Source organism: Allokutzneria sp. NRRL B-24872 (assembly GCF_002155965.1).
Lineage (GTDB): Bacteria > Actinomycetota > Actinomycetes > Mycobacteriales > Pseudonocardiaceae > Allokutzneria.
In genome coordinates, this window is record NZ_MUMH01000042.1 from 1 (window position 1) to 56,489 (window position 56,489).

Genomic DNA, 56,489 nt, shown 5'->3' on the forward strand with positions numbered 1-56,489 from the left:
AGGGTGGGGCGCTTGGGGGTGACGCCGTCGCCGGAGGAGACGCCCTTGGCGTGGCGCACGATCCACGGCCCGAAGTGGTTGCGCAGCCACGCGATCTCGGCCGCGACCACGTTCTGCCACCTCGGCGCGGGCAGCGACGGCAGCGCGTCCCGCCACGTGCCGTCGGAGCCGGGCAGGCCGAGCCCTTCCGCCAGCGCGGCGGCGATGCGCTCGTGGCCGAGGGAGTTCGCGTGCAGGCGGTCGTCGCTCCACAGCCGGGCGTCGGCGCAGATGGGCTCGCGGTCGACCTGCACGAGCGTCGCGCCGGTGCGGCGGCACAGCACGCGCAGGCCGTCGTTGTAGGCGAGCAACCGCTTGCGGACGATCTTGGTGACCGGGGCGATCGGCGTCAGGTCGGGCATGGTGAAGGTGAGCACCCGCGCCCCCGCCGCGATCAGCGCGGTGTGCATGACCTGCAGGTTCGTCATGGTCTCGTGCAGCGAGTACTTCGGCCGGAGCAGGTCGTTGGTGCCGGCGACGAGGGTTACCAGGTCGGGCTCCATGGCGAGCGCGGGTTCGAGCTGGTCGGCGCGCACGTGCTCGCTGGTCCGGCCGCGGATGGCCAGGTTGGCGTAGAGCAGGTCGGGGTTGGCCTCGCCCAGCTTCTCGGCGAGGCGGTTCGCCCAGCCCCGGTAGCCACCCCGGCCGTCCGGGTCGTCGAGGCCCTCCACCGTGCTGTCCCCGATGGCCACGTAGCGCTGAAACACGAGCACACCCCTCCAACCAGCTCAGTTCATCAAGATGACCCTAGTATGACCCCGATGAAGCGGACTGCTCTGGGACGGATGCCCTGCTCGGTCGCCAGGACGATGGACCTGCTCGGCGACTGGTGGACACCGCTGGTGCTGCGCGAGGTGTTCTACGAGGTGCACCGCTTCGACGAGATCCAGCGCGTGCTGGGCATCGCGCGCAACACGCTGGCCGACCGGCTCGCCCGGCTGACGGCGGAGGGCCTGCTGGACCGCGTCCCCTACCAGGACAAACCCGCGCGCCACGAGTACGTGCTGACGGAGAAGGGCCGGGACTTCTTCCCGGTGCTCGCGGCGATGGTCACCTGGGGCGACAAGTGGCTGACCAGCGAGGACGGCAAGCCCGTCGACCTCGTGCACTCGTGCGGCAGTGCCGCGCACGCCAGGACGGTGTGCTCGGAGTGCGGCGAGCCGTTCACCGCCGACTCGGTGCGCGCGCGGATGGGGCCGGGCTTCCCGGCCGAGCTGGCCGGGAAGCCCGAGGTTCAGGCCCGCTTCACCTGACGAAGACCGCGACGGTGCGAGCCGGGATCTGCCCGACGCCGCGCTCCGTGCTTGCTTCCTTGACCGTCCGGTCGGTCCCCGCAGCCTGGATCTCGTGCAGCTTCCAGGGGATTCCCGGCGGCAGCAGCACGGACTGCGCGGTCGGCCTCGGGTTGATCACCACGAGCACGCCCTCGCGGTTGGGGTCCACGCCTGCGCCGACGAGGTCGTCGAGGTGCGCCACCACAACGCCCGCCTCGGCCTGCGGACCGGGATCGGGAAAGGACAGCTTCTGCTGCACGATCGCCTGGTCCTTCAACGTGAACAGCGGCGAGGACTTCCTGATCCGCAACAGGTCCACGGTGCGGTCCAACGAGGTCTGCATGTCCGAAGTGGACGGTCGGAGCGCAGGGTCGGCCAGTAGCGGCTTGGAGTACGGCCACTTGTCCTGGTTGTCGCGCGCAGGCGGAAGGCCTCCACCGAAGCCCGAAGTGCGCAGCGACGGGTCGTAGCGGTTGAACCAGTCGCCGGAGTCGTAGCTGTTGCGGTCCATGGACTTCGAGCGCAGGAACTCCGTGCCCGCGAGCACGAACGGCTGCCCTTGTCCGAGCAGGGTCGGGGCGAGCGCGACCACCTGCATGCGGACGCGATCGGCCATCGAAGTGCCTTGCGGCAGCTTGAAAGCGAGCGTGTCGTACAGCGCCTCGTTGTCGTGCGCGTCGGAGTACGTGACCGCCTCGACCGGCGAAGCCGCGTAGCCCGCAGCGCTGCCGTTGTACGAAACGTCGCGGCCGTTGACGTCTTGTCCAGCGGTGGAACGGAAGCGGAAGTTCGCGCCGTTGCCCGCCATGCCGAGCTTCACGAGGTCGGTGTAGTTCGTCAGCCTCGCCGCCTGCTGTTCCGCAGAACCATTGGCAGGCGAACCGTTCGGCGTTCCGGCCAGCCCCGAGCCGAGCCCCTGCACACGCGGGTCACCGTCGAACGGGCCACCGCCGCGCACCGCGTCGCGAAGCCGATCGGAGAACGTGCCGACGCCGGTCCCGGCCATGTTGACCTGGCTGGCCTGCTCGAAGCGCGCGTTGCCCGCGACCTCGCCGAAGTCCCAACCCTCGCCGTAGAGGTGGACGCGCTTGCCGTCCACGCCGTCCTTCACCACGGTGAGCGCGTTCAACGCGGACCGCACCGCGAGGATGTTCGCCTTGGGGTGGTGGGCCATCAGGTCGAACCGGAAACCGTCCACTTTGTACAGGCGAGCCCATCGCACGACGGAGTCCACGACGAGCTTGCCCATCATGGCGTTCTCCGACGCGGTGTTCGCACAGCACGTGGAGTTCGCGACCGACCCGTCGTCCAGCAACCGTTGGTAGTAGCCGGGAACGACTCGGTCCAGCACGGAGTGCGCCGCGTTGCCGGAAGCCGCCGTGTGGTTGTACACGACATCCACCACAACGCGGTTACCGTTGTCGTGCAAGGACTTCACCATCTCGCGGTACTGCTTCGACCGCGCCCAGCCGGACTGCGCGTCGGGCGTGGCGTAGGAGCCCTCGGGCACGTCGTAGTGCAGCGGGTCGTAGCCCCAGTTGAAGCCGTCCTTCGCCGCGACCGCGCCGACGCACGCCTGCTGCTGGTCGGAGTCGGCGGGCAAGGACGCGAGGTCGCACGCGGGCTTCGCCTGGTCGGCGCGGCGCTCCGGGATCGTGGCGATGTCGAACGTGGGTTGGAAGTGGACGGTGTCCATTCCCGCCTGCGCCAACCGCTTCAGGTGCTTCATGCCGATGGAGTCGCGGTGGGTGAAGGCTTTGTACGTACCGCGATCGTTATCCGGCACCGAGGAGTCGGCGATCGAGAAGTCCCGCACGTGCAGCTCGGTGATCGCGTGCTCGGTCGGATCGTCGCCGAGCCCCTTCGCCACATCGGCCTGCCAGCCGCCCGGCATCGTCCGCGCTTCGGCGAGGTCCGCAACCTGCGAACGCGTCGAGTCCACGCTCAGCGCAAGGGAGTACGGGTCGGTGACCGCGACCGTCTCCACACGCTGCGTCGCGGGCTGCCAGGCGGAAACCTCGAACTGGTAGTACTTGTCGCGCCAAGCACCCGTGCCCACCCACGATCCCGAAGCCGCGTCTCGCGCGAGGTCGAGCACCTGCGGCTGAGCGGAAACCGAGTCGAACAGGCGCAGCTTCACCGAGCGCGCGGTGGGCGCCCAGACCCGCAGAGTTGCTTGCGCACCAGAGAAGGTAGGCCCATACGTGCGCTGACTTGCTTGCGCCGCATACAGATCGTCGAGCACGCCCGCGATCTGCACGCTCGTCGCGTCCTTCAGCACCCCGCCTTCACGATGAGCGGCGACGACCTGGCCGCGCAGAGCCTCCGCCGCAGTCGCCGAGCTGGCGAGCTTGTAGACGGGTTTTCCGCGCAGGTGCGGGAACTTCGCCGCGATCCCGGCGGGCAACCCGTTCGGCTCCGGCCGCAACGCGATCGGCGTCCCGCCTTCGACGCGGCCGTTGACGACCTTGATCGAGCCCTGCGGGTCGTGCCGCAGCTCGTGTTCTCCGGCGGTCGTCGGTCCGTTCCACACGACGTGGTCGCGGCCGACCCAGATCGCCTTCGCCTTGGTCAGGTCCGTCTCGACCGGAGCCGCTGCCGCCGGAACCGCGAAGAGCGCGGCGGTCACGGACGCAGCTAGCAACACGGCCAGCGGTCGCCGAGTCATGCGACCTCCTTGTCGCAAACTTTTGCAGCCTAAGAGCAGGGAAACCGCAGGTTTCCACGCCCGCCAAGCCAGATCAAGGCTTGGCGGGCCGCAAAAGCTTGCTTACCCGATCGGCCTCATCGCAGCGACGCGCACTGCCCGAGCGCCGCGCCGATCCCGGGAACCGGAGCCCCGAGGTTCGACGGCGCCGAAGCGTTCCCGGAGCACTGGATGACCCCGTGGACCAGGGTTCCGGCCAACACCGGCGCCCCGTTGTCCGCCAAGCGCACCAACCCGTTGACCCGACCGCCGACCACGGTCACCTCGCCCGCGGTGCCCCTGACCTCGACCGAGCCCGTGACGTTGCTGTCCAGCAGGTGCACGTTCGCCGCGCCGGAGGACGACACCGGGCCAACGATCGAGGAGCCGGTGGCAACCAGCGAAGCCCCAGCAGCCACGGTCACCGGCCCGATCACGTCGGCACGGTCGAGACACGTGACGCCAGAGCTGATGTTCAGCGGCCCCACGCGACGGCCCGTGATCGTCGCGGTGCACGCGGGGGGCTCACGCAGCAGCGTCACGCCGAACTGCTCGGAACCGCCGATGTTGCCCGCAGGATCGATCGCACGGTACTCGATGGTGTGCTTGCCATACCCCGGCGGCACATCGTCCCAAGGGGACAGTCGCGGCTTGCCGAGCTTGCCGTAAACGAGGTCGTCGATGACGGTTCCGTTGGGAGTGAACAGGAACGGCTTCGACGCGTCAGTCGGCCAGCCGAAGTAGTTGAACCACCCGTCGCCGTTGGTGCGGAACTCGGGCACGACGAAGCCCTTGGCGTTGTCGGTCGCCGTGAGCCGCATGGTGAACGGGCCGTTGAACACGTACTCGGCGGGCTTGCCGGGCTTGTTGATGGTGAGCAACGGCTTGGACAGCTCCTGCCGCACAGTCGGCCCCGTGATGTCGACGGTCCAAGTCCGGGTGCGCTCCCCCACCGTCGCGGTGAGCGTGTGCTGCCCCTTCGCAACCCGGAGCGCGCCGAGATCGAGATCGCGGCCGTCGACGGAGGTGCTGACCGGCTTGCCGTCGAGCTTCCACGTCACTTCAGGCTGCTGCGCAACAGGACGCGAGGTCTGCACGTACACGACATCCGTTGCGCCAACAGGACGATCGGTCGGCGTCGACGCGAGGAAGTCGACCGTGACGGGCTCGCGCGACGTGGTGATGGAGGTGTCCACGGACCACGTCCGGCGCTTCGTCAACGCCGCGCGGATCGCGGGATCGCGGACGAACTCCGTCGGGTCGACCACGGTCGCGGTGAGCGCGTACTTGCCCGGAGCGAGCTTCAGCGCGGAGAGGTCGACCGCGCGACTTCCCTTGGTGTCCAAGGGTTTCCCGTCCAGCGTCCACGTGACGTCGAGCCGGTGGCTGACCGGGTGCTGCGGCTCCACCCACACCACGCGATCCGCCCCGATCGGCTTCGCGTCCGGCGTGCCGTCTTGGATGAGCGTGGTCTTCGCGGACAGCTTCTCGGTCATCCGCTCGCGGCTCGGCTGGTCGAAGTAGTAGCCGAGCGTCTTCATCATCGAGTGCGCGCTGGGCCGCCAAACCCCTTTGCTGGCATAGAGTCCGGCTTCGTAGCGACCGATAACACCGCCCGACTCGCTCGGTTCACCGAGCCAGCGCCACCACTTCTTCTGCTGGTCCTTCATCTGCTGTTCGGTCAGCAGCGTGTGGTGCACCGAGCCCGGCTCGCCTCCGGCAAACGTCCCGCCGCGAACTCCGCGCTGGTAGTAGTCGTACTCGTCGTCGAGCTTGCCCAGTGAGTGCCCGAGTTCGTGCGGCGTGATGAGCGCGGACAACGCGTTCCCACCGGAGGCCGTCGCGTACGTCCCGCCAGCGCCGCCGTAGGTGTCGCTGTTCGCTATGGCCAGTAGCTGGCGGTTCGAGCCCGAGGTGCCCGTGACCAGATCGGCGTACCGGTTCACCGCCGCACTGTCCACTGTGAGCAGTCGCTGCACGCTCGATGTGTTGCAACCGCCCCAGAAACCCATGCGCAGCGGCGTTTTCTTCTGCGGCGACGTGAGGTTCGGGTCGCAGCTGACACCGGACTCCGGCGAAGCGACCTCCACCGTGTACACGTTGACGTAGCTGCGGTAGGACTTGAACGGCTCCAGCGTCCACATCACGTTGAGGTGCTTGTTCACGTGCTCGCGGAACTTCGGCAGCTCGGCTGCGGTGTAGCCGTCCGGCACGATCACCAGGTTGAAGCGCTTCGCCGGGTCGCCGGTGACCTGCACGGGCACGACGGTCCCCGGCGGGTCGGCGGCCTGGGCCTGCGCGGGCACCCCGCTCAGCACGATCGTCAACGCTCCGACAAGGCCCGCGATTCGGCTCAGCACATCGCCGAGCCTAGGTACGCGAGGCCGCCCCGCCTATCCCCCTCATGGCCCCTTCATGACGGAGTCCTACCGATCGGATCTGGACTTGGGCAGAGCGGGAGGGGTCCCGCGAATTCCGTGGTACCAAGCGGAAATGAGGACCCGTGCCAGTGTCACCCTGCTCGCCCTGGCCTTGTTCGCCACGGGCTGCTCGATCGCCAACCCGACCTCCAGCGAGGTGTCGTTGCAGTACGGCAACGGCCCCTTCGACTCGCGCAACTTCGTGGAGTGCGAGAACGACCTCGACTTCAGCGACGTCAACGACGACCACTACTACTACCCCGCCGGCCAGCGGGACTTCACCTTCGGCGAGGGCGACGGCATCGACTCCGCTCCGCTGACCTCCACGACGCAGGACTCGCAGGAGATCAAGGTGACCGGCACGGTGAAGTTCACCCTGAACACCGACTGCGCCGCGTTCACCGACCCCGGTGGCAAGAAGTGGCCCGGCGGCAAGCTCCAGATGTTCCACGAGCTGATCGCCTACAAGTACGACGCGGCCCCGGACGACGGCGGCGAGCAGATGAAGCCGGGCTGGACGTCCCTGCTGCGCAACTACGTCGGCGCCGCGCTGGACCGCGCGACCGACAACGAGGCGCTGAAGTACCCGTGGCAGAAGCTCTACACCGACGCCGCTTCCAAGGCGCAGTGGGAGAAGGACGTGCTCACGCAGCTGCCCGCCACGCTCAAGACGCTCACCCTCGGCGTGGAGCTGATCACGATCAACTCGGTGCTGCTGCAGAAGCCGAGCATCCAGCCCGCCCTCGTCCAGGGCCTCACCGACAAGCAGGCCGCCGAGCTGCGCAGCCAGGCCGCGGAGGTGGACAAGCAGGCCGCGGCGAACTTCCCCGGCGGCATCGCGGGCTACCAGCAGTACCAGCAGCAGCAGGCGGTGAACGAGGCGATCAAATCGGGCAAGGTCCAGGTCCTCCCGGTGCCCCAGGGCTCGCCCATCATCGTCCAGCCGAAGTGAGCGGAGTAGGGCATACGCCCAGCCTGGACCCATGAGAGCGCTTTCATGAAAACCTTGACACGGCCGTGACGGGACGGTCAGGATCGGCGCCGCCGCCTCCTGACCGTGTCCCGCTCAAGATCGGATCGTCATGGCCAGATCACGTCTGCTCGCCGTGGGGCTCGCCGCCCTGCTGGGGCTGAGCACGGCACCGGGGCTGGCACAGGCCGCCCCCGCGCCCGACACCGCGCGGCAACCCGTCGTCGGCAAGCCCGACCTCGGCTGGAACGGCTGCGCCCGGATCGACCAGAAGCTGCCGACCTACTCCGACTGGCCCAAGGTGCGCAGCGGCATCACCGACAACGCCGCCGTGGAGCGCCGCGTCGCCGGGCTGCTCAAGGGCATGACCCTGGCCGAGAAGATCGGTCAGATGACCCAGCCGGAGATCGCCGCGATCACGCCGGAGGAGGTCAAGCAGTACTCCATCGGCACCGTGCTCAACGGCGGCGGTTCCTGGCCGGACAAGAACAAGCACGCGACGCCGAAGCAGTGGCTCGACCTGGCCGACGCGTACTGGCAGGCCTCGGTCAGCAGCCGCACCAAGATCCCGGCCATCTGGGGCATCGACGCGGTGCACGGCAACAACAACGTCTTCGGCACCACGGTCTTCCCGCACAACATCGGCCTCGGCGCCGCGCAGGACCCGTGCCTGATCCGCGACATCGGCCAGGCCACCGCCGAGCAGGTCCGCGCGACCGGCCAGGACTGGGCCTTCGCGCCGACGCTGGCCGTGGTGAAGGACGACCGCTGGGGCCGCACCTACGAGGGCTTCTCCGAGGACCCGAGGATCACCCGCGCCTACGGCTACGAGGCCGTGAGAGGCTTGCAGGGCAACAATCCCAGGGGCATCGGCGCCGACGGTGTGATCGCCACCGCCAAGCACTTCATCGGTGATGGCGGCACCCAGGGCGGCAAGGACCAGGGCGTGAACCCCTCGTCCAAGGCCGACATGATCAACACGCACGGGCAGGGCTACTACGGCGCGCTCGCCGCGGGCGCGCAGACCGTGATGGCCTCGTTCAACAGCTGGACCAACCCCGAGCTCGGCATCACCGAGGGCAAGATCCACGGCAGCAAGCTGCTGCTCAACGACATCCTCAAGAACAAGATCGGCTTCGACGGCGTCGTGGTCTCCGACTGGAACGGCCACGGCCAGGTCGAGGGCTGCACCAACGCCAGCTGCGCCCGCGCGGTCAACGCCGGCATCGACGTCTTCATGGTCCCGCACGACTGGAAGGCGTTCATCGCCAACACGACCGCGCAGGTCGAGAGCGGCCAGATCCCGTTGGCGCGCATCGACGACGCCGTCACCCGCATCCTCCGCGTCAAGGCTCGTGCCGGTGTGCTCGACGCGCCCAAGCCCTCCGCTCGCGCACACGCGGGCAAGCCCGACGCCAAGGACGCGCGCAAGATCGCCCGCGAGGCCGTGCGCAAGTCGCAGGTGCTGCTGAAGAACGACAACCGCGTCCTTCCGCTGTCGCCGCGCGCCAAGGTCCTCGTCGTCGGCAAGAGCGCCGACAGCATGCAGAACCAGACCGGCGGCTGGACGCTCACCTGGCAGGGCACCGGCAACACCAACGCCGACTTCCCCAACGGCACCACCATTCTTGGTGGACTGAAGGACGCGCTCGGCAAGGCCAACGTGACCTTCAGCGAGAACGGTGACGTCGACCCCAAGGGCTTCGACGCCGTGATCGCCGTGATCGGTGAAACCCCGTACGCGGAGGGCAACGGCGACATCGGCAAGCGCACGCTGGAGGCCGCCAAGCTCTACCCGAACGACCTCGCCGTGCTCGACAAGGTCAGCGGCAAGGGCACACCGGTCGTGACCGTCTACGTCTCCGGGCGCCCGATGCACGTCAACAAGGAGCTCAACCGCTCCGACGCCTTCGTCGCCGCGTGGCTGCCCGGCACCGAGGGCGGTGGCGTCGCGGACATGTTGGTGCGCGGGTGGAACACCGGCATCGGCTACACCGGCAAGCTGCCGTACTCGTGGCCGAAGGAGGCGTGCCAGACCCCGCTGAACCCGGAGAACGCAGGCTACGACCCGCTGTTCCGACTCGGCCACGGCCTGCACAACTGGGAGACCGGCAAGGTCGGCAAGCTCCCCGAGACCTCGCCCGCCAACTGCGGCGGCGGTGGCGGCGGCGAGGCCGACGAGGACCTGGAAGTCTTCGTGCGCCAGGACATCGCGCCGTACAAGAGCTTCATCGGCTCCCCGGAGAACTGGGGCGGCACCGAGATCGGCCCCGACGGCACCGCGTCGCACGCGTCGATCAACACCGTCCCGACCGACGTGAACGTGCAGGGCGACGGCCTCAAGGTCACCTGGAACGGCTCCGCGCCCGGCCAGGTCTTCCTGCAGAACCCCGCTGGCGGCACCGATCTGCGCGGCTACCTCAACGCCAACGCCGCGCTGACCTTCGACGTGATCGTCGGCCAGAAACCCGCGGGCCGCACCGTGATCAGCTCGCACTGCGTCTACCCGTGCCAGGGCGAGGTCGCCGCGACCAAGCTCTTCACCGACCTGCCCGTCGGCACCAAGTCCACGGTGAAGATCCCGATCGCCTGCTTCGCCGAGAAGGGCCTGGACCCGGAGACCGTCAACACCCCGTTCCTGGTCTACACCGACGCCGCGTTCCAGGCGTCCTTCGCCAACGTCCGCTGGGTCCCCAAGGCCGGAGCGGACCCGGACGCCAAGAAGTGCACGGACCTCACGTAGCCGGTACAGGAACTCGAAGCCAGCTTTCCGGCTGAGCGGCGGACCACCCCGCCGACAGCGCCCAAGTGGAAACTCCGGAACCGGAGCGGGGAGGTCCGAGGTGCGAGTCCCGGCCCGGCGAAAGCCGGTGTAGCTCAAGCAGAGCCCCCGTTTTTACTCAGAAGGGCCGGCCACACGGCTGGCCCTTCTGCCGTTACAGAGGGAGGCCGCACCGGGCCGCAGCGTCCCGAAGTTGCACCTCTGTCAACGGGACAGCCTGGTAGTGGAACCGGTGCCAGCCGACGAGCTTGCGCAGCCGATGCGGCTTCGCCGAGTCGACAGGGCCGTTCTCGCGAAAATCACGCACGGCCTCATCGGCCCACTGTTCCGGAGTCAACGCCGGAATGAGCATCGAGTTTGCCTGACGCGCAAGAACCTTCGTCGCAGCCAGGGTCAAGAAAAGCTCACCGACACCGAGCTCCACAATGTCACCGGCGACTAGGTCAACTGGAGAACGCCCCACCACTTTCTTCCACGCGGCAACCGCGCGCGTCCCCAGTTGCGCTGCCCTGTTCACCACTCAATGGTCGATCCTGCCCCCGCTGTGAATGGCGGCGTTGCGCATCTCGCGCAGCACGTGGAACTGCCGGACCGAGTCGACGTGGAACGTCCCACCGGTGATGTTCTGCAACTCGGAGTGCAGCCCAGCGGCACTGATGCCGCCTGCAGCGGCCCCGGTCGGCGCCACGCACGTCCTGAGGAAGTCCTCGTGGATGGCCAGCGCGTAGGGCACAGCCATCGTCCCCAGGTAGGTGTCCGCGTTCTGCAGCACCTCGCGAGCCTTGCCGGAGGTGAGGTTGAACCGCTGAATGTGATCAACCGTAGGGAAGATCGTCGGCAGCAGGTGCTCACAGCCCTCGGTGAGACTGAGGAAGTGCTCCGCAATGCGCGACCCCGCCAACAAACCCATCATGGCGCTGTTGGCGGATTTGCGCACCTCTTCCTGACAACAATAGGCGTAGAAGTGAACAACGGGATCGCGTGGCGCGCGAATAACTTAGCGAGCGCCTCTGACAATCCCGTTCTGGGTCAGAAGAGGATGCCGGTGAGCATCCACGCGGTGCCGAGGCCGAGTGAGCCGAGGGTGACGACGAAGAAGACCAGCACCCACGTGATGGCGGGCGTGCTGGTGAGCCGGGCGAGCTGGTCGGCGTCGGAATCGCGCGCGCGGCCGCGGCTGCGCTTGCGCTGGAGCTCACTGACCGGGCGCACGCCGCCGAGCAGCAGGAACCACGTGATCAGGTAGGCGAAGGCCGCTTGAACGCCGCTGGTGGTCAGCAGCGACACCGACACCAGCGCGCCGCCGGTGACGAGCAGCACCAGTGCGCCGTAGGCGTTGCGCACCATGATCAGCATGAGCAGCAGCACCGCCGTGCACACCCACAGCAGCAGGGTGATCCGCGACGAGCCGAGCAGCGCGGCGAAGCCCAGGCCGACCAGGGACGGCGCGATGTAGCCGGCCAGCGAGGTGAACACCATGCCGGGGCCGGTGGGACGGCCGCGCGAGACGGTCACACCCGAGGTGTCCGAGTGCAACCTGATCCCGCTCAGCCGCCTGCCGACCAGGACCGCGATCAGCGCGTGCCCGGCCTCGTGCACGATGGTGATGATGTTGCGGGCGAGCCGCCACGGCGTGCCCGAGAGCACCACGACCAGGGCGAGCGCACCCGTCACCAGGACGACCGGCGGCGGTGGCGCGGCCTGGTTCCCGATGAGTTCCGTCCAGAAGTCCACCCCCCACTGTTAGCAGAAGGGGTGGAGGGCAGGCGTCAGGAGGCCGCGGCCTGCGCGGCCTCTCGACGTCGGAGATCCTGGCGCAGCCACAGCAGCGCGCCCCAGACCAGGGCGAACACCACTCCGAGCACGCCAAGGGCGAAAACCACGAAACCGCAGGCGATCATCAGGACCTGCAGGGCGACCGCGAGGCCGACGCCCCACGGCTTGCCCTGAACCCCGCTGGCCACGACCATCGCCACCGCGAGCGCGCCGACCAGAATGGCGCCCAGGCTGGTGATGCCGTCGAACTTGGCGATGACCAGCAGCGACAGCGCCACCGTGATCGCCTCCATCACCAGAGTTCCCGCCTGGATGCCGCGGAGCCCCTTCCAGGGGTCCTTCCGCCGCACCTGGGGGCCGGGCGTCGTCGGCGCCTCTGTCATCGCGAGCGCCGCCGGTTGGCGGGACCACCCGCTACGACGGACCGCATGGCGCGCTCCTGGGCGGCCTTGACCACGGAGAACCCGCGGACGACGCGCCAGGGACGATCATCGAACTCGGCGTCCCGGTTGGCCGTGTGTGCCGGCGTCGTGGGACGGGAACAGGACTTCATGACGGCTCCTTGCCAAAAAGTGCGCGGGTATCCCCAGCTGTGATCACGGAACCGGTGATCAGCACACCGCCGCCGGACAGGACTTCGTCCGGGGAGTCGGTCTCCTCGGCCAGCTGCACGCCGACCTCGATAGCGTCTTCGAGCCTGGGCTCGACGACGATGCGGTCCTCGCCAAACACCGAGCGGGCGATGCCGGCGAGTTCGTCGGCGTCCATCGCGCGCGGGGACGAGTTCTGGGTGAGCACCACTTCGGAGACCACCGGTTCCAGCTCTGACAGGATGCCGGAAGCATCCTTGTCGCGCATCACCCCGACTACAGCGATCAGTCGACGGAACGCGAACTCACTAGTGATGGTGGCCGCGAGGGCGCGGGCACCATGTGGATTGTGCGCCGCGTCGACCAGAACCGCAGGTGCGGCCCTCATCCGCTCCATCCGCCCAGGCGTGGAGACCCCCGCGAAAGCCACCCGAACGGCTTCGATGTCGAGCTGCCGATCCGGTCCGGCGCCGAAGAAGACCTCGACGGCGGCCAGCGCGAGCGAGGCGTTCTTCGCCTGGTGTTCACCGTGCAGTGGCAGGAAGATCTCGTCGTAGACGCCGCTGAGACCTTGCAGTTTCAGCATCTGCCCGCCGACGGCGACCTCGCGCTCCAGCACGCCGAACTCCATGCCCTGCCGGGCCACCGTGGCGTCCACCTCGACGCACCGCTTGAGGAGGACGGCGGCCACCTCGCTGGTCTGTTCCGCGAGCACCGCGACCGAGCCGGGCTTGATGATCCCGGCCTTCTCCTCGGCGATCTTGAGCACGTCATCGCCCAGGAACTCGACGTGGTCGACGCCGATCGGTGTGATCAGAGACACCTGTCCGTCGGCCACGTTCGTGGCGTCCCACGAGCCGCCGAGGCCGACCTCGACCACGGCCGCGTCGACCGGGGCGTCGGCGAAGGCGGCGAAGGCCATCGCGGTCAGCACCTCGAACTTGCTCAGCTGCGGCTGCCCGGCGTCCTGGGAGGCCTTGTCGACCATGCCCAGGTACGGCTCGATGTCGCGGTAGACCTCGACGTAGCGCTCGACGCTGATCGGCGCCCCGTCGACGCTGATGCGCTCGGTGGCCAGCTGGAGGTGCGGGCTGGTGTAGCGGCCGGTGCGCAGTCCGAGACCGGTCAGCAGCGCGTCCAGCATCCGCGAGGTGGAGGTCTTGCCGTTGGTGCCGGTGAGGTGCAGCACCGGGTAGGAGCGCTGCGGCTCGCCCAGCAGGTCGACCAGGGCGCGGATGCGGTCCAGGGACGGTTCGAGCTTCGTCTCCGGCCAGCGCTGGTTCAGCTCGGCCTCGACCGCGGCGTAGGCGGCGAGGGCGGCGGGATCGGTTCGAGGCACTTCGTCACTCCCCCGACGGGGTTCGGTGCACGGGGGTCCGGTTCACGTCCGCCAAGTCTACGACCGGCGCATATGTCCCTCGCCCCCGGGCACCACCGACGGCGACTAGGCCTGCGGGAGGCTGGCGACGCGCGCGTTGATCCGGTCGATGTCGGCCTGGGCCGCCTCGCGCCGCGCGCGGATCTTCTCCACCACCTCGGCCGGGGCCTTGTCGGTGAACTTGGGGTTGTTGAGCTTGGCGTCGGTGCCCGCGAACTCCTTCTCCGCGACGGCGAGGTCCTTGGCCAGGCGCTTGCGCTCGGCCTCGACATCGATCGCCCCGGAGAGGTCGAGCTCCACGGTGACGGCGCCGGAGCGCAGGCCCAGCTCGAAGGAGGCCGACGCGGCGAAGGAGTCACCGGGCTCGGTCAGCCGCACCAGCGAGCGCAGCGCCTTCTCCAGGCCGCCCAGCCCGGCCGCGTCGATGCCGACCAGCCGGGCGGAGACCTTCTGGCTCGGCTTGAGGCCCTGGTCGGAGCGGAAGCGGCGGATCTCGGTGACGAGCTTCTGCACGGAGGCGACGCGCTCGGCGGACCCCGTGTCACCCAACCGCCCGGACGGCGCGGGCCACGGCGCGACCACGAGGGACTCGTTGCCGGTGAGGGTGGTCCACAGCTGCTCGGAGATGAACGGCGCGACCGGGTGCAGCAGCCGCAGCACGGTGTCGAGCACGTGGCCGAGGACCGCGCGGGTCTGCTCCACCTGGGTCTCGTCGGCCAGCTGGACCTTGGCCAGCTCCACGTACCAGTCGCAGAACTCGTCCCACACGAAGTGGTAGAGCGCCTCGGTGGACTTCGCGAACTGGAAGTCCTCCAGGTAGGCGTTCATCTCCGCGGTCAGCTCGTCGAGGCGGCCGAGGACCCACCGGTCCGCGTCGGTCAGCTCGGCGACCGTGGGCGGGTTGGCGACGACCTTGGCGCCGTTGATCATCGCGAAGCGCGTGGCGTTCCACAGCTTCGTGCAGAAGTTGCGGGCGCCGCCGACCCACTCCTCGCTCATCGGCACGTCGGTGCCCGGGTTGGCGCCGCGGACCATCGCGAAGCGGACGGCGTCGGTGCCGTAGCGGTCCATCCACTCGATCGGGTCGACGCCGTTGCCGAGGGTCTTGGACATCTTGCGCCCGAGGCCGTCGCGGACCATGCCGTGCAGGGCGATGGTGTGGAACGGGGGGACGCCGTCCATGGCGTACAGGCCGAACATCATCATCCGGACGACCCAGAAGAAGATGATGTCGTAGCCGGTGACCAGGACGCTGGTCGGGTAGTACTTGGCCAGGTCCTCGGTCTTGTCCGGCCAGCCCATGGTGGAGAACGGCCACAGCCCGGAGGAGAACCAGGTGTCGAGGACGTCCTCGTCCTGGCGCCAGCCCGGACCCGTCGGCGGCTGCTCGTCAGGACCGACGCAGACCATCTCGCCGTTCGGCCCGTGCCACACCGGGATGCGGTGGCCCCACCACAGCTGCCGCGAGATGCACCAGTCGTGCAGGTTGTCGGTCCAGTCCAGGTACCGCTTGGTCATGTCGGCCGGGTGCACGTTGACCCTGCCGTCGCGCACGGCGTCGCCGGCGGCCTTGGCCAGCGGCCCGACGTTGACGAACCACTGCAGGGACAGGCGCGGCTCGATCGGCTCCTTGCCGCGCTCGCTGTGCCCGACGCTGTGCAGGTACGGCCGCTTCTCCGCGACGATGCGGCCCTCTTCGCGCAGCGCCTCGCGGATGGCCACCCGCGCCTCGAAGCGGTCCATGCCGTCGAAGCGGGTGCCGGAGTTCGCGATCCGGCCCTGCTCGTCCATGATCGTCGGCATCGGCAGGCCGTGCCGCTTGCCCAGCTCGAAGTCGTTCGGGTCGTGCGCCGGGGTGATCTTGACGGCGCCGGAGCCGAACTCGGGGTCGACGTAGTCGTCGGCCACGACCGGGATCTGCCTGCCGGTCAGCGGCTGGGTGATCAGCGTGCCGACGAGGTGCTTGTAGCGCTCGTCGTCGGGGTGCACCGCGACGGCGGTGTCACCGAGCATCGTCTCCACGCGCGTGGTCGCGACGACGATCGAGGCGTCCCCGTCGCCGTAGCGCATGGACACCAGCTCGCCCTCGACCTCCTTGTGGTCGACCTCGGCGTCGGAGAGCACCGACTGCGCGGCGGGCGACCAGTTGACCAGCCGCTCGGCGCGGTAGATCAGGCCGTCGTCGTAGAGCCGCTTGAACATCGTCTGGACCGCGCGGCCGCGGGACTCGTCCATGGTGAACGCCTCGCGCGTCCAGTCGACGCTCTCGCCGAGGCGGCGCATCTGGTCGAGGATCTTGCCGCCGTACTCGTTCTTCCACTGCCAGGTGCGCTCGATGAACGCCTCGCGACCGAGCTCGCGCCGGGAGGTGCCCTCGGCGACGAGCTGCTTCTCCACCAGCGTGTGCACGGCGATGCTCGCGTGGTCCATGCCGGGCAGGTACAGCGCGTCGTAGCCCTGCATGCGGCGCCAGCGGACGAGCGTGTCGATCAGCGAGTGGTCCAGCGCGTGCCCGATGTGCAGGCTGCCGGTGACGTTGGGCGGCGGGATGACGATGGAGAACGGCGGGCGCTCGCTGTCCGGGCGCGCGGTGAAGTAGCCCCGGTCCACCCACCGCTGGTACAGCTCGCCCTCTACCCGCGCGTGGTCCCACTGCGCGGGGAGTTCGGTGCTGGCCTGGTGCGGAAGGGTCTCGGTCACACCTGGAGAGTTTACGGAGCGCCGAGAAACGGTTTCATCCGACATCGCCCGCGCTGACCGGCCACGCTGTTAGCGTTCCGCCGCTACTCACTCAGCAGGGGGACCGACGATGAGCGAACGCAAGCGGGGCAACCTGATCGTCTCCGCGCTGGCCGTCATCGGCATCGTCGGGGTCGGCGTGCTGATGTACCAGGACGGCCGGCTCGACGGACTGCTCGGCCGCGACGGCGGGACGTCGACCGAGGCGCCCGCGCCCGTCAACGCCTTCCTCGGCACCCGGATGGCGAACTGGCCGGAGGGCGCGGCCGGCTTCGTCGCTCCGCCGCCCGCCCAGGTCGGCAAGTACGGCCCGGACAAGGTCTCCGCGTTCACCGACAAGGTCCGCGCGATGCTCGTCGCGGCCCGGCTCAACCCCGAGGTGCTGACCGGGAGGACGATGGCCCCGGTGCTCGACCTCTTCGATCCCGAGTCGCACAAGGACATCAAGGGCACGCAGGCGGAGCTGGGCTGGGCGCGCACGCTGATCTCGCCGAAGTTCCGCCTGGCCAACGACCCGCCCAGGGTCACCGGGTCCATGACCGTGTCGGTCGGTGATCGCGGCGCCCTGGTGGCGAAGACGAACTTCATCGTGGCCTACGCCTTCCACCACGACGACCCGCGTCGCCTGGCCGACCCGACCGACCGCATCGCGACCGAGCGGTGGGAGGCGGAGTACCTGCTCTACGAGGACGCCACCGACGGGAAGCTGTGGCCGGGCGCCACCAACGGTTTCACCTTCATGATGGACTGCGCCGCCGCCAAGGACGGCCTGCTCGCGCCCACGCTCGGCAAGGGCCGACTCGCCCCCACCACCGGCCCCACCGCGAAGCACGACGAGTCCTTCTACCTCGACCCCAACAACCCCATCACCGACGAGTCCTGCACCGGACCGCCGCACTCCGCCAACCGCTTCAAGCGGTCGTCAGGGGCGCCACATGCCGTGCAGGGTGGGGCCGCCGTCGGGCAGGGGGATGTCGCTGATCACCTCGAAACCGAAGCGCTCGTAGTACTGCACGTTCGACTCGAGGCACTCCAGGTACGCCGGTGCGCCGTCGCGCTCGCACTCGGCCAGCCTGGAGCGCAGCAGCGCACCGCCGACGCCCGTTCCCTGCGCGCGGGGATCGGTGCCGAGCACGGCCAGGTACCAGTGCGGTTCGCGGGGGTGCGCGGCCTTGGTCGTCGCTTCGAGCTGAGCTCCACGTCGGCTGATCTGGAAGAACTGCCTGGGCCCCGCGCTGGCGAGCATGGCCGCTCCGGCGATGAGCTGGCGCCACAGCGCGACCTTCTCCCGGCCCGGCGGCACCCACAGCGCCACGCCCATCGTCACGCCGTCGGCTCCCGCGACCTGACAGCCGCCCCGGTGCAGGTAGGAGAGCTTGATCAGCGCGGCCATCATGCGCGGGTAGACCCGCCGCCGCTGCTCCGCGTCGCCGAACATCCACTGCATCACCGGATCGCTGTCGAACGCCCTGACCAGGACCTCCGCCATCGTCGCCGCCTCGACCCGCACCGCGTCCCGAACCCGCACCAACCACCTCCGTGTATGTCGTACACAGTTCAGTGTACAGCGCACACAGTTCTACGATGAGCCCCGATGACCGAGTACAGCAGCGGCGATCCGCACCGCACCCTGGAGCTGCTCTGGGGCGAGCCCGCGCGGCCGAGCCGGGGTCCCAGGCCCGCGCTCACGCTGGCCGCCGTCGCGCGCGCCGCGATCGAGATCGCCGACGCGGACGGGCTGGGCGCGCTGTCCATGCGCGCGGTCGCGGAGCGGCTGGGCTTCACCACGATGTCGATCTACCGCTACGTGCCGGGCAAGGCCGAGCTGCTGGACGTCATGGTCGACACGGTCAACGCCGAGTCCCCGGTGCTGGAGCACGTCGAGGGCGGCTGGCGGGCGAAGATGGAGGTCTGCGCGCGCGAGGAGTGGGAGCTGTTCCACCGCCACCCCTGGGTGCTGCACCTCGCGTGGCACCGCCCGGTCCTCGGCCCCAACAGCGTCACCAGCTACGAGTCCGCGCTCACGGCGCTGAGCGGGATCGGCTTGTCCGACATGGAGATCGTGGCCGTCTTCAACACGCTCTACGGCTACGTGCGCGGCGCTGCAAGGACATCCGTTGACGCCAAGTTGGCCGAACGGCACACCGGCCTTTCGGAGGACGAGTGGTGGGCCGGCCGCGAACGCTTCTGGCAGCACCTCGAACGCTTCCCCACGATGAGCCGCATGCGGGGCTCGGGCGCCTTCGACGTGGTGGAGATGGACTTCGAGTTCGGCCTGGAGCGCGTGCTGGACGGTCTGGAAGCACTGATCAGCAAGCGTTCCCTTGGTGCGGAGCCAGAAAACGGCGCAAGATGAGGGCATGAGCCGCAAGCCCCCGGAGCACGACGTCGACGAGTCCGAGCTGGTCGTCAGCAAGCCGAAGGAGTGGGCGGCGGGCCTTCCCGGCGTCGCCGTCTCGCTCAAGCGCAGCGTCGAGCAGATGGGCGTCGGGCGCACGGTGCGGTCGCTGAAGGTGCTCAACCAGCACAACGGCGTCGACTGCCCGGGGTGCGCGTGGCCGGAGGCGCAGGGCCACCGCAAGCTCGCGGAGTTCTGCGAGAACGGCGCGAAGGCGATCGCCGAGGAGGCCACGCGGCGGCGCGTCGACCGCGAGTTCTTCGCCAGGCACGGCATCGCCGAGCTGGCCGGGAAGTCCGACTACTGGCTGGGCCAGCAGGGCCGCATCACCGAGCCGATGGTGTTGCGGCGCGGGGAAACCCACTACTCGCCGATCTCGTGGGACGGCGCGTTCGAGATCATCGCGGAGCAGCTCAACGGCCTCGCGAGCCCCGATGAGGCGATCTTCTACACCTCCGGCCGCACGAGCAACGAGGCCGCGTTCCTCTACCAGCTGTTCTGCCGCGGCTACGGCACGAACAACCTGCCCGACTGCTCGAACATGTGCCACGAGTCCTCCGGCGCGGCGCTCAAGGAGACCATCGGCATCGGCAAGGGCTCGGTGTCGCTGGAGGACGTGGAGTCGGCCGATCTGCTCATCGTGGTGGGCCAGAACCCCGGCACCAACCACCCGCGCATGCTCTCCTCGCTGGAGGTCGCGAAGAAGCGCGGCGCGCGCGTCGTCGCGGTGAACCCCTTGCCAGAAGCCGGTTTGCTGCGCTTCAAGAACCCGCAGAACATCAGCGGCCTGGTGGGCAGGGGCACCGCGCTCTCCGACGAGTTCTGCCAGATCAAGCTCGGCGGCGACCTCGCGTTCTTCCAAGCGCTGGGGCACCTCGTGCTCGCGGCGGAGGACGCGGCGCCGGGAGCCGTGCTGGACCGCGCGTTCATCGACGCGCACACCCACGGCTTCGACGCCTACGTCGAGCAGGTCCGCGATCTCGACTGGGACGCCGTCGACGCCGCTACCGGTGTGCCGCGCGAGCAGATCGCCGAGGTCTCGCGGATGCTGGTCGACTCCAAGCGGACGATCATCTGCTGGGCCATGGGGCTCACCCAGCACAAGCACTCCGTTCCGACGATCCGCGAGATCGTGAACGTGTTGCTGCTGCGCGGAATGATCGGCAAGCCGGGTGCGGGCGTGTGCCCGGTGCGCGGTCACTCCAACGTGCAGGGCGACCGCACGATGGGCATCTGGGAGAAGATGCCGGAGGAGTTCATGTCCGCGCTGGAGCAGGAGTTCTCCATCTCCGTTCCGCGCAGGCACGGATACGACACCGTGGACTCGCTGCGCGCGATGCGCGACGGCCGTGCTTCGGTGTTCTTCGCGATGGGCGGCAACTTCGTCTCCGCGACGCCGGACACCAAGCTCACCGAGCGCGCGCTGTCGTCCTGCGCGCTGACCGTCAACGTCTCGACGAAGCTCAACCGCTCGCACGTCGTGCCCGGCGAGATTTCCCTTGTCCTGCCGACTCTTGGGCGCACCGAGCGCGATGTTCAGCAGAGCGGCGAGCAATTCGTCAGCGTCGAGGACTCGATGTCCGTCGTGCACAGCTCTCGTGGCCGCAACGCCCCGGCCAGCGAGCACCTGCTCTCCGAGATCGCGATCGTCGCGCGCATGGCCCGCAAGGTCCTCGGCGCGGAGCACCCGATCCCCTGGGAGGACTTCGAGTCCGACTACGACCGCGTCCGCGATCGCATCGAGCGCGTGGTCCCCGGCTTCGCCAACTACAACGAGCGCGTGCGCGACAAGGACGGTTTCGTACTGCCACATCCGCCGCGCGACAGCCGCGAGTTCCGCACCACCACGGGGAAAGCGAACTTCACGGCGAACACCTTCGAGGCGCCGCACATCCCCGAAGGCCGTCTGCTGCTGCAAACCCTGCGCAGCCACGACCAGTTCAACACCACGATCTACGGCCTGGACGACCGCTACCGGGGTGTGAAGGACGCGCGGCGCGTGGTGTTCGTCAACCCCGACGACCTCACGGAACTCGGCGTCGCGGACGGCGCGGCGGTCGACCTGGTCAGTGAGTGGGCGGGTGACGAGGACCGCACGGCGGAGCGCTTCCGGGTCGTGGCCTATCCCACGGCGCGGGGCTGCGCGGCAGCCTACTTCCCCGAGGCGAACGCGTTGGTGCCACTGGACTCCACGGCGGAGATCTCCAACACCCCGACGTCGAAGTCCATCGTGATCCGGCTGGTTCCCAGGAGCTAGCCCGCGGTGCCGGGTTCGTGGTGGCGCGGGTGCACCGGCCGCACGAGCTCGTTCGCCACGAACGCGATCACCAGCAAGCCGATCACGATGGAGAACGAGGCGGTGTACAGCTCCGGTCCCGACCTGCCCGCCGCCTTCTGCGCGTCGGCAACGGCGTTGATGATCAGCGGACCGAGCACTCCGGCGAGCGACCACGCGGTGAGCAGTCGCCCGTGGATCGCGCCGACCTGATAGGCGCCGAAGAGGTCCTTCAGGTAGGCCGGGATCGTGGCGAAACCGCCGCCGTAGAAGGACAGGATCACCATCGCGCAGAGGATGAACAGGGGCTTGGAGGTATCGCCCAGCAACGCGATCGCCAGGTAGAGCAGCGCCCCGACGCCGAGGTAGAGGCGGTAGATGTTCTTGCGGCCGATGACGTCCGAAGTGGACGACCACACGAAGCGCCCGAGCATGTTCACCAGCGACAGCAACGCGACGAAGCCGGCCGCGGCACCGACGCTGACCGGAAACGCGCTGTCCGCGAAGAAGTCGCGGATCATCGGCGCGGCCTTCTCCAGGATTCCGATGCCCGCGGTCACGTTGAAGCACAGGACCACCCACAGGCACCAGAACTGCGGAGTCCGGATCGCGTTGCGCGCCGACACGTTCACCACGCTGGCGGCGGGCTTCGCCGAAGCGACCGAGCTCGGCGGACGCCAGTCGTCGGCGGGCACGCGCACCAGCAGCACGCCCATCGTCATGAACACCGCGTAGACCAGGCCGTGCACCAGGAACGTGGCTGCGATGCCCGAGGCGTCCTTGCCGAAGCCCTCCAGCATCGCGGCCGACCACGGCGAGGCGATCAGCGCTCCGCCGCCGAAGCCCATGATCGCGATGCCGGTGGCCATGCCGGGCCGGTCGGGAAACCACTTGATCAGCGTGGACACCGGCGAGATGTAGCCGATGCCGAGCCCGATGCCGCCGATCACCCCGTAGCCGAGCACCACCAGCCAGTACTGCGCGGTGGCCGCTCCGAGCGCTGACACCAGGAAGCCGGAGCAGAAGCACACGGTGGAGACGAACATCGCCCACCGTGGTCCGTTGCGCTCAACCAGTGTTCCGCCGAACGCCGCCGACAGGCCGAGCATCACGATGCCGAGCTGGAACGGCAGCGCGCTCTGTGTTCCGCTGAGCCCGAGCGCGCCTTCCAGAGGCGGCTTGAACACGCTCCACGCGTAGGCTTGGCCGATCGAGAGGTGCACGGCCAATGCGGCCGGTGGGACCAACCACCGGCTCCATCCAGGGGAAGCGACGGTGCGGGCACGACTGAGAAAGTCCACCGAGCTCCTCCCACGGCCAGAAATGCAACATAAACTCACAATTGGGATCTGTCACCCCGAGCCGAGGAGGCGGTCCACATGGGCAGAGTCACCGTCCGCCGCCAGGTGCTGCGGATCTCCGATGGCCGGGAGACGAGCCGGCCGGACGCGTTGGCCGCCGAGGAACCGTTGGAGCTGCGGGTGAACGGGCGCGCGCTCACGGTCACGATGCGCACGCCCGGCCAGGACGTCGAGCTGGCGCACGGATTCCTGCTCACCGAAGGCGTGATCACCGCCACCGAGGACGTGCGGACCGCGCGCTACTGCGACGGGACCGACGAGGACGGCAGGAACACCTACAACGTCCTCGACCTCGCACTGGCCGCGCACGTCCCGCCGGTCCAGGTCGGCGTCGAGCGGAACTTCCACACCACGTCCTCGTGCGGGGTCTGCGGCAAGGCCGCGCTGGAGTCGGTGCGCGTGCGCGGCCACCACGACCTCACCAAGGACGACGTCAAGGTCGGCGTCGACACGCTGATCTCCTTGCCCGGCAAGCTCCGCGCGGCTCAACGCGTCTTCGACAGCACTGGCGGCCTGCACGGGGCAGGATTGTTCACCGCCGAGGGCGAACTGCTCGTCGCACGGGAGGACGTCGGCAGGCACAACGCCGTGGACAAGGTCATCGGCTGGGCGGTCCTGTCCGGCAGGGTGCCGCTCAGCGGCTGCGTGCTGATGGTGTCGGGACGAGCGTCCTTCGAGCTCGTGCAGAAGGCGACGATGGCCGGGATTCCCGTACTGGCCGCGGTGTCCGCGCCGTCCTCGCTCGCGGCCGATCTCGCCGCCGAGCAGGGCATGACCCTCATCGGCTTTCTCAGGGGGTCGTCCATGAACGTCTACTCAGGACAGTCCAGAGTGGACAGATGAGCGGTCCTCTCACCGGCGTCGTCGTGGTCAGCCTGGAGCAGGCCGTCGCGGTGCCCTACGCCTCCCGGCTGCTCGCCGACCTCGGCGCCCGCGTGATCAAGGTCGAACGCGTCGACGGCGGCGACTTCGCGCGGCACTACGACAACGCGTGCGGCGAGGTCTCCTCGTACTTCGCGTGGGTCAACGGCGGCAAGGAGTCGATCACCCTCGACTTCAAGCTCCCCGAGGGCCGCGAGGTCCTGACCAGGCTCGTCGAGCGCGCGGACGTGGTGCTGTGCAACCTCTCCCCCGCCGCGGCCCGTCGTCTCGGTGTGGACGCGGAAACGTTGCGCGCGGACCGCCCGGAGCTGATCGTCGGCGAGCTGTCCGGCTACGGCGACGGCGGCCCCTACTCGGAGCGCAAGGCCTACGACGCGCTCGTGCAGTCCGAAGCCGGACTGATCGAGCTGACCGGCGAGGGCGAGGTGACCGCTCGCACAGGCATCTCCGTCGCCGACATCTCCGGCGGAGTCCACCTGCACTCCGCCGTGCTGGCCGCGCTCTACCACCGCGAACGGACCGGCGAAGGCACCGCGCTGCGCCTGTCGCTGCTGGAGTCGCTGGCGGAGTGGGTGCAGCAGCCGCTGCTCTACGCGACCGGCACCGGCAAGATCCCGCCCCGCTCGGGCGCCCACCACGCCAGCATCGCGCCGTACGGGCCGTTCCGGTGCGGTGACGGCGGGTCCGTGCACCTCGCTGTCCAGAACGAGCCGCAGTGGACTCGCCTGTGCGCACGCGTCCTCAACCGCCCGGAGCTGGCGACCGATCCCCGCTTCACCACGGTGGCATCGCGCGTGGAGCACCGCGAGGCGCTGCACGCCGAGCTGCACGCGGTCTTCGCGGGGATGACCGCCGAGGGGTTGCTGGCCGCCCTCGACGCCGCCGACGTGCCCGCTTCGCGCACGCGGGACGTCCTTGGTCTGGCCGAGCACCCTCAGCTCGCGGCACGGGAGCGGTGGCACGAGGTGCCCGCTCCCGGCGCGAGTCCCCGGATGCTCCGGCCGCCCGTGGACGCCACGCACTGGAGCTGGTCCCCGGGCGCCATCCCCCGGTTGGGGCAGCACACCGAGGCGATCTTGAGCTGGCTGGGCTACGACGAACGGAGTGCCCGTGAACTCCGCGAAAAGGGAGCCGTCTGACAACCCCCTTTCGAGTGTGAGGCGGATCACTGAGGATAAATTCCGTGTGATCGGTAACGAGAATGGCCTGAGGCGCGTCACAAGGGGGTGCGGGGACGATTTCCGTCCCGCGCTCGCAGGGGGAGGTTCAGCGTGGCCCAGGGGGGCAGTCACCGCCGCGTCGTGAGGCGCACGGTGCTGATGGGAGCAGCCGCGGGGGCGGCGGCCACGGTCACTCTCGGGGTGACAGCGGGCAGCGGGGCGCTGCGCAACGCCGAGAAGGGGGTCAAGCCTCCCGCTCCGGCGCCGAGCAGCACGCCCGCGCTCGCCTCAGCGCCTTCGCGCGGGGTGATGCGGGTGGAGCAGGTCCGCTCCGCCTACCGCAGGCAGAGCGTGGAGATCGCCACCTTCCTGCCCAGCAACACCAGCAAGGACCTGCCCGTCTGCCTGCTACTGCACGGCCGCTTCGGCAACGCCCGCTCCGCGCCCGGCGGCGACCTCGCGGGCGCGCTCGCCTCCGCCGTCGCCAAGGGCCACGTCAAGCCGTTCGCCTTCGTGGCCGTGGACGGCGGCGCCAACACCTACTGGCACCAGCAGCAGAACGACAACCCGATGGCGATGCTGCTGGAGGAGATCCCGACCTGGCTCGCCGAGCGCGGCCTCGGCGGTCCCGACGGCAAGCCCTTCGCCGTCTCCGGCATCTCCATGGGCGGCTTCGGCGCGTTCCTCTACGCCCGGCGCCGCCAGGAGCGCCGCGACCCGGTGAGCGCCATCGCCGCGATCTCACCCGCGCTGATCACCTCGTGGGGCGAGATGAGCAAGCGCAAGGCGTTCCGCGACCAGGCCGAGTGGGCCTCCATGGACCCGCTGCGCAACCTCGACAAGCACGGCGGCGCCAAGGTCGGCATGTGGTGCGGCACCGAGGACAGCTTCATCACCGGTGTCCGCCAGTACATCCAGCGCGCCCGCCCCGTGGTCGCCGCCACCGGCCCTGGCGGCCACAACCAGGTCTTCTACAACCGGGTCCTGCCCGACGTGGTCCGCTTCGTCGGCCGCCACCTCCCCTGACGCAGGCGTGTCAGATAGGGTGAGCATGTGACACACGCAGAAGTTTCAGTCAACGAGCAGGGCAGGGTGACCATTCCTGCCCAGTTGCGCGCTGAACTCGGTCTGCGTCCAGGTTCTCGAGTGGTGGCCTACACCGAGAACGGTCGCCTCGTGCTCGAGGACCGCGATCACCTCCTGGCGCGCATTCAGGACGAGGTGGCCCGCACGGACGTCGGCAGGGGCAGCGCGGTGAAGGCCCTGCTGGTTGAACGCCGCACGGAAGCCAAGCGCGAGCAGGCCGAAGAGGACTGCACCTCGTGACAGTCGTGCTTGACGCGTCCGCTGTGCTCGCTCTGCTCTACCGGGAGCCCGGCCAAGAGGTGGTTCGTGAACTCCTCGACGGAAGCCGGATCTCCACCGTCAACTGGTCCGAGGTCGTTCAGAAACTCACCCAGCGAGGTAGTTCGCCCGACATCGCGACCTACCTCTTGGCGCTGGGCGTGGCGGTGGAGCCCTTCACCCAGGACGACGCCGAACTCGCCGCCGCCCTGTACTCGCGGACGAAGCAGTCCGGCCTGTCGCTGGGCGATCGTGCGTGCCTGGCACTCGCCGCACGCCTGAACGCACCCGCGCTCACTGCGGACAAGGCGTGGGCCGCGGCCGACACCGATGTCGAGGTCCGACTCATCCGCTGACCCACCAGCCGCTGTTCTTCGCGTTTTGGCTACTTCTTGTGAATTGAGAGCGCTCTCATTCGCAACGCGTTGCCACATCGCTGGGAGGGGGCCGCCCGCGGTCACATGGCGCGGCGGCCGGAGAGGGCTCGGCCCAGGGTGAGCTCGTCGGCGAACTCGAGGTCTCCGCCCATGGGCAGACCCGAGGCCAGACGGGTGACCGTGAGGCCGGGGAAGTCCTTGAGCATGCGCATCAGGTAGGTCGCCGTCGCCTCGCCCTCGGTGTTCGGGTCGGTGGCGATGATGATCTCCGAGATGTCCACGCCGTCGAGCGTGGTGCCGATCCTGGACAGCAGCTCGCGGATGCGCAGCTGGTCAGGACCCACGCCGGACAACGGGTCCAGCGCGCCGCCGAGCACGTGGTAGCGGCCCTTGAACTCCCGCGTGCGCTCGACCGCGAGCACGTCCTTGGGCTCCTCGACCACGCACACCACCGACAGGTCGCGGCGCGGGTCGCGGCAGATGCGGCAGGTGGTCTCCTCGGAGACGTTGCCGCAGACGTCGCAGAACTGGATGCCCTCCTTGACCTTCTGCAGGACCTCCTGCAGCCGGGTCACGTCGGCGGGCTCGGCGGCGAGCAGGTGGAAGGCGATGCGCTGCGCGCTCTTCGGCCCGACGCCGGGCAACCGGCCGAGCTCGTCGATCAGGTCCTGGACCGGTCCCTCGTACACGTCGCTGCGCGCCTACATTCCGGGGAGCTGGAACCCGCCACCGAGACCGCCCGCCAGCGGGCCCATGGTGCGCTGGGCCAGCTCCTGCGCGTTGGTGTTGGCGTCGCGGACCGCGGCGACCACCAGGTCGGCCAGCGTGTCCGGGTCCTCGGGGTCGATGACCTTGGGGTCGATCGTCAGCGCCTTCAGCTCGCCAGCGCCCGAGACCGTCGCGGTGACCAGGCCACCACCGGCGTTGCCGGAGACCTCGGCGTCGGCCAGCTCCTGCTGGGCGACCATGAGCTGCTGCTGCATCTGCTGGGCCTGCTGCAGGATCTGCTGCATGTCGGGCATGCCACCGGGCTGCAAGACGGCTCCTCTCGGCGAGCTGTGCTCCGGAAAGGCACAGCATGCGGTCAGGGTAGTCGCGCACCGTCTGGCACCGTGTACCGCGTGCGACGCCGTGATGTGAGCATCCTCCTTGCCGGATCGGTTGCCCTGGTCTTCACCGCCTGCGGTGGACCTGCGGAGACCCCGCCGTCGAGTGCTGCGCCCGAACCCACGTCGATGTCCGTTGGGAGTCCGCCGATCACCGCCGATCCGACCACAGCCCCCGCGAGCCCCAGCGCCAGCGCGCTCGCGGGCAGGACCGTGGTGCTCGACCCAGGCCACAACGGCCGCAACTCCTCGAACCCCGGCGCGATCAACAAGCCCGTCCCGGACGGCCGCGGCGGCACGAAGGCGTGCAACACCACGGGAACCGCGACCAACGCCGGTTACTCCGAGCACGCCTTCACCTGGGACGTCGCCGTTCGCGTGCGCGAGGCGCTGACCGCGCGCGGCGTCAAGGTGGTCATGACGCGCGAGGACGACAACGGCGTCGGCCCCTGCGTCGACGAGCGCGCGAAGATCGGCAACCGCTCGACCGCCGACGCGGTGGTCTCCATCCACGCCGACGGCTCGAACTCCGCCTCAGCGCGCGGTTTCCACATCATCCACTCGGCGCCGCCGCTGAACTCCGCGCAGCGCGAGCCGTCGACGAAGCTCGCGGGCGCCCTGCGCGACACCTTGCGCGCCAAGGGTTTCCCGGTGTCCAACTACATCGGCTCGAACGGTCTGCACGGCAGGCCGGACATCGCGGGCATGAACCACTCCACCCGCCCGGCCGTCATGGTCGAGTGCGGCAACATGCGGCACCCGGAGGACGCCGCCCAGCTCTCCAGCGCGGTGGGCCGGGCCAAGTACGCGAGCGCGATCTCCGACGGACTGCTCCGCTACCTGGGGTAACCGGCTAGCCCAAGCGGTCTCCGGCGGGCGCCGAGTTGGTATCGATCGCCCGAACGAGTGCGGCACCGGCTGGCCGGAGAGCTATCACTTCAGCCATGAGCAGCACCCTCGCCGACATCGTGGTTGCGAAGGACGCCACGCGCATCGCCCTGTCCGTGATCAGCGCGCTCGTGCTGCTCGCGGGGGTGTACTGGCAGCTGCGCAGGCGCACCACGCGGCGCTCGCTGCTGCGCGCCCGCGTCGAGGAGATCGGTGAAGCCTCCGGCGGCAAGCGCGGCGCGACGCTGCGCCTGGTGTCCGGGGCGCGCGACGGGGAGCTGGTCGAACTGGCACCGACCCGCCTCACCGTTGAGGTCGGTGACGACGTCCAGGTCCACCCCTGCCTCGAACACCCCGCCGCGCTCCGGCTGACCGGCACTCCGCGCACGGTGATGCCCGGCGCGCTGATCGGCTATGGCGTGCTGCTGCTCGCCGCCGCGTGGATCGCCCCGCCAAGGGCCGCCGAGCTGGTCGAGCTGGCCCCGCTGGTGTTCCCGCTGTTCTCCGGCCTGCTCGTGGTGACGGGGGTCGGCGTGCTCGTCGGCGCGCTGCGCTTCGCGCGGGCCTCGCGCAAGGTCGGCGGCATGATCGTGGCCCACCGCTCGCGCTCCGGTGAGACCACCTACGAGCCCCAGGTGGAGTACGAGATCGACGGCCGCGTGCGGCGCAGCTGGACCGGCGCGCGTCGGCAGAGCTCCGCCGACGTGGGCAAACGCGTGCGCGTCTACGTCGACCCGCGCGCTCCCGCCGTCGGCACGCTCTACACGGTGTGGACGTGGATCTTCCCGATCACCCTGCTCGTGCTGGGCCTGGTGGGCCTCACCACCGGCGCCGCGTTCCTGCGCTGGTGGTGACCCGTTTCGTACTCCTACCGGGAAAAAGAGCGCTCCCAAATCCCGCTTTCGGTACGAAACGGGAAAATGCGAGCGGGCGCTAGTCGATGCGGCGCGCGCCCAAGGGGCTGAAGAGCTTGATGATCTCTTCGTCCGGGTCGTGCTGCTTCACGTCCGGACTGCCCATCGGGGCCGCCGCGACCTCGTCGAGCATCGCTTCCTCGTCCTCGCGCTCGGAGGCGGGGTCTGGCGGCAGCGGCTCGTCGAAGTCGGCGGGCGGCTCCGGCGGCGGTGGCTCGTCGGCGGCCGGGGCGGACGCGGAGCGGCGGACGGGTTCCGGCCGACGGGTCGGCGCGGGGGCCGAGGGCGCGGCGGTGCCTGTGGCGGTGTCGGCCGAGGACTGCTGTTGCTGGGGTTGCTGCTGGCTGCGGCGCTGCACGACCGGGCGCTCCGCGACGGGCTTGGCGGCGCCTGCCGGGCGCGCGGGCGCAGCGGCCGCGTTGCCCGCCACGCAGCGGACCTGCCACTTCCCGCCGAGCACGCTCTCGACGGCCGCGGCGATGACGTCGCTGTTCCTCGGGTCGGACAACCGCTTGGCCAGCGCCTCCGCGGTGTGGCTCAGCGTGATCGCGTTGCCCTCCACCGACTGCACGGCGGCGTTGGTCAGCATCGCCTCGGTGCTGCGGCTCTGCGCGCGCACGGCGGCGAGCAGCGCGGGCCACGACTGCCTCAGCACCGCCGCGTCCACCGCACGCGGAGCGCCGGGGGCTGCGGGAGCGGCCGGTTCGGGCTCCGGCGCGGGAGCTGGAGCGGCCTGGACCGGAGCCGGGGTCGGCGCTGGTTCGGGGGCGGCTGGGCGCTGCGGAGGCTGGGCGACGGGCTGCGGCTCGGCGGGAGCCTGCGAACGCCGCTGGAACGTCGGGCGGTCCCCTGCGGGCGGCGCGGCTGACGGAACCGGCGCGGGCGCGGGAGCGGGAGCGGCGGCGACCGGAGCAGCAGGAGCTGCGGCGACGACCGGGGAGGCGGCGACGGCGGGGGCGACGGCCGGAGCTCGCCGCTCAAGGCGGTCGAGGCGGTCCAGCAGCGCGGCCTCGCTGTCGGCGGCGCCGGGCAGCAGCATCCGCGAGCAGAGCAGCTCCAGCACCAGCCGCGGAGCGGTCGCGCCGCGCATGTCGATCAGTCCTGTGTGGACGATCTCGGCGTAGCGGGTCAGCGTGCCCGCGCCGATCTTGTCGACCTGGCCGAGCATCGTGGTCAGCTGCTCCGACGGCGCGTCGACGAGACCGCGCTCGCCCGCGTCCGGCACGGCGTGCAGCAGCACCAGGTCACGCAGCCGGTCGAGCAGGTCGGTGGCGAAGCGGCGCGGGTCGTGGCCCGCCTCCACCAGCCGGTTCACCGTGCCGAAGACCCCGGCGCCGTCGTGCGCGCCGAGCGCGTCGACCATCTCGTCGATCAGCGCGACGTCGGTGACGCCCAGCAGTGAGACGGCGCGCGCGTAGGTCACGCCCTCCGGCCCGGCACCGGCCAGGAGCTGGTCCATCACCGAGAGCGTGTCGCGCGCCGATCCCCCGCCGGCGCGGATGACCAGCGGGAACACCGCGGGCTCGACCGCGACGCCCTCGTCGGCGCAGATCCGCTCGACCAGCTCCCGCATCACACCGGGCGGCATCAGCCGGAACGGGTAGTGGTGGGTCCGGGAGCGGATGGTGCCGAGCACCTTCTCCGGCTCGGTGGTGGCGAAGATGAAGATCAGGTGGTCCGGCGGCTCTTCGACGATCTTCAGCAGGGCGTTGAAGCCCTGCGTGGTGACCATGTGCGCCTCGTCGATGATGAAGACGCGGTAGCGCGATTCGGCCGGGGCGTAGAACGCGCGGTCGCGCAGCTCCCTGGTGTCGTCGACACCACCGTGGCTGGCCGCGTCCAGTTCGACGACGTCGACGTTGCCGCTGCCCTCGGGGGCCAGCGCGACGCAGGAGTTGCACTCGCCGCACGGATCCGGCGTCGGGCCCTGCACGCAGTTGAGCGAGCGGGCCAGGATGCGCGCGCTGGAGGTCTTCCCGCAGCCGCGTGGACCGGAGAAGAGGTAGGCGTGGTTGATCCGCCCGGCCTGCAGCGCCATGCGCAACGGGTCGGTGACGTGCTCCTGCCCGACGACCTCGGAGAAGCTCGCCGGGCGGTACTTGCGATACAGGGCCAGCGCCACGGCTCCGCACCTTACTGGCGAGCACCGACAACGGGAGAATCCGGGCCCGTCGGGGACATGGGCACCGCGAGATAAAAGGGGACCCCACGCACCTGCCAGAGCCCGCTTATCCTTGCTGCCTTCCGGCCCTGGGGAGGTTCACGAGATGCGCACCGCATGGGGTCCGAGATCAGTGTAGCGCGCCCGCCGCGCCGCTGCGGACAGGGTCGAAACCCTCCGGAGTCCTCGGTCACATCTGTCCTGCCAACGGCCGACAGGAACGCGAAACCGCCTTCTCCGCGCCGCTAACCTGCGCCGATGCGCAACGTGGTGCTCGTCGACCCGTACTCGACGGGCAGTGCCCTCGCCCCCGCCTTCGCCGAGCGCGGAGTCCCCGCCGTCGCGGTGCTCACCACACCGGAGCCGACGGCGTCCTTCGCCAACACCTGGCACCCCGAGCACTTCACCGAGGTCTTCGTCCTCGACGACGCGGACAAGCTCGCCAGGCGGCTGCGCGAACTCGACCCGCTGTGCGTGCTGCCGGGGACCGAGACCGGGGTCGAGGCGGCCGAACACCTCTCCGAACTCGTCGTGCCGGGGCAGAGCAACATCGCGGAGCTGTCCTCGGCCCGGCGCGACAAGGGGCGCATGGGTGCGGCGCTGGCCGAGGCGGGCATCCCGCACCTGCGGCAACTGAGCGCGTCGAACGCCGAGGAGGTCGCGGAGTGGTTGCGCGTCAACGACCTCGACCGCTCGGCGATCGTGCTGAAGCCGCAGAACAGCGCCGGGGCCGACGACGTGTTCGTCGCGCGTCCGGATGAGGACTGGCGGGTGCCGTTCCACCGCATCCTCGGCGCGGTCAACCGCTTGGAGCTGACCAACACCCGCGTGCTCGTGCAGGAGCTGGCCGAGGGCGTCGAGTACGCCGTCGACACCTACTCCGTCGACGGTGCGCACGGCTTGGTCGCGGTGTGGCGCTACGACAAGCGCGCCGAGGGAAACCGGCTCGGCGTCTACCTTTCCGCGTGCGCGGTGTCCCCCGACGACCCCGCTGTCACCACCGTCGCCGACTACACGCGGCGCGTGCTCGACGCCGTCGGCGTGCGCAACGGCCCCGGACACGTCGAGGTGATGCTGACCGCGTCCGGCCCACGGCTGATCGAGGTCGGCGCGCGGCTCGCTGGTGGCGACCAGCAGTACCTGTCCCGCCTGGCCGTCGGGGACTCGCAGGTCGAGCGCACCGTGCGGCACTGGATCGACGGCGAGGGCGCGATCGCGGACTACCGGCTGGTGCGCCACGCGCGCTCGGTCTACCTGTCCGCGCGCGAGTCCGGTGTCCTGCGCGGCGCTTCGCGGCTCGGGCGGCTCCCGGAACTGCTGCCGACGCTGCACAAGGTCGACGTCCCGCACCGCGACGGCTCGCGGGTCACCCGCACGGTGGACCTGTGGACCAACCTCGGCCACGTGATCCTCGCTGGCGAGGACCCCCGCGCCGTCGCCGCCGACGAGGCGCTCCTGCGGGAAATCGAAGCGGAACTCCACGTCGAACCGTCATGATCGGGGCATGAGCGGACAGGTCATCGTCCTCAGCGGACCGCCCGGGGCGGGCAAGAGCACCGTGGCCCGCCTCCTCGCCGACGAGTTCTCCTCCAGCGTCCACCTGCACACCGACGACTTCTACGCGTGCATCCGGCGCGGCGCCGTGCTCCCGTACCTGCCCGAGGCCCAGCACCAGAACCAGGTCGTCACCGGCGTCATCGCCACCGCGGCCTTCGGCTACGCCGCGGGCGGCTACGACGTCATCTGCGACGGCGTGCTCGGGCCGTGGTTCCTCGACGGGTTTCGCAGGCCCGGCAACGACATCGCCGTGCACTACGTGGTGCTGCGCCCCGACGAGGCCACCACTGTCACCCGCGCGCTCGCCCGGGGCGCCGACGCCCTCACCGAGGAGGAGCCGGTGCGCGCGATGCACCGCCAGTTCGCCGATCTCGGGGAGTGGGCGAACCACGCGATCGACTCCGCCGACCTCGACGCCGACTCCACCGCCACCGTCGTGCTCGAGGGCATCGCACGCGGCGTCTACCGGCTGCCGGACCCCGTCTGACCCCCCGTTTTGGGCGGCGACACCCCCCTCCGGTAAAGTCTGCGACGGAGGATTCGCATAGTGGCCTAGTGCGCACGATTGGAAATCGTGTTGGGGTAAAACCCTCGCGGGTTCAAATCCCGCATCCTCCGCGGACAAGGCCCCGGACGTTCAGCGTCCGGGGCCTTCGTCGTTGTCAGGCCCCGTTCACTCCTCGCGCCGGGTGTCGTGCAGCACCAGGAGCAGGGCCCGGCTCATGTTGAGCAGCGTCTCCAGCGCGGCCTCGTTGCCGCCGTCCTGCGGTGGAGCCCCGTCCAGGAACGCGACCGGCTGCGGAGCGGCGAACAACGGGTACCGAACCTCTTCGTCGGACACGGCGGTGCTCCTTCTCGAGTCGGAAACCGTCACAGGTGCGTCAGTTCGAGGTGGACCCGGAGCGCCCCGTGGACGTCTTCGAGTTGGACGGAGTGCTCCCACGCGATGTCGATGGGGCGGGCTCCGGTCAGAAAAGCCAGGACGACATCGCGAACAGGAACGTCGCTCTGCTCGTAGACCGGCTGACCGTCGGCCACGCGCGGGTCGACGACGACCGCGACCCCTTGTTCCCAGTAGGACCTCAGGCGTATCGCTCGGGGCAGGCCATCGGCGTCGACCGAGACGAACGCGACGTGCTCGTCCAGCACCTGGGTGAAGTCGACGTTCTTCGCCTTTCGTGAAACCGCTTTGACCAGTTCGTGCCGAGCGGGCCACAGCTGCCCGAAATCCTTGGCGACATCTGCGAGAGCGGTCCCGCTCAGCCCCGCTTTGAGCAGCGATCTCAGAAAGTTGGCCTGCACGAGCGCGTGGAGCGGAAGGCGCTCCGCGTGCACCCCTTCCACCAGTTCTCGCCTCATCCAGCTCCGGACGGCCCTTAACGGGATGTCCAGGTGGAAGGCCGCGTCATCGATCGTCAACATGGCCGCACCATGTCAGGACGGATGTTGTTGCCACCAAGGCAATCCATCACTCGACCTGCTGAACAATCGAGCCATAGGTCTCCGCAGCTGCCACAACACCTGGCAAGTCGTGTGCCCACGCGCCGAATCCACCAGCGTCGTCGCGTTCGATGATGACGAGGAAGGACGAGCGAGGTGTTGTCGTCATTCCCGCACGATGACAGAGGGAGGGGATTTGCCGCGCTGGCAAGGTGTCGCTCGATGTGCTGACAGAACTCCGGCCCGCCCCAAGAGCACGGGAGCGGGCCGGAGAACGCGTCACCTCAGGGAAGCAGGCCGTACAGGAACTGCTCCAGGTCGTCGATCCAGTCGATTCCGGTGCGCGGGAGGAACCGCACCACCTGCGGGTCGTGATCGCTGGCCTGGTCGTGGAACTCGGAGTTGATGTGCACCACGTCCAGGTTGGCCCGCTTCTGCAGGCGGTTGCCGACGAGGATGTGGTCCAGCGTCTGCGAGTTGCCCTCGTAGACGTAGCTGTAGCGCTCACCGACGGGCAGCCGGTTCATCGGCGCGGCAAGGGCTTTGGGGTCGAGCAGGGTCTGGACGGCCGGGGAGAACACGTAGTCGTTGAGGTCGCCGAGCACGACGAGGTTGGCGTTGCGGTCGGCCTTGAACAGGCTGTCGGCGAAGCCGCGCACGAGCTTGGCCTGGGCCAGGCGCTGGGTCTCGCTGGAGCGCACGGGCGGCTGGATGCGGCCGTGCAGCGGCTGGTCGCCGCCCTTGGAGTTGAAGTGGTTGGCGACCACGAAAACGCTGCGCTGCAACGGTCCCTGGGCCGGGAAGCGGAACTCTCCGGCGAGGGGCTTGCGGCTGGCCTGCCACGCGGGGTCGGCCGGGGCGATGCGGCCGGGCGAGGCGCTGAGCTTGGCGCGGCCCCGTTCCTGTTGCACGGCAACGGGAGTCACCGAGTCGCCGCCCGGACGGTCCACAAAGGACACTCGCTTGGGGTTGAACAGGAACGCGACGCGGATGTTGCCGCCGGGCTGACCGCCGTCGGCGTCGTCGACGGGGTTGATCTGGCGCCACTCGTAGCGCGGTCCGCCCGCGGCGACGATCGCGTCGGTGAAGCGCCGCAACGTCTGCTCGGCGGAGACGACGGAGTCGTTGGTGGAGCCGTTGTCGTCCTGGATCTCTTCCAGCGCAACGATGTCCGGTGACGCGAGGTTGCGGACGACGGCGCCGGCGAGCCGGTCGAACTTGGCCTGCTCGTCCTTCGGGGACAGGTTCTCCACGTTGTAGGTCGCGGTGGCCAGCTCGTGCTCGCGCTGCTTGCGAGTGGTCTCGGGCGCGAGCGGGCCAGCGACGTGCTGGCCGAGCGCACCGGCCTGCAGGACGTACCCGCCGAAGCGGCTGTAGTCCAGCGGCCCCTCGGTCGTCCCGGTCAGCTTGTCGCCGACGTTGGCGATCGGGAAAGGCCGCTCAGCGAACGGGATCAGCGACTCGATCTTGATGCGGCCGGTGTTGGCGTCTGCGTAGGACTGGTAGTTCGCGCCGCCGCGCGCCGTGGGGTTCTGGCCGGGCTTGCTGGTCACCCACAGCGCGTTGAAGCCGTCGGTCGGCCCGACCACGCGTGCGTCGTCGACGCGCAGCCGCATGCCCTCGCGCGACTCGTAGAAGTCGAGCGCGAACTTGGCGGGCTCCAGGGCAAGGCCCTCGATGTTCCCGCCGGGGCTCGGCGCGATCGGCACCGGAACGGTGTCCGGCTTGAGCACTTCGGCAGCGGGCACGGCGTTGCCGCTGGACCGCACGGTCCACTGCGCGCCGGTGAGCTGAGTGATCGACTGGTTTGCGGTGTTGGCAACGGTTTCACCGCTGGCCAGCGGGTAGAACTCGGCCACCTTGCCCGCCACGAGAACCGCGTCGCCAACCTTGACGGCGGGCGTCGTGGTGCCGGTGAAGACGAAAAGGCCCTCGCTGGTGCGCGGATCGGAGTCCGGCTGCGCGTCCTGGAACCAGAAACCGCGCGAGGAACCGAAGGCGCGGACGCCGGTCACCACACCGGGTACGTCGATGACCTGCTTGCCCGCCAACGGGGACAGCCGCGTGCTGCCCTGGATCTGGTGGATGCGGGCCTTCTCCGGAGCCGGTCCGGGCTCGCCGCCACCGGGGCGCTCCCCCTTGGAGTTCTCCGGCGTCGGGTCGCCTGCGGTGAAGTCCGCGGCGTTGTCGTCGGTGTCGGCCTTGCGCGCGACCGAAGTGGTGTTGCTCGCGGCGGGAGCCGGAGCGCCCTCGCGCACGGTGGCCGCGCCGAAGCCGACGAGGTCGCGGACGGCGGGGACGGCCGCGCAGTCTGCGGCGGTGAGACAGGTCAGCGGCTGGTCGCTGTTGACGAGCGCGACGGTGCCCGCGGTGCCGGAGAGGTTGGTGGTCCCGGTCGCGTCCGGGGTGGGCAGCGCGACGGCGCCGCCGGGCCCCTTGGCCTGGGCGACCAGGTAGCGCTTGCCAGCGGGGATGCTCCCGGCGAGCTTGGTGACCTGCCAGCGGCTGCCCGCGGACGGCGCGGCGGGCAGGTACTGCACGCTCCAGCCGTCCAGCGACACGGCGGTCGGGCTGGTCAGCTCGATGAAGTCCGAGGTCAGCGTGGCCCCTGCGTTGCCGCCACCGCCGTAGACCTCGGCGATGACCGCGTCGGGCGACGGAGCCGCGGTGGCGGCCGGGGCGAGTGCGACGAGCAGGGTTGTGCTTGCCAGTGCCGACAGGGTGGTGCGGCGGCGTTGCGGGGTCACGCGTCCTCCCGTACGGGTATTCGGGAGGTGGAATCTTTCCCCGACGGGGTGAACTTGGACAGGCGCTTGTGCAACAACTTGCCACCAGTTCGAAACCGATTGCGCGGTGGGCGAAGCTGGAAGAGTGATAGAGCAGTTGCATGCCCGATACGCACAGCACACGTGGGAGCAGGTGACCATCGGCTGTTCGGGCGCCGGTGTCTGGCGGCTCTCCGGGTCGACGGACTACTTCCTCAAGACCGTCGAGGGCGGCACTGAGCTGCACGAAGAGGCCGAGTGCCTGGATTGGCTCCGAGCGCAGGGGCTGCCCGCGCCGGAGATCGTGGAGCTGGGCGAGACCTGGATGGTGACGGTCGCCGCGCCTGGTCGATCGCTCGCCGAACTGGGCGGTGACGACAGGAGCTGGACCGCCGAGCAGGTCGACGCGCTGGCCGAGATCACGAGGACGCTGCACGCGCTGCCGACGGCGAACTGCCCCTTCGACCGCACCCTGGACAGGGTCATCCCGCAGGCCAGGCGCAATGCCGAGGCCGGGCTGGTCGACGAGACCGACTTCGACGAGCACCGCCTCGGCCGGACCGCGCTGGAGCTGATCGAAGATGTCGAATCGACTCAGCCTCAACACGAGGACCTTGTTGTCTGTCACGGCGACCTCTGCACGCCGAACGTGCTGCTCGACCCGGACACGCTCGTCGTAACGGGGTTGATCGACGTGGGGCGGCTCGGCGTCGCGGACCGCTACAACGACCTCGCGCTGACCGCACGCAGCCTCGGGCCCGCGCACGCGCCGCGCTTCTTCGAGTCCTACGGCGTGGTTCCCGACCCGGAGCGCGTGGAGTTCTACCAGCTGCTCGACGAGTTCTTCTAAGCGCAGCAACGAAAAGCCCGGCATCCGTGTGGATGCCGGGCTTTCGAAGCTGGCGGTAGCGGTGGGATTTGAACCCACGGAGGGCGTGAACCCTCACACGCTTTCGAGGCGTGCTCCTTCGGCCGCTCGGACACGCTACCGTGGGACAGTCTACCCGAGCGTTTCGCCGCTTTCGCACGGCCCCCCAGCTACTTGCCGGAGAGCTTGTCCTTGGCGTCCTGGACGGCGCCGGCGGCCTTGTCCTTCAGGTCGTGACCGGCTTCCTTGACCTCACCGGAGAGCTGGTCGCGCTTGCCCGCGTTCTCCAGGTCCTCGTTGCCGGTGAGCTTGCCGAGGCCCTCCTTCGCCTGTCCGACGAGCTGCTCGGCCTTGTCCTTGGCCTTGTCGAAAACGCTCATGGCGACTTCTCCTTCTCGCGTACTGGCAGGGGACACAGGAGAGATGCCCACGCGGAGAAATCCATCACGGCTTCGTGGTCGGGATCACTCGGAGCGGTGAGAAGGAGACGCGAAGAACTCGTTCATCAGCGACGCGCATTCGGCTTCGAGAACGCCGCCGACGACTTCGGGGCGGTGGTTGGACCGGCGATCCCTGAGCACGTCCCAGAGCGATCCCGCCGCGCCGGTTTTCGGTTCCCACGCGCCGAAAACGACGCGCCCGATCCGCGAGAGCACGAGTGCGCCCGCGCACATGGTGCAGGGCTCGACGGTCACGGCGAGGGTGCAGTTCTCCAGCCGCCACCCGTCGCCGTTGCGAGCCGCCGCGGCGCGCAGCGCCAGGACCTCCGCGTGCGCGGTCGGGTCGCCGAGCTCTTCGCGGGCGTTGCGGGCGCGCGCCAGCTCGGTGCCGTCCGGAGCGACGACGACGGCGCCGATGGGCACGTCCCCGGAGGCGGCGGCCGAGCGCGCGACCTCGATGGCGACGCGGATCAGCGCCCGGTCGGCCGGGGTGGCGAACGGTGTCATCTCTTCAGGGTCATCGGCTCAGGCCAGCAGGGGTTCCGCGACCTTGTCGAACTCGTCGACGAAGCCGCAGCGCTGGGCGATCATGCGCAGCTGCTCGTCCGGGTAGAGCTCGTCCTCGCCGACCACCAGGCGCAGCTCGGGTTCGGGCATGCCGAGGTCGGCGAGCAGGCCGAGGTCGCCCTCCGGCCACAGCTCCTCGTCGTCCGGATCGGGCGGATCGACGCGGAGCAGGTCGAGCACGTCGGCCGCCACGTCGTAGTCCAGCGCCGCACCCGCGTCGGAGAGCAGCAGGTCGACTCCGCCCGGGGTGGGGCGGACAACAACGAAGAACTCGTCATCGACATCGAGGAGTCCGAAGACCGCACCCGTGGACCGCAGCCCGCGCAGTTCGGTGATCGCCTTGTCGAGGTCGGTGAGCACCGAGCTGTCCATGGGACTGCACCGCCACCGTCCGTCTTCCCGGACGACAGCGACCGCAATTCCCCCGATCGGTTCTTGCACCGCCATGGCCACACGCTATGCGCATTCGCGCCCCGCCGAAAGCCGGAAGGGGCTCAGGAGACCTGCGAATTCCCGATACGAGCCGTGCGGAGGAGGTTTGCGGCGCGCTGAGGGCACAGGCTCACGTGATCGGGTGAAGGTTCGACCCTCCTCCCCACTGCCGCGACGGCCGGGCTACCGGCAGGATGGCCGGGTGCGTTCGGTGTGTGTGATCGGGTTGGGTCTCATCGGTGGTTCTGTGCTGCGTGCCGCGGCCGCCGCCGGCTACCAGGTGTTCGGCACGGCGGCCTCCGCCGCTGACCGGGCCGCCGCGGAAGCCGACGGCTTCACCGTGGTGTCGACGGTGGACGAGGCGGTGATCCACGCCGCCGAACGGGACTCCCTCATCGTGCTCGCGGTCCCGCTGACCGCGGCGCCGGACGTGCTGACCGTGGTGCACCGCTTCGCGGCGAAGACCCGGCTGACCGACGTGATGAGCGTGAAGGGCCCGATCGCGGAGGCCGTGCGCCGCTACGCGCCGGAGGCCCGCTACGTCGGCGGGCACCCGATGGCGGGCAAGGCCGACTCCGGCTGGGCCGCTGGCGACGCCAAGCTCTTCGAGGGCGCGGCCTGGGTGGTCGCCGCCGACGAGGGCACGGACGCGATCGTCTGGGCCGAGGTGGCGACGCTCGCGTTGGAGTGCGGCGCCTACGTCGTGCCCGCGGGCGAGGGCGACCACGACGCCGCGGTCGCGCGGATCTCGCACCTGCCGCACGTGCTGGCCGCGGTGCTCGCCGCGGTCGGGACGGACGGCGGGCCGATGGCGATGGCGCTCGCGGCGGGCTCCTTCGCGGACGGGACGCGCGTGGCGGGCAGCGATCCCGCGCTGGTGAAGGCGATGTGCGAGGGCAACCGGGACGCGCTGCTGGACGCGGTCGACGACGCGCTGGGCAGGCTCGGCGCTGCGCGCGGGTCGCTCGCCTCGACCGGGGCGCTCGGCGCGACGCTGGAGACCGGCTACCGGGCCCGGCGGGCGTGGGAAGCGGGTCGCGAGCAGGCTCCCGAGCCGCTGACCAGCGTGGACCTGACCGCGCCCGAGGCCATGGAGCTGTTGCGCAGCCTCGGCATCCTCGGCGGGCGGGTGACCTCGCTGGACGGGATGACCGCCGTCGGCGAGTACGCCGACTGGCCCATCTGAGCCCGTCGAGCGTTGCGGCTCGGCAACCTTGGGTGACCCGGGTCACCGGCGCCGCTAGCGTGGGCGGGTGGAACGTCGGCGTCTCGTTTTGCTGCTCGGAGCGGCGGTGCTCCTCGTCGGCGCCGTCACCGTGCTGCGCTCCACCAGTGAGGGTCCGGAGCCGGTGCGCCAGGGGCCGCGCCAGACCGAACCCCGCCAGCTGGAGCGCTTCTCGACCTCCGGAGCGATCCTGCCGGTGGCGCAGGCACCCCCGGCCGCGGTGTCGGTGCTCTCCGTGGAGCCGGGCCCGCGCCAGCTGCTGCTGAGGTGGGGCGACTCGCTCTCCGACGGCGTCGCGCCGCCGGGGTCGGCCGGGTACGAGGTGCGGTGGGGCAAGGGGAAGGCGCTGGAGCACACGCGCCTGGTGTCGCGCTCGCTCGTGCAGATCGGCGGACTGGAGAACGGCGCGGAACACCGCGTCGAGGTGCGCACGGTGGACGCCTTCGGGCAGCGCTCAGCGCCCGTCGGCGGCTCGGGGCGGCCGGAGCCGTACCCGCTGCGCGAGCCGTGGAGCTACGTCGACGCCTTCGACGACCCGAAGACCGTCGCCGACAACTGGCGGCTGAACCAACGCGGTTCCTGCGGCACGGCCATGCCCGGTGAGGGTGAGGAAGCCGGACAGCTGGTGATCATCGGCAACTGCGGCAACGAGCCCGCGACGCTGCGCCCGCGCACTCCGTTCAAGCTGGCCCAGACACCTCAGCGGAACGGGGAGCTGGGGCGAGCGGTCGTGGAGACCGACGGCTCCGGCACCGCGCAGCAGTTCACCATCGACCTCGTCCCGGGCCCGGCGGACCTCGTGCTGGGAACGGTGCAGGAGGTCGAGGGCTCGACGAAGCCGACCGACGCCGTCGAGGACCAGTCACTGCCACCCGGGACCGTTCGGGTGCGGGCCACCGCGTTCGGCGACAGCGGAGCCGTGCAGCTGCTGGTGCCGCCGCGCACCCCGCGCTCGGCGACGGTGATCGATCCTCGCTCGGTGCCCGCGACCCTGCCGCCGATGCCGATCTCGGTGCGGCAGCGCTGGGAGGTCGTCGTCTACGCGGACCGCGTGGAAGTGTTGCGGGACAAGCAACCCGTGGCCGCCGCGAACATCGTGGTGAACTGGCGCGAAGCCACCGTGCTGCTCGGGTTCACCGGTCGGGGCTCGGGGCAGACGCGCAGCACCGTCGACCTCGTCGGCTTCCTCGGAGCGCCGACCGCTCCCCCGCCGAGGTCGGTCCAGCCGCGGCTCAACTGGTCGCAGGGCGATCGGCGGGAACCGTTGGAGCGCCCCGCGAACGGCCGTCAGCTCGACCAGCACTCCGGCGGGCAGCTGCGGTTCACCCTGCTCTCGCGAGGCACTGTGCGGCTGGAGCAGATGACCGTGCGGGTCGGAGCCGTCCGGGTGCCCGTGCGCATGGCGGTGCCCGGAACGGAGATCGTGACCGGCGTGGGCTTCCCCGTTGTCGCGGACCTGCCGAAGGACGCGCTCGTGGTCACCGGCGACCTCAACACGCTGAACGTGGTGGTGGAGCACGAAGGCCCGCTCGAAGTCATGCAGGCCGGGATCGAGGTCTTCCCGGAGCCCGGCGCCCGGGTCGAGCCCCCCGCGACGCAGTCGAGCCGCCCGCTGGTCCGCAGGACGCCGCCGCTGCTCGCGGAACCGAGGGCCGAGCTGCTGGACGCCTCGGCGCGGCCCTTGGTGCCCGGCAAGACGCTGACGCCGGGCCGCGTGGTGCTGGCCGTGGAACTGGACGGCCCCGCCGCGCAGGTCGCCGCCGGGGAGCTGGCGCCGCTGGCCGGGCTGGAGGTGTTGGTGGACAACGAACGCGTCGCCCGGCTGCCCACGGCCGAGCAGGGGCCGGGCGTGGCGGGGCGCTGGCGCTTCGGGCTGACCACGACCGACCTGCCGTTCGGCCCGCACACCGTCGAGGTGCGGGCCATCGGGGTGAATCCGTCGACCCCACCTGCGCAGGCGTTCGTCTCCTTCCTGCTCGGACCCGCGTAACCACCCAGGACACGGCAGCATGGAGGCATGCCCGCGCTCATCCTGGACGCAGCACGCACACCGTTCGGCCGGTACCGGGGCGGTCTTTCCGGGGTTCGGGTCGACGACCTCGCGGCCCTGCCGATCGCGGAGCTGGTGCGGCGGCACTCCGCGACCCTCGACCCGGCCCGCGTCGACGACGTGGTCTACGGCAACACCAACGGAGCCGGTGAGGAGAACCGCAACGTCGGGCGGATGGCCGCGCTGCTGGCGGGTCTGCCCGTGACGGTGCCCGGCTCCACGGTGAACCGGCTGTGCGCCTCCGGCGGCGAGGCCGTGGTGCAGGCGGGGCGCGCGATCGCGGCGGGCGACGCGGAGGTGGTGATCGCGGGCGGCGTCGAGGGGATGAGCCGCGCGCCGTTCGTGGTGCCCCGGCCCGCGCAGGCGATGCCGGACCGGATGGAGCTGGTGCCAACGCTGGGCTGGCGGATGGTGAACCCCCGGATGCGTCCGGAGTGGACAGTGCCGATGGGGCTCGCCGCCGAGCGCGCCGCCGTCGAGCTGGGCATCGACCGCGCGGAGATGGACCAGTTCGCGCTGCGCTCGCACCGAAGGGCCGCCGCGGCGTGGGACGCGGGCGTGCACGACGGTTTCGTGTTCCCGGTGCTGGCCCCGGACTCCTCGCATCCCGTGCGGCGCGACGAGTCCGTGCGGCCGGAGGCGAGCGCGGCGAAGCTCGCGTCCCTGCGTTCGGCGTTCTCCACGGACGGCCCCGTGACGGCGGGCAACTCGTCCCCGTTCAACGACGGCGCGGTCGCGTTGCTGCTGGGCACCGAGCGCACCGCCGCCGAGCTCGGTGTGCAGCCGCTCGGCGAGGTCGTCGGCAGCGCCGTCGTCGCGTGCGAACCGCAGGGCTTCCTCGGCGCGGCAGCCCTGGCAGTGCGGAAACTGCTGGCCAGGATGGGCGTGAAGGCCGAGGACGTGGCGCTCTGGGAGGTCAACGAGGCGTTCGCGGCCGTGGTCCTGGCCGTGCAGCGGCACCTGCCGGAGATCGCGCCGGAGCGGGTGAACGTGCACGGCGGGGCGATCGCCTACGGCCACCCCCTTGGCGCGTCGACGCCGCGCGTGCTCGCCGACCTGTGCAGGCACCTCCGCGCGCGGGGCGGCGGTGTCGGCGTGGCGGTCAGCTGCGTCGCGGTCGGCCAGGCGCAGGCCATCGCCGTGCGGAACTGAAGCGACGGCGGTTTCCCGCCAGCTCCTCGGCGCCGCGCGAGCGAGGCTTGCAGGCATGTTGAACGTGTTGAAGGGGATGTACGCCGCCGAGGCCAGCTACCTCGCCGCCGGTGGACCTGGAAGAGCGGATTTCGCCGAGCTGGCGCCGTTCTTCACCGAGGACGTCGTGCTGCACCAGGCCGACGCGCTGCCCTACGGCGGGGTGTGGCGCGGGCACGACGGGATGGAGCGGTTCTTCCTGGCGATGAGCGCCGCGTGGGAGTCCTTCGAGATGGTGCGGCAGCGCATGATCTCCACGACCGAGCCGATCGTGGTGCTCACGGACGTTCGCGCGCGTGCGCGGGCGACCGGGCGCGAGCTGGAGTTCCCGATCCTGCAAACGATCGAGTTCCGGGGCGGGCAGATCAGCGAGGTGCGCCCGTTCTACTGGGACACCGCCGCGATCGCCGAGGCCACGCGCTAGATCTGGCGGGCGATCTCGGGGTAGTCGATCACGATGCCGTCGCGGTCAACGGTGATGTCGGAGCTGAAGCCCTCGGAGGAGTAGTTGACCACCGAGGTGCCCTCGCCGATCGAGACCGTGCGGTAGGTCTGCCGCTTGATCTCCACGGTGAGGTCCGGGAGGCTCACGTACGCGATCGGCAGGTCGTGCTCGCCCGCCTCGTGGTGCAGCTGGAGCCTGCGCACGGGCAGCGTGTTGAACAGCACGCAGTGCTGCACGTCGACCTCGGCGGCGCCGTCGAACTGGGTGCGCTGGGCGCCCTGGCCCCGGTCCATCAGCCAGAAGCCGTCCTCGGAGCGGCTGAAGGACAGCTGCCGCTCGACCTCGGCGGTGATGCTGTGCAGGAAGACGCGCTTGACCACGCCGTTCTCGCCGACCGTCACGTCGTAGGTGGCGTTGAAGGCCTCGGCCTCGCGGGTGCGCGGGGCGATCATCCGGCCCGCGGCCCGCAGCCTGCGGTTGTCGGAGAGCAGCAGCCGGGCCGACTCCAGGCGCGGCGCGCCAACGCCCTGCCAGGTCAGCAGCATCGGACGGCGCTGGCCGGGAGTGGTGTTCGACACGCTCATCGCTCCTCGTGCGTCCCCGCGTTCCAGCCCGGCCTGGTCACGAACAGTGTGCGCCGAGCACCAGCCACGCAGCGTACTCGACTTCACCCGGGCGTTCTCACCGCCGACCCGACCGGCCCTCGCTGCCGTGGCGGTGAGTCACCACGCCGGAGGACGACCGAGCCAAGATCACGCTACCGCCGTTGTGGCCCGTACCGGTAGCCACGTGCGACGATCGTCGCGCCGCCGCCTGGAGCGCGCCCCGAACCGGGTCGCAACCAGGAGGTCCCCGCCCATGTCGCGATTGCTTCGCGTCCTCGTGCCGTTGTCGCTGCTCGCGGCCACGGTCACCGCAACACCGGCCGCCGCCGCGGTCGTAGCGGCACGGCCCGCCCCGGAGTTCACCACGACCACCACGGCGAGCACCGTGGCCTCGCGCACCGACCGCCGCCCGATGGCGGGCGCGGTGCACGACCCGGTCGCCGGAGCCACCTACATCACCTGGTCCGGTCAGCACGCCGACAACTACGTGCAGGGCTACGACCACCGGCGCGGCACGTGGAGTCCGCCGCAGAAGATCGCCGCGGGCGAGTCCGACCCGCACAACTACCCGACGATGGTGCTCGCCGACGACGGCCACGTGCTGGTCTTCCAAGGCATGCACAACAAGGCGCTGGTGATGACGCGCGCCAACCGCCCGCACTCGATCGCGGACGGCTGGACGCAGACGGAGATCCCGCAGGGCAAGGCCGCGAGCTACCCGATGCCCTTCAAGACCGCCAACGGCGACGTCTACGTGTTCTTCCGCGAGACCACGCAGGAGCTCGACCCCTCGGTACCGACCGACACCCGGCCCATGCGCTACGTGCTCTCCACCGACAACGGGCGGACGTGGCGCAATTCCGAACAGCTCACCGGGAAGCCGTTCGCGATCGGCTCGACCGCTCGCGCGGACAACATGAACGAGATCTACATCGGCCAGATGCGTTACGAGCGCAGCGGTTCCCGCGAGCGGGTGCACATCGTCTACACGCTCGCGGGCGGCGGTCCCGAAGGCCACAAACACGACCGCTACCACCGCAACGTCTATTACGCGTGGTTCGACCCGGCCACCCGTTCCTTCCATTCCGCGAGCGGCCGCGACCTCGGCGCGCAGATCGACGACGCAGATCAGGAACTGCACCTGAAGGTCGCTGAGACACCGTTGGTGCTGCCGGGCGGAATGAAGTCCCCGGACTACATCCAGCTCGTCGGCGCGAACGGAAACCGGCCGTTCCTGTTGTGGTTCACCGGCGACGACAACAAGGTGCTGCACGACTTCGCGTCGGTGTGGACCGGAAACCGTTGGGAGACGAAGGAAATCGCCACGGGGCTGCGCGTGCGCGAGGCGGAGCGCGTCGACGGCTCGACCTGGCGGGTGTACGCGACCCGCGAGGGCCAGCCGAACATCGAGACGTTCCTGCTCTCCGACGGGCGGAGCTGGCGGGCGGAGACGGCGATCCCGACGGCGAAGCCCGTGCAGCGCGTCGAGGTCGTCACCGGCTTCCGCGACCCGGCGCGGATCATCGCGACCGGCGCGTCCAGCGACCGCGACGTGAAGGTGGCGGACGGCGACATCACCGTCGCCGGGATCAGGCCGTGCCGGGTGGAACTGCCCGTGCTGGGCTGCGTCCTGCGCTGATCTCCCCGGCGAACGAGAAACGGGGCCGTGTCCACAGTGGACACGGCCCCGTCTCGTCAGCTCAGCGGGCTATCAAGCCTTCTTGCGCTTGCGCTGGAGCACCAGGGCGGTGGCGCCACCGGCGACGAGCACGCCACCGAGGATCACCGGGAACAGGATCGACGCACCGGTGTTGGCCAGGTCGTCGCCGTTCGCCGAGGTCGTGGTGGTCGGCGCGGTCGTCGGCGTCGTGGTGGGCGCCGTCGTCGGGACCGTGGTGCTGGTCGGGCCCGGGGTGGTGGTGACGACCGGGGCCGCCGTCCAGTCAGCCTTGGCCTTGGCCTTCACCTTGGTGTTCTCCGCCTGCGCCAGGATCAGCGTCTGGGTGCGGGCACCGTCACCGACGAACAGGCGGCCCTTCTGCAGGACGGCCTTGGCGTTGAAGTCGATGGTGGCCTTGCCGGCCTTGGCATCGGCCGGGACCGACACGAAGACCTCGCCGCCGTTGCCGACCGAGGTCACGACGTTGCCCTTGGCGTCGACGAGCTTGGCGCCCGCGTCACCCTTGGCCTCGACGCTCACCTTGTCGGCGGTGGTGTTGACCTTGAACGGGCCGATCGGCTTGCCAGCGACGCCCGACTTCTCGGCGGGCTCGACGTTCAGCGCCGGCGCGGGCTGGTTCTTCATGCCCACGTTCTTCGGACCGGTCAGGTACTTGTACAGCGCCACGACGTCGGCCGGGTTGTCGCCGGGGTTGTCGAGGAGGTTGACCTTGTTGCTGAAGTGCCAGATCGCGGCCTGGGTGCCCGAGATGGCCTCGCGCTCGTCCAACGTCCCGCTGCCAGCGGCCTTGGCCAGCGCGGCCAGGTCGGACACGGCGGGGTAGGAGTGGTGCAGGATCCAGTTGACCTTCTCCGGCTGCGTCTTGAAGCCCTTGGAGCTATCGGGGTACTTCTCCCACGGCGACTCGACGAGCGGGGCGCCGTTGACGTTGTTGACCGTCAGCTCGACGCAGTAGGTCTTGACCTTGGTGCCGTCCTCCAGCTCAACACCAAGCAGCTTGGCGTGCCAGGAGTTGCCGTCGGACAGCTTGACGTGCAGGCCGTCGACGTTGGCGGCGTGGTTGACCTTGGCCTTGGTGGCTTCGGCGAAGGCCGGACCGGCGAAGGCCAGGGAGATCGCCGCGGCGCTGAGCAGCACCGCGCCGAGGCGCGAGGAACGCAACCCGGATGCCATAACTCTCCTTCCCGCTCGGGATCTCTCCCGGAAACGGGGCTTAAAGGGTTTGGAATTGTTGAAACGCACCCGTCGCTCGACGTCGAGCCGGTTAGCCCGTTCGGGCTAGTTCCTCGGCGAGAAATACCAGGTTCGCGGAACGACCGGGCGAACAATACTCGTTCGTGTCAAACCCGCGTGAGCGGGGTACCCCATAGCGGGAAAACGATCTTCACTCTGGGTAACGAATGCCGGACGGCCGACAAAAGCCCAGTACAGCGTTACGGCAATGGGACCGATCGGGCGAAAACACGCATTACGTGTAACGCCGCGAAAACGCTTCGCAATCGTTTCCGAATCCCCCGGCAACGCCGAGCCTATCCGGTGACCCGACGTGTCCGGCGCCACATTGACCCTGACACGGGTGTCAAACTTTAGCGTCGGTGCCATGACGACTTCAGCGAAATCCTTGGCGCACAACGAGAAGCTCGCAGGCAAGGTGGCCGTGGTGACCGCGGCCTCGCGCGGGATCGGCCGGGCCATCGCGCTCCGCCTCGCCGCGGACGGGGCCTCGGTGGTGGTGAACTGGCACAGCAACTCCACCGCGGCCGACGAGGTCGTCGCCGCGATCACCGGCGCGGGCGGCAAGGCAGTCGCCGTCCAGGCCGACATCGGGGTCCCGGCCGACGTCGACCGGCTCTTCGCGACGGCGCTGCGGGAGTTCGGCGCGCTGGACATCCTGGTCAACAACGCCGGGGTGGTCGCCGTCAACAAGCCGACCGCCGAGGTGAGCGACGAGGAGATCCAGCGCACCGTCGCGGTCAACTTCACCGGCACGTTCCAGGCGATGCGGCACGCGGCGCGGGAGCTGCGCGACGGCGGGCGGATCATCAACATCTCCACCGGCTACACCCGCTACCCGAGCCCGAAGGTTGGCATCTACGCGGGCACCAAGGCCGCCGTCGAGCAGTTCGCCATCTCCGCCGCCAAGGAGCTGGGGCCGCGCGGCATCACCGTGAACACCGTGCTGCCGGGAATCACCGACACCGACGGGATCTCCCACGACGTCAGGCAGAACCTCGACGGCTTCATCGAGATGACACCGCTCGGCAGGCTCGGCCAGCCCGGCGACATCGCCGACGTGGTGGCCTTCCTGGCCGGAGACGAGTCGCGGTGGATCACCGGCCAGTCCATCGTCGCCGCGGGCGGCCTGGTCTGACCTCTGCCTCGCGTTTCGCGTTTTGGCTACGTTTTGTGATTCGGGAGCGCTCTCCTTCGCAACACGTTGCCAAAACGCGAGTACGGCGCGCGCCGGGGCCGGGCGCGGTCGGGACGCACCGCTTCGATGGGCGCGCCTTGCCAGCGCCCGTCAACGCGACGGCGAGCGTGACGAGATCAACGGTGGCAGCCGGGATACGCAGGGGTGCTACCCGGTGTGCCGACTGACGGGTTCCCGGGTTGGCGCTGGTCATCGCGCCCCCGAAACAATGTGTCCCGTGAGTGGTGAGACAGCCGCGCCGAGCCGGGTGAGCACCGGGCTGCGGTTCGTGTACTGCAAGCGAGCGTGGCTCGGCGCGCTGCACCTGCTGCTCGCCCCGTGGTGGGCGCTGCTGACCGCCTTCGCGACGGTCGCGGGCCTGGTCGGCTCGCTGGTGTCGCTCCCGTTGGTGCTGCTCGGGGTGCCGTTGTTCGTGCTCACCGGCGATGTGCTGATCAGCGCGGCGCGCAGCGAGTCCACGTGGTTCCGCCGGGTCTTCGGCGTGCACATCCGGATCTCCCCGCGCACCGTGCCCAGCGGCACCTCGCTGCTCGGCGCCGCGCGCTCGCTGCTCACCGACTCCGGCTTCTGGCAGCTCACCGCGTACAACGTCGTGCGCCTGCCGCTGGCCTGGCTGACGCTGGTGGCGCCGCTGCTCGCCGTCGTCCTGGGCTACTACCTGGTCCAGGAGCCGCTGCGGATGGCCTTCGTCGAGAACGCGCAGCCCGAGCTGGCGTTCCTGGCCTCACCGTCCACGCTCGCCGTCAACGGGCCGCTGTGCGTCGTGCTCGGCCTGACCCTGGTGCTCGGTTCTCCCCTGCTGTGGCGGATTCTCTCCAACGTCCACATTGGACTCGCGCAGTTGTTGTTGCGCGGCAGCAAGATGCACGAGTTGACCGAGCGCGTCAGCGAGCTGGAGGTGAGCAGGGCCGCGACGGTGGACTCCGTCGAGGCCGAGCGCAGGCGGATCGAGCGCGACCTGCACGACGGCGCGCAGCAGCGGCTGGTGTCGCTGGCGATGACGCTCGGGCGGGCGCGCAGCAAGAAGGACAACGACCCCGACGGCGCGAGCGCGTTGCTCGAACAGGCCCACAACGAAGCCAAGGAAGCCATCACCGAGCTGCGCGACCTGGTGCGCGGACTGCACCCGCCGGTGCTCGCCGACCGAGGCCTGGACGCGGCGTTGTCCGGGTTGGCCGCGCGTTCTCCGGTCCCCGTGACGGTGCGCTACGACGTGTCCGACCGGCCGCCGAGGACGATCGAGGCGATCGCCTACTTCATGGTCGCCGAGGCGCTGACCAACATCGCCAGGCACGCCGACGCGAGCAAGGTCGTCGTCGGCGTGGAGCGCTCCGGCGTGGTCCTGCGGATCACCGTGCGGGACAACGGTTCCGGCGGAGCCTTCATGCGGCCGGGCCACGGGTTGGCCGGGCTGGTGGACCGCGCGAGCGGGGTGGACGGAACGCTGGCGGTGCACAGCCCGGTGGGCGGACCGACCACCCTGACGATGGAGCTGCCATGCGAATCGTGATCGCCGAGGACTCCGCGCTGCTGCGCACCGGGCTGACCCTGCTGCTCGCGGAGAACGGGCACGAGGTCGTCGAGGCGGTCGGTGACGCCGAACAGCTGCTGCGCGCGGTCCTCGCACACCGGCCCGACGTGGCCGTCGTCGACGTGCGGATGCCGCCGACCTTCACCGACGAGGGACTGCGCGCGGCGCTGCTGATCAGGCAGGCGCAGCCGGAGACCGCCGTGCTCGTGCTGTCGCAGTGGGTCGAGGAGCGCTACGCGGCCGACCTCATCGGCGGCGGCCTCAACGGGGTCGGTTACCTGCTCAAGGACCGCGTCGCCGACGTCGCGGACTTCCTGGACGCGTTGAACCGGGTCGCGGCGGGCGGTGCCGTGTTCGACCCCGACGTGATCGCGCAGATCCTGGCGCGCAACCGGCGCAACGACCCGCTGGCGCCGCTCACCCCGCGCGAGCGGGAGGTGTTGCAGCTGATGGCGGAGGGCCGCTCCAACGCGGGCATCGCCTCGGCGCTGACGATCACCGAGCGCGCGGTGGAGAAGTACGTCGGCAGCATCCTCGGCAAGCTCGACCTCCCGCCAGCCGGTACCGACCACCGGCGCGTGCTGGCCGTGCTCCGCTATCTTGAGAGCTGATGCGAGCACTCGACAGGTGGCGTGACTCCCTTGCGGCGTGGGCGATTCCGGCCGACGTCGGGCAGCACGAGTCGCCGTGGGTGCTGCCGCGCGAGGTCTTCGTCCGGCGGTGCGACCGCCAGCTGGAGCGGCGCGAGGGCGCTTCGCTGCGGCTGACCGAGGAAGCTCTCGGCTCGGGCGGCAGCGTGCTCGACGTCGGGGCGGCGGCGGGCGCGGCCAGCGTGCCGCTGCGCGGGGTCACCGACCTCGTCGCGGTGGACGGCGATGCCGAACTGCTCGCGGAGCTCACGCGGCGGGCGAGCGCGCGGACCGTGCTCGGGCTCTGGCCGGAGGTCGCCGAGAGCTGCCCTGTCGCGGATGTCGTGGTGTGCGGGCACGTCGTCTACAACGTGCCCGACCTCGCGCCCTTCGTGGCCGCGCTGACCAGCCACGCGCGAAGGCTGGTCGTGGTGGAGACGGCCGAGCGGCACCCGCTGACCGCGCTGAACCCGTTGTGGCGGCACTTCCACGGCGTCGAGCGACCGACCGGCCCCACGGCCGAGGACTTCGCGGAGTGCTTGCGGGAGTTGGGGATCGAGCCGCGCGTCGAGCGGTGGAGCCGGGCGCCCGCCGCCGAGCACGCCGACTTCGCCTCGCTCGTCGAGGTGACCCGGCGGCGGTTGTGCCTGCCCCGCGACCGCGCGTCCGAAGTGGACGGTCAGCTGCGCGCGCTCGGCATCGACCCGGAGCGGCCGCCGGACCTCGGCTCGTCCGGGGACGACGTTGTCACCCTGTCGTGGCGGCCTCGGGTGATCCACTAGCCTCGGCCGTCACATCGGTGAGGCCAGGAGGAAAAGTGACCGGGGTTCTTGACTGGACCGGACTGCGTGACGCCTACGGGCCCGCGACCGAGGTTCCGGCCCTGCTGGACGCGCTGACCGGCGCGGACGAGGACGGCCGCCAGTCGGCGATCAACGACCTCTACGGCCGGCTGCTGCACCAGGACACGCTGTCCGACGCCACGCCGCACGTGGTGCCGCTGCTCGCGGAGCTGCTCCCCCGCCCGGGACTGGACGCCGAGATCCGCGCGCACCTGACCTTCTTCATCGCCGCGATCGCGAACACCACCTCGGCGTTCTCGGCTGACGGCACGGAGATCGTCTGCGCCTCCTACGACGACGCGGGTGTGGAGACCGACCTCCCGGAGACCGTGGTCGCCGCGCGCGCCGCCGTCGCCGCCATCGCCCCCGCGGTCTTCGAGCACCTGACGCTGGAGCGCGACGCCGCGGGCATGATCGCCCTCGCCACGGTCGCCCCGGACGCGGTGTCCCCGCTGCACGTGGAGTCCTTCGCCAAGCTCGCCACCGACGGCGGCGACCTGGGCGCGGCCGCGTGGATCGCGGTGGCGCTGCTGCGCGGCGAGGACGTCGACCCGGAGGAGCTGCGCGACCGCGTCTCCGGCAACCCCGACGTGCTGGACATGGTCGAGTGGAACCTGGCCGACGCGCCGACGGACATCGTCGCCCGGTCCGCCGCGTTCGAGCTGGCCGCCAGCGCCGCCTTCCCGGACGGCTTCGGTCCGGACGACGCTGACGGCCTCGACGCTGACAGTCTGGACGCGGGCGCCGTGTAGCTCACTCACCGGGCTGCCGTCACCGCGTGGTGGCGGCAGGCCGGACGGCGCCGGTAGTAGTACGCGAGCACGGCGGCGGCCAACAGCGGCGCCCACAGCGGGAACGGGAAGACCAGCAGCATCTCCGGCCTCGGGTCCGGCCCCGACAGCGCCATGATCCCGAACGACACCCCGGCGAAGGCCATCACCGCGGCGATGAGCGCTCCGAAGGTCACCGGGAACGCGAGCGGCACCGGCCGTCCGCGCAGCACCGGCACCCAACGCGGCCAGATCTCGCCCCAGCGCTGGATCAGCCCGAGCGTCAGCACGCTGCCCCCGAGCGCGGCGAAGCCCAGCAGCAGCCCCATCAGCCGGATTCCGGCCGACTCCGTGACGTTCTCCGGCCCCAGCAGGGCGACCGGCGTCAGCCACGACATCCGCATCAGGCCGTACGGCAGCGGGCACAACGCCGCCGCGATCGTCACGTAGCGACCCCAGCGCGCAGCGGCCTCCGGCTCGGTCCACCTGGCACCCGGTCGCCCGCACGAGCCGCAACGTCCTTTCGCAGCGCGGAAAGCGACGACCGCGGCCCATGCCCACACCAGGCCGCCCACGAGGAAGAACACCATGTAGACCGGGCGCATCGAGAGCTGGTTCTCTGGAGCCGCCTCCGCGTTGACGAGCGCGGAAACCGCTGTGCCGTCGAGGATTCCGCTCCACCAGCCGACGAGCCCGACCGCCAGCAGCGCACCGATCACGATCAGCGCGCGCCGGAGGCTCCCCAGTGCTCCCGCGATCAGCATGACCACCAGCGCGATCGGCGCACCGAGCGCGAAGAGGTAGCCGACCAGGATCAGCACCTGCATGTCCGGGACGCACAGGCCGAACAGGACCGCGTAGAGCCCGCCCAGCACCGCGACCGGTCGGCCGATCCCCCTGCGCAGCGCGAGCGCCGCGAGCACTCCGACCGCGCCCAGCACGAGCGTCGCCACCGCGCCGACCCGCACGTCCACTCCCGCGAGCAGTGAACCGCTGTTGGGCCGGGTGTCGTTGGCGCCGAAGGGATACTTCGAGGGGTCGATGGTCCACAGCAGTCCGAGCGCCGTCGCGGCCAACGACCAGAGGAGTGCGAGCGCGGAGGTCCGCGTGAGTGCTCGATCGGTCATGCACCGAGTCTCGGGCGCGCGCCGCACCGCGACCTCCCTCCGCAGGGGGAGACGATCTCGCGCGCATGAGGGAAATCGGGCGGCGCTAGTCTTCCGCGCGGCGAGAGGAGCGGCGGAGTGACCGGTCGCAGGGAACTCGGCGCCCGCGTCACGCGCTACGAGACCGATGGGGCCGGGCGCCGGAAGCGGGCGCTGGTGCTGCTCTCCATCGGCGTGGTCTGCCTCGTCGGCTGCGCTCTGCCGTTCCCGATCCCCTTCGCGGCCGCGATCGCGGCTCTGCCGTGCCTGTGGGCCGGGTGGACGCACGCCCGGCTCGCGGTGCGGCACCCCGGCGAGGTTTTCCTGCTGCACGAGGGTGGTCTGGTGCACGAGCACTCCGGCCAGGCCCACGTCCACCGGTGGCACCAGTTCTCCACCGCCGCGAATCCCGCCAGCAGCAACGCGTTGAGCCGCCTGCTCGGACTGGACGTGCACCTGCGGATCACCCTCGTCGGCGGCGGCGAGATCGTCGTCACCGGCCTGACTCCTGGAGCGGAGCAGCTGGCCGCCGCAGTCCTGCGCGCGGTCTGAACGGGCCGGAAAAGCAGAAAACCCCCTGTTGCCAGGGGGCTTTCAGCTGTCTCAACCAGACGTGCGCTCGACAGGATTCGAACCTGTAACCTCTTGATCCGTAGTCAAGTGCTCTATCCGTTGAGCTACGAGCGCGAGTGTTTTCAGTTGTGGCCCGACCGAGATCGGACACTGCGGAGGCTCCGGGATTTGAACCCGGGATGGGCGATAAACCCAAACCGCATTAGCAGTGCGGCGCCATAGACCGGACTAGGCGAAGCCTCCCGGGGCCATCTCTGACCGCCGGGGTAAACCTTACACAGAGCGTCCATCGCAAAGCAAAACGGGGGTCCCCTAACCGCGTCCGCGCTGGTCAGCCCGGGCGCCGGGGAGGGAGAACCGCTCCCCGGCGACCCGTGCCGCTACGCCTCCTCGCGGTCGGAGTCGACCGTGCCGAAGCCAGATCCGGGGCGGCCGATCTCGCCGTAGCCGTCCGGTTCCGGGGTGTGCCCACAGAGGTCCTGCTCGTCCAAGGCCATGCGCAGAAGCTTCCAGGGCCGATCGGGCACGGCAACGGCCAAACGGGTGGAGAGGCTCGTCACGCCCGGTTACCCCTGGCCAGTTCCTCGAAGGGCCGCAGCGCGTCGGGATTGCTCAGCGCCTCGCGGCTCACCGCCCGGTCGGCCGGGGTGCCGGTCAGGATCTTCTTCACCGGCACCTCGCACTTCTTGCCGTTGAGCGTCCTCGGGATGTCGGCGACCGCGACGAACTGGTTCGGCACGTGCCTCGGCGAGAGCTGGGCGCGCAGCGCGGAACGCAGCCGGGGCTCCACGTCGGAAAGCGAGATCCCCTTGTCCAGCACCAGGAAGCACAGCAGCTCGCCGTCGCCCTGGCCCACCCCCGACGTGTCGATCACGAGCGAGTCGAGCACCTCGTCGAAGCCCTCGACGACCCGGTAGAACTCGCTGGTGCCCATCCGCACGCCGCCCCGGTTGAGGGTGGAGTCGCTGCGGCCGTAGATCACGCAGGACCCGCGCGGGGTCACGCGAATCCAGTCGCCGTGCCGCCACACGCCGGGGTAGGTCTCGAAGTAGGCCTCGCGCAGCCGCGAGCCGTCGGCGTCGTTCCAGAACGAGACCGGCATCGACGGCATCGGCTTGGTGATCACGAGTTCGCCGACCTCGTCGGAGACGGGTTTGCCCGCCTCGTCGAAGGAATCCACGGCGGCGCCGAGCATCCGGCAGGAGATCTCGCCCAGCCACACGGGCACCTCGGGCGCCGCGCCGACGAAGGCCGTGCACAGGTCGGTGCCGCCGGAGACGCTGGCGATCTGCACGTCACCGACCTCGTCCATGATCCAGCGGAAGCCCTCCGGGGAGAGCGGGGCGCCCGTGGAACCCAGTGCCCGCAAGGCGGAGAGGTCGTGCTCGCGCGCGGGCTTCAGCTCGCGCTTGAGGCAGGACTGGATGTAGGGCGCGGAGGTGCCGAAGTAGGTGACCCGGTGCCGCTCGGCCAGCCGCCACAGCGCGCCGAGGTCCGGATGCGCCGGATTGCCGTCGAAGAGCACGATCGTGCTGCCCACCATGAGGCCGGAGATCAGGAAGTTCCACATCATCCAGCCGGTGGTGGTGAACCAGAAGAACCGCTCCCCCGGGCCCAGGTCGCAGTGCAGCGCAAGGGCTTTGACGTGTTCGAGGACGATGCCGCCGTGGCCCTGCACGATGCCCTTGGGCAGCCCGGTGGTCCCGGAGGAGTAGAGCACCCACAGCGGGTGGTCGAAGTCGACGGCCTCGAACTCCAGCGCCGCACCGGCGTTGCGCTCCA

At 70.1% G+C, this 56,489-nt stretch carries 53 protein-coding genes, 4 tRNA genes and 1 other RNA gene (1 of these 58 running past the window's edge); 27 read left to right on the top strand and 31 right to left on the bottom strand.

Annotated elements, in window-relative coordinates; genetic code table 11:
* On the bottom strand, window positions 1-746 hold a 746-nt coding region (locus CCN37_RS11825), incomplete at its 3' end, for an SGNH/GDSL hydrolase family protein (protein WP_143261573.1).
* A 54-nt stretch (window positions 747-800) separates the two neighbouring features.
* Between CCN37_RS11825 and CCN37_RS11830 the strand changes: the two genes are divergently transcribed.
* Entirely contained in the window at window positions 801-1,292 is a 492-nt protein-coding gene (locus CCN37_RS11830) for a helix-turn-helix domain-containing protein (RefSeq protein WP_086820886.1), read from the top strand.
* On the opposite strand, the gene pulA is transcribed toward CCN37_RS11830, so the two are convergent.
* The gene (gene pulA, locus CCN37_RS11835; protein WP_086820789.1) at window positions 1,285-3,981 is read right to left on the bottom strand and encodes a pullulanase-type alpha-1,6-glucosidase; all 2,697 of its coding nucleotides are present in this window, start codon (window positions 3,979-3,981) and stop codon (window positions 1,285-1,287) included. The two genes, CCN37_RS11830 and pulA, sit on opposite strands and share 8 nt — an antisense overlap.
* Window positions 3,982-4,097: 116 nt before the next feature.
* Window positions 4,098-6,359: a M64 family metallopeptidase gene (locus tag CCN37_RS11840; RefSeq protein ID WP_246842961.1), complete on the bottom strand. Its 2,262-nt coding sequence runs from the start codon at window positions 6,357-6,359 to the stop codon at window positions 4,098-4,100.
* 133 nt (window positions 6,360-6,492) lie between these two features.
* Between CCN37_RS11840 and CCN37_RS11845 the strand changes: the two genes are divergently transcribed.
* Both CCN37_RS11845 and CCN37_RS11850 read left to right on the top strand, forming a co-directional pair.
* Complete coding sequence (locus tag CCN37_RS11845) at window positions 6,493-7,371, top strand: SPFH domain-containing protein (RefSeq protein WP_168200636.1); 879 nt, start codon at window positions 6,493-6,495, stop codon at window positions 7,369-7,371.
* 130 nt (window positions 7,372-7,501) lie between these two features.
* Window positions 7,502-10,132 carry an exo 1,3/1,4-beta-D-glucan glucohydrolase gene (locus CCN37_RS11850; RefSeq protein WP_086820791.1) on the top strand — a complete coding sequence of 877 codons (2,631 nt, stop codon included), beginning with the start codon at window positions 7,502-7,504 and terminating at the stop codon, window positions 10,130-10,132.
* Between the two features lie 193 nt (window positions 10,133-10,325).
* Here CCN37_RS11850 and CCN37_RS11855 read toward each other — a convergent pair whose 3' ends face one another.
* The 8 genes from CCN37_RS11855 to CCN37_RS42325 form a co-directional block, all read right to left on the bottom strand.
* Window positions 10,326-10,688 (bottom strand): hypothetical protein, encoded by a 363-nt coding sequence (locus tag CCN37_RS11855; protein ID WP_143261568.1) that lies wholly within the window; start codon window positions 10,686-10,688, stop codon window positions 10,326-10,328.
* A 3-nt stretch (window positions 10,689-10,691) separates the two neighbouring features.
* Entirely contained in the window at window positions 10,692-11,108 is a 417-nt protein-coding gene (locus tag CCN37_RS11860; RefSeq protein ID WP_143261569.1) for a hypothetical protein, read from the bottom strand.
* A 92-nt stretch (window positions 11,109-11,200) separates the two neighbouring features.
* Window positions 11,201-11,905, bottom strand: coding sequence for a M50 family metallopeptidase (locus tag CCN37_RS11865; RefSeq protein ID WP_086820794.1), 705 nt, complete (start codon window positions 11,903-11,905; stop codon window positions 11,201-11,203).
* A gap of 35 nt (window positions 11,906-11,940) precedes the next feature.
* A complete protein-coding gene (locus CCN37_RS11870; RefSeq protein ID WP_086820795.1) occupies window positions 11,941-12,330 on the bottom strand; it encodes a DUF4233 domain-containing protein in 390 nt (129 codons plus the stop codon).
* Between the two features lie 166 nt (window positions 12,331-12,496).
* Entirely contained in the window at window positions 12,497-13,876 is a 1,380-nt protein-coding gene (locus tag CCN37_RS11875) for a folylpolyglutamate synthase/dihydrofolate synthase family protein (protein ID WP_086820796.1), read from the bottom strand.
* 105 nt (window positions 13,877-13,981) lie between these two features.
* Complete coding sequence (locus CCN37_RS11880) at window positions 13,982-16,615, bottom strand: valine--tRNA ligase (protein WP_246842962.1); 2,634 nt, start codon at window positions 16,613-16,615, stop codon at window positions 13,982-13,984.
* An 87-nt stretch (window positions 16,616-16,702) separates the two neighbouring features.
* Window positions 16,703-17,242 (bottom strand): hypothetical protein, encoded by a 540-nt coding sequence (locus tag CCN37_RS42320; protein ID WP_086820798.1) that lies wholly within the window; start codon window positions 17,240-17,242, stop codon window positions 16,703-16,705.
* Window positions 17,243-17,576: 334 nt separating this feature from the next.
* Complete coding sequence (locus CCN37_RS42325) at window positions 17,577-18,143, bottom strand: GNAT family N-acetyltransferase (protein WP_371504053.1); 567 nt, start codon at window positions 18,141-18,143, stop codon at window positions 17,577-17,579.
* A 105-nt stretch (window positions 18,144-18,248) separates the two neighbouring features.
* On the opposite strand from CCN37_RS42325, the gene CCN37_RS11895 reads away from it, so the two are divergent.
* Together CCN37_RS11895 and CCN37_RS11900 are read left to right on the top strand one after the other, a co-directional pair.
* Window positions 18,249-19,010 (top strand): TetR/AcrR family transcriptional regulator, encoded by a 762-nt coding sequence (locus tag CCN37_RS11895; protein WP_086820800.1) that lies wholly within the window; start codon window positions 18,249-18,251, stop codon window positions 19,008-19,010.
* Window positions 19,011-19,014: 4 nt separating this feature from the next.
* Window positions 19,015-21,309: an FdhF/YdeP family oxidoreductase gene (locus CCN37_RS11900; protein WP_086820801.1), complete on the top strand. Its 2,295-nt coding sequence runs from the start codon at window positions 19,015-19,017 to the stop codon at window positions 21,307-21,309.
* Here CCN37_RS11900 and CCN37_RS11905 read toward each other — a convergent pair.
* Window positions 21,306-22,652, bottom strand: coding sequence for an OFA family MFS transporter (locus CCN37_RS11905; protein WP_086820888.1), 1,347 nt, complete (start codon window positions 22,650-22,652; stop codon window positions 21,306-21,308). The genes CCN37_RS11900 and CCN37_RS11905 overlap by 4 nt on opposite strands.
* 54 nt (window positions 22,653-22,706) lie before the next feature.
* Here CCN37_RS11905 and fdhD point away from each other — a divergent pair, with 54 nt between their 5' ends.
* From fdhD to CCN37_RS11930, 5 genes are all read left to right on the top strand, one after another.
* Window positions 22,707-23,531 (top strand): formate dehydrogenase accessory sulfurtransferase FdhD, encoded by an 825-nt coding sequence (fdhD, locus tag CCN37_RS11910; protein ID WP_086820802.1) that lies wholly within the window; start codon window positions 22,707-22,709, stop codon window positions 23,529-23,531.
* Entirely contained in the window at window positions 23,528-24,709 is a 1,182-nt protein-coding gene (locus CCN37_RS11915; protein WP_086820803.1) for a CaiB/BaiF CoA-transferase family protein, read from the top strand. The genes fdhD and CCN37_RS11915 overlap by 4 nt, the downstream gene beginning before the upstream one ends.
* Window positions 24,710-24,871: 162 nt before the next feature.
* Entirely contained in the window at window positions 24,872-25,756 is an 885-nt protein-coding gene (locus tag CCN37_RS11920) for an alpha/beta hydrolase family protein (protein ID WP_246842964.1), read from the top strand.
* 27 nt (window positions 25,757-25,783) lie between these two features.
* On the top strand, window positions 25,784-26,056 hold the full coding sequence (locus CCN37_RS42010) for an AbrB/MazE/SpoVT family DNA-binding domain-containing protein (protein WP_086820804.1): 273 nt from the start codon (window positions 25,784-25,786) through the stop codon (window positions 26,054-26,056).
* Window positions 26,053-26,430: a type II toxin-antitoxin system VapC family toxin gene (locus CCN37_RS11930; protein WP_086820805.1), complete on the top strand. Its 378-nt coding sequence runs from the start codon at window positions 26,053-26,055 to the stop codon at window positions 26,428-26,430. The genes CCN37_RS42010 and CCN37_RS11930 overlap by 4 nt, the downstream gene beginning before the upstream one ends.
* Before the next feature lie 101 nt (window positions 26,431-26,531).
* Here CCN37_RS11930 and recR read toward each other — a convergent pair whose 3' ends face one another.
* Together recR and CCN37_RS11940 are read right to left on the bottom strand one after the other, a co-directional pair.
* The gene (gene recR, locus CCN37_RS11935) at window positions 26,532-27,140 is read right to left on the bottom strand and encodes a recombination mediator RecR (protein WP_086820806.1); all 609 of its coding nucleotides are present in this window, start codon (window positions 27,138-27,140) and stop codon (window positions 26,532-26,534) included.
* A 12-nt stretch (window positions 27,141-27,152) separates the two neighbouring features.
* Window positions 27,153-27,464, bottom strand: a complete 312-nt coding sequence (locus CCN37_RS11940; RefSeq protein WP_246842966.1) for a YbaB/EbfC family nucleoid-associated protein — start codon at window positions 27,462-27,464, stop codon at window positions 27,153-27,155.
* A gap of 108 nt (window positions 27,465-27,572) precedes the next feature.
* On the opposite strand from CCN37_RS11940, the gene CCN37_RS11945 reads away from it, so the two are divergent.
* Complete coding sequence (locus tag CCN37_RS11945; protein WP_371504026.1) at window positions 27,573-28,406, top strand: N-acetylmuramoyl-L-alanine amidase; 834 nt, start codon at window positions 27,573-27,575, stop codon at window positions 28,404-28,406.
* Window positions 28,407-28,501: 95 nt separating this feature from the next.
* Window positions 28,502-29,299, top strand: a complete 798-nt coding sequence (locus tag CCN37_RS11950) for a DUF3592 domain-containing protein (RefSeq protein WP_086820809.1) — start codon at window positions 28,502-28,504, stop codon at window positions 29,297-29,299.
* A gap of 79 nt (window positions 29,300-29,378) precedes the next feature.
* Here CCN37_RS11950 and CCN37_RS11955 read toward each other — a convergent pair whose 3' ends face one another.
* Together CCN37_RS11955 and ffs are read right to left on the bottom strand one after the other, a co-directional pair.
* Window positions 29,379-31,481, bottom strand: a complete 2,103-nt coding sequence (locus CCN37_RS11955; RefSeq protein WP_086820810.1) for a DNA polymerase III subunit gamma and tau — start codon at window positions 31,479-31,481, stop codon at window positions 29,379-29,381.
* A gap of 73 nt (window positions 31,482-31,554) precedes the next feature.
* Window positions 31,555-31,649: signal recognition particle sRNA small type (gene ffs / locus CCN37_RS11960), an RNA gene on the bottom strand.
* Window positions 31,650-31,778: 129 nt separating this feature from the next.
* Here ffs and CCN37_RS11965 point away from each other — a divergent pair.
* From CCN37_RS11965 to CCN37_RS11975, 3 genes are all read left to right on the top strand, one after another.
* The gene (locus CCN37_RS11965; protein WP_086820811.1) at window positions 31,779-33,017 is read left to right on the top strand and encodes an ATP-grasp domain-containing protein; all 1,239 of its coding nucleotides are present in this window, start codon (window positions 31,779-31,781) and stop codon (window positions 33,015-33,017) included.
* A gap of 7 nt (window positions 33,018-33,024) precedes the next feature.
* The gene (locus tag CCN37_RS11970; protein ID WP_086820812.1) at window positions 33,025-33,564 is read left to right on the top strand and encodes an AAA family ATPase; all 540 of its coding nucleotides are present in this window, start codon (window positions 33,025-33,027) and stop codon (window positions 33,562-33,564) included.
* 46 nt (window positions 33,565-33,610) lie between these two features.
* Window positions 33,611-33,695 (top strand) — tRNA-Ser (locus tag CCN37_RS11975).
* A gap of 55 nt (window positions 33,696-33,750) precedes the next feature.
* Here the strand turns inward: CCN37_RS11975 and CCN37_RS39780 are convergent.
* The 4 genes from CCN37_RS39780 to CCN37_RS11985 form a co-directional block, all read right to left on the bottom strand.
* On the bottom strand, window positions 33,751-33,918 hold the full coding sequence (locus CCN37_RS39780) for a hypothetical protein (RefSeq protein WP_168200638.1): 168 nt from the start codon (window positions 33,916-33,918) through the stop codon (window positions 33,751-33,753).
* Window positions 33,919-33,947: 29 nt separating this feature from the next.
* Window positions 33,948-34,499, bottom strand: a complete 552-nt coding sequence (locus CCN37_RS11980; protein WP_086820813.1) for a DUF433 domain-containing protein — start codon at window positions 34,497-34,499, stop codon at window positions 33,948-33,950.
* Between the two features lie 46 nt (window positions 34,500-34,545).
* Window positions 34,546-34,686 (bottom strand): type II toxin-antitoxin system HicB family antitoxin, encoded by a 141-nt coding sequence (locus CCN37_RS39785; RefSeq protein WP_168200639.1) that lies wholly within the window; start codon window positions 34,684-34,686, stop codon window positions 34,546-34,548.
* Window positions 34,687-34,801: 115 nt separating this feature from the next.
* Window positions 34,802-37,264 (bottom strand): endonuclease/exonuclease/phosphatase family protein, encoded by a 2,463-nt coding sequence (locus CCN37_RS11985; RefSeq protein ID WP_371504030.1) that lies wholly within the window; start codon window positions 37,262-37,264, stop codon window positions 34,802-34,804.
* A 124-nt stretch (window positions 37,265-37,388) separates the two neighbouring features.
* Between CCN37_RS11985 and CCN37_RS11990 the strand changes: the two genes are divergently transcribed.
* On the top strand, window positions 37,389-38,132 hold the full coding sequence (locus CCN37_RS11990) for an APH(3') family aminoglycoside O-phosphotransferase (protein WP_086820890.1): 744 nt from the start codon (window positions 37,389-37,391) through the stop codon (window positions 38,130-38,132).
* A gap of 50 nt (window positions 38,133-38,182) precedes the next feature.
* On the opposite strand, the gene CCN37_RS11995 is transcribed toward CCN37_RS11990, so the two are convergent.
* The 4 genes from CCN37_RS11995 to CCN37_RS12010 all read right to left on the bottom strand — a co-directional run bounded on the left by CCN37_RS11995 (window position 38,183) and on the right by CCN37_RS12010 (window position 39,604).
* Window positions 38,183-38,272 (bottom strand) — tRNA-Ser (locus CCN37_RS11995).
* Window positions 38,273-38,320: 48 nt separating this feature from the next.
* Window positions 38,321-38,530, bottom strand: a complete 210-nt coding sequence (locus CCN37_RS12000) for a CsbD family protein (RefSeq protein WP_086820815.1) — start codon at window positions 38,528-38,530, stop codon at window positions 38,321-38,323.
* 84 nt (window positions 38,531-38,614) lie between these two features.
* A complete protein-coding gene (locus tag CCN37_RS12005) occupies window positions 38,615-39,097 on the bottom strand; it encodes a nucleoside deaminase (RefSeq protein WP_086820816.1) in 483 nt (160 codons plus the stop codon).
* 18 nt (window positions 39,098-39,115) lie between these two features.
* The gene (locus CCN37_RS12010; protein WP_086820817.1) at window positions 39,116-39,604 is read right to left on the bottom strand and encodes a tRNA adenosine deaminase-associated protein; all 489 of its coding nucleotides are present in this window, start codon (window positions 39,602-39,604) and stop codon (window positions 39,116-39,118) included.
* A gap of 187 nt (window positions 39,605-39,791) precedes the next feature.
* Between CCN37_RS12010 and CCN37_RS12015 the strand changes: the two genes are divergently transcribed.
* The 4 genes from CCN37_RS12015 (at window position 39,792) to CCN37_RS12030 (ending at window position 44,479) form a co-directional block, all read left to right on the top strand.
* A complete protein-coding gene (locus tag CCN37_RS12015; RefSeq protein ID WP_086820818.1) occupies window positions 39,792-40,775 on the top strand; it encodes a prephenate dehydrogenase in 984 nt (327 codons plus the stop codon).
* A gap of 67 nt (window positions 40,776-40,842) precedes the next feature.
* Complete coding sequence (locus CCN37_RS12020) at window positions 40,843-42,804, top strand: hypothetical protein (protein ID WP_143261571.1); 1,962 nt, start codon at window positions 40,843-40,845, stop codon at window positions 42,802-42,804.
* A 27-nt stretch (window positions 42,805-42,831) separates the two neighbouring features.
* Entirely contained in the window at window positions 42,832-44,016 is a 1,185-nt protein-coding gene (locus CCN37_RS12025) for a thiolase family protein (protein ID WP_086820820.1), read from the top strand.
* 55 nt (window positions 44,017-44,071) lie between these two features.
* The gene (locus CCN37_RS12030) at window positions 44,072-44,479 is read left to right on the top strand and encodes a nuclear transport factor 2 family protein (RefSeq protein WP_246842967.1); all 408 of its coding nucleotides are present in this window, start codon (window positions 44,072-44,074) and stop codon (window positions 44,477-44,479) included.
* On the opposite strand, the gene CCN37_RS12035 is transcribed toward CCN37_RS12030, so the two are convergent.
* On the bottom strand, window positions 44,476-45,078 hold the full coding sequence (locus CCN37_RS12035; protein WP_168200640.1) for a putative glycolipid-binding domain-containing protein: 603 nt from the start codon (window positions 45,076-45,078) through the stop codon (window positions 44,476-44,478). The genes CCN37_RS12030 and CCN37_RS12035 overlap by 4 nt on opposite strands.
* Before the next feature lie 280 nt (window positions 45,079-45,358).
* Here CCN37_RS12035 and CCN37_RS12040 point away from each other — a divergent pair, with 280 nt between their 5' ends.
* Window positions 45,359-46,744: a BNR-4 repeat-containing protein gene (locus CCN37_RS12040; RefSeq protein WP_086820822.1), complete on the top strand. Its 1,386-nt coding sequence runs from the start codon at window positions 45,359-45,361 to the stop codon at window positions 46,742-46,744.
* 72 nt (window positions 46,745-46,816) lie between these two features.
* On the opposite strand, the gene CCN37_RS12045 is transcribed toward CCN37_RS12040, so the two are convergent.
* On the bottom strand, window positions 46,817-47,959 hold the full coding sequence (locus tag CCN37_RS12045) for a thioester domain-containing protein (protein WP_086820823.1): 1,143 nt from the start codon (window positions 47,957-47,959) through the stop codon (window positions 46,817-46,819).
* A gap of 427 nt (window positions 47,960-48,386) precedes the next feature.
* Between CCN37_RS12045 and CCN37_RS12050 the strand changes: the two genes are divergently transcribed.
* From CCN37_RS12050 to CCN37_RS12070, 5 genes are all read left to right on the top strand, one after another.
* On the top strand, window positions 48,387-49,157 hold the full coding sequence (locus CCN37_RS12050; protein ID WP_086820824.1) for a glucose 1-dehydrogenase: 771 nt from the start codon (window positions 48,387-48,389) through the stop codon (window positions 49,155-49,157).
* Window positions 49,158-49,434: 277 nt separating this feature from the next.
* Window positions 49,435-50,727 carry a sensor histidine kinase gene (locus CCN37_RS12055; protein WP_168200641.1) on the top strand — a complete coding sequence of 431 codons (1,293 nt, stop codon included), beginning with the start codon at window positions 49,435-49,437 and terminating at the stop codon, window positions 50,725-50,727.
* On the top strand, window positions 50,715-51,359 hold the full coding sequence (locus tag CCN37_RS12060; RefSeq protein WP_086820826.1) for a response regulator transcription factor: 645 nt from the start codon (window positions 50,715-50,717) through the stop codon (window positions 51,357-51,359). The genes CCN37_RS12055 and CCN37_RS12060 overlap by 13 nt, the downstream gene beginning before the upstream one ends.
* On the top strand, window positions 51,359-52,159 hold the full coding sequence (locus CCN37_RS12065) for a methyltransferase domain-containing protein (RefSeq protein ID WP_086820827.1): 801 nt from the start codon (window positions 51,359-51,361) through the stop codon (window positions 52,157-52,159). Before CCN37_RS12060 ends, CCN37_RS12065 begins: the two co-directional genes overlap by 1 nt.
* 35 nt (window positions 52,160-52,194) lie before the next feature.
* Window positions 52,195-52,971: a hypothetical protein gene (locus CCN37_RS12070; protein ID WP_086820828.1), complete on the top strand. Its 777-nt coding sequence runs from the start codon at window positions 52,195-52,197 to the stop codon at window positions 52,969-52,971.
* A gap of 5 nt (window positions 52,972-52,976) precedes the next feature.
* Here CCN37_RS12070 and CCN37_RS12075 read toward each other — a convergent pair whose 3' ends face one another.
* Window positions 52,977-54,116, bottom strand: coding sequence for a hypothetical protein (locus CCN37_RS12075; RefSeq protein ID WP_086820829.1), 1,140 nt, complete (start codon window positions 54,114-54,116; stop codon window positions 52,977-52,979).
* Between the two features lie 117 nt (window positions 54,117-54,233).
* On the opposite strand from CCN37_RS12075, the gene CCN37_RS12080 reads away from it, so the two are divergent.
* The gene (locus CCN37_RS12080) at window positions 54,234-54,686 is read left to right on the top strand and encodes a hypothetical protein (RefSeq protein WP_086820830.1); all 453 of its coding nucleotides are present in this window, start codon (window positions 54,234-54,236) and stop codon (window positions 54,684-54,686) included.
* Window positions 54,687-54,748: 62 nt separating this feature from the next.
* Here CCN37_RS12080 and CCN37_RS12085 read toward each other — a convergent pair.
* From CCN37_RS12085 to CCN37_RS12100, 4 genes are all read right to left on the bottom strand, one after another.
* Window positions 54,749-54,821: transfer RNA gene (locus CCN37_RS12085), tRNA-Arg, on the bottom strand.
* 39 nt (window positions 54,822-54,860) lie between these two features.
* Window positions 54,861-54,950, bottom strand: a tRNA-Ser gene (locus CCN37_RS12090).
* 137 nt (window positions 54,951-55,087) lie between these two features.
* Window positions 55,088-55,267, bottom strand: a complete 180-nt coding sequence (locus tag CCN37_RS12095) for a hypothetical protein (RefSeq protein WP_086820831.1) — start codon at window positions 55,265-55,267, stop codon at window positions 55,088-55,090.
* Window positions 55,264-56,489 carry the 3' portion of an acetoacetate--CoA ligase gene (locus CCN37_RS12100; protein ID WP_086820832.1) on the bottom strand. The gene runs 763 nt beyond the window's last position, so only the last 1,226 of its 1,989 coding nucleotides appear in the window; its start codon lies off the right edge, out of view; it ends in the stop codon at window positions 55,264-55,266. The genes CCN37_RS12095 and CCN37_RS12100 overlap by 4 nt, the downstream gene beginning before the upstream one ends.

What these genes read in the sequence shown, in the direction of transcription:
- CCN37_RS12040 (WP_086820822.1), top strand. Translation starts at nt 45,359, where the DNA reads ATGTCGCGATTGCTTCGCGTCCTCGTGCCGTTGTCGCTGCTCGCGGCC.
- CCN37_RS12010 (WP_086820817.1), bottom strand. Translation starts at nt 39,604, where the DNA reads ATGGCGGTGCAAGAACCGATCGGGGGAATTGCGGTCGCTGTCGTCCGG.
- CCN37_RS11900 (WP_086820801.1), top strand. Translation starts at nt 19,015, where the DNA reads ATGAGCCGCAAGCCCCCGGAGCACGACGTCGACGAGTCCGAGCTGGTC.
- CCN37_RS12045 (WP_086820823.1), bottom strand. Translation starts at nt 47,959, where the DNA reads ATGGCATCCGGGTTGCGTTCCTCGCGCCTCGGCGCGGTGCTGCTCAGC.
- CCN37_RS42320 (WP_086820798.1), bottom strand. Translation starts at nt 17,242, where the DNA reads ATGAAGTTCGTCTTCGCCACCAGGGCGCCGCGATCACCGACCGACACG.
- CCN37_RS12025 (WP_086820820.1), top strand. Translation starts at nt 42,832, where the DNA reads ATGCCCGCGCTCATCCTGGACGCAGCACGCACACCGTTCGGCCGGTAC.
- CCN37_RS12030 (WP_246842967.1), top strand. Translation starts at nt 44,072, where the DNA reads ATGTTGAACGTGTTGAAGGGGATGTACGCCGCCGAGGCCAGCTACCTC.
- CCN37_RS11870 (WP_086820795.1), bottom strand. Translation starts at nt 12,330, where the DNA reads ATGACAGAGGCGCCGACGACGCCCGGCCCCCAGGTGCGGCGGAAGGAC.
- CCN37_RS12060 (WP_086820826.1), top strand. Translation starts at nt 50,715, where the DNA reads ATGCGAATCGTGATCGCCGAGGACTCCGCGCTGCTGCGCACCGGGCTG.
- CCN37_RS11895 (WP_086820800.1), top strand. Translation starts at nt 18,249, where the DNA reads ATGACCGAGTACAGCAGCGGCGATCCGCACCGCACCCTGGAGCTGCTC.
- fdhD (WP_086820802.1), top strand. Translation starts at nt 22,707, where the DNA reads ATGGGCAGAGTCACCGTCCGCCGCCAGGTGCTGCGGATCTCCGATGGC.
- CCN37_RS11915 (WP_086820803.1), top strand. Translation starts at nt 23,528, where the DNA reads ATGAGCGGTCCTCTCACCGGCGTCGTCGTGGTCAGCCTGGAGCAGGCC.
- CCN37_RS11970 (WP_086820812.1), top strand. Translation starts at nt 33,025, where the DNA reads ATGAGCGGACAGGTCATCGTCCTCAGCGGACCGCCCGGGGCGGGCAAG.
- CCN37_RS11950 (WP_086820809.1), top strand. Translation starts at nt 28,502, where the DNA reads ATGAGCAGCACCCTCGCCGACATCGTGGTTGCGAAGGACGCCACGCGC.
- CCN37_RS12065 (WP_086820827.1), top strand. Translation starts at nt 51,359, where the DNA reads ATGCGAGCACTCGACAGGTGGCGTGACTCCCTTGCGGCGTGGGCGATT.
- CCN37_RS39785 (WP_168200639.1), bottom strand. Translation starts at nt 34,686, where the DNA reads ATGACGACAACACCTCGCTCGTCCTTCCTCGTCATCATCGAACGCGAC.
- CCN37_RS12050 (WP_086820824.1), top strand. Translation starts at nt 48,387, where the DNA reads ATGACGACTTCAGCGAAATCCTTGGCGCACAACGAGAAGCTCGCAGGC.
- CCN37_RS11845 (WP_168200636.1), top strand. Translation starts at nt 6,493, where the DNA reads ATGAGGACCCGTGCCAGTGTCACCCTGCTCGCCCTGGCCTTGTTCGCC.
- CCN37_RS12075 (WP_086820829.1), bottom strand. Translation starts at nt 54,116, where the DNA reads ATGACCGATCGAGCACTCACGCGGACCTCCGCGCTCGCACTCCTCTGG.
- CCN37_RS42325 (WP_371504053.1), bottom strand. Translation starts at nt 18,143, where the DNA reads ATGGCGGAGGTCCTGGTCAGGGCGTTCGACAGCGATCCGGTGATGCAG.
- CCN37_RS12005 (WP_086820816.1), bottom strand. Translation starts at nt 39,097, where the DNA reads ATGACACCGTTCGCCACCCCGGCCGACCGGGCGCTGATCCGCGTCGCC.
- CCN37_RS12000 (WP_086820815.1), bottom strand. Translation starts at nt 38,530, where the DNA reads ATGAGCGTTTTCGACAAGGCCAAGGACAAGGCCGAGCAGCTCGTCGGA.
- CCN37_RS11940 (WP_246842966.1), bottom strand. Translation starts at nt 27,464, where the DNA reads ATGCAGCAGATCCTGCAGCAGGCCCAGCAGATGCAGCAGCAGCTCATG.
- CCN37_RS11830 (WP_086820886.1), top strand. Translation starts at nt 801, where the DNA reads ATGAAGCGGACTGCTCTGGGACGGATGCCCTGCTCGGTCGCCAGGACG.
- CCN37_RS11850 (WP_086820791.1), top strand. Translation starts at nt 7,502, where the DNA reads ATGGCCAGATCACGTCTGCTCGCCGTGGGGCTCGCCGCCCTGCTGGGG.
- CCN37_RS11965 (WP_086820811.1), top strand. Translation starts at nt 31,779, where the DNA reads ATGCGCAACGTGGTGCTCGTCGACCCGTACTCGACGGGCAGTGCCCTC.
- pulA (WP_086820789.1), bottom strand. Translation starts at nt 3,981, where the DNA reads ATGACTCGGCGACCGCTGGCCGTGTTGCTAGCTGCGTCCGTGACCGCC.
- CCN37_RS11980 (WP_086820813.1), bottom strand. Translation starts at nt 34,499, where the DNA reads ATGTTGACGATCGATGACGCGGCCTTCCACCTGGACATCCCGTTAAGG.